Consider the following 57,554-nt stretch of genomic DNA (forward strand, 5'->3'; position numbering starts at 1 on the left):
GCTTTGCCGCATCCAGTTCAAGTCACTGCGCTACGAAGGCATCTACACCCCGCCATCGCTGCAAGGCTCAATTGTCTATCCCGGCAACTTTGGCGTGTTCGACTGGGGCGGTATTTCCGTTGATCCCGAGCGTCAGATTGCCATCGTAAACCCGAACTACATGGCGTTTACCTCACAACTGGTACCGAGCGAAGCCGTTGAAGGCGGCCCGGCGCGCAAGAGTGAGACCGAAGGCGTGCAGCCAAACAAAGGCGCGCCCTATGGCGTGATTCTGCAGCCACTGCTGTCGCAACTGGGCCTGCCATGCCAGTCGCCACCTTGGGGCTATATCGCGGCGGTCGACCTGACCAATCACCAGGTTATCTGGCAGCACAAGAACGGTACGGTTCGTGACAGCTCGCCTGTTCCCTTGCCGCTGCCGATGGGCGTGCCAAGCCTGGGTGGAACCATCACCACTGAAGCTGGCGTTGCCTTCCTCAGCGGTACGCTCGACCAGTATCTGCGTGCCTACGACGTGCGTAACGGCAAGCAGCTTTGGGAAGGTCGCCTACCTGCTGGCGGCCAGACCACGCCGATGACCTACACCGGTAAAGACGGTCGTCAGTATGTGCTGGTGGTTGCCGGTGGTCACGGTTCGCTCGGCACTAAGCAAGGCGATTATGTAATGGCCTTTGCACTGCCGAAAAAATAACAGCGCTCAGACCAGCTGTTTCAACATCAAAAGAGGGCCGCAAGGCCCTTTTTTGGCTTGAGGACCTTCTGCAAAAGCCAGCCAAGGAGCCTGCATGTTCAAACCCTTCGCCCTGCTGCTAAGCATTTCCAGCCTAAGCGCCTGCACCACGAGCCCCGCCATGCCCAACCCATACGACCTGTTGATCGGCAGCTACACCCAAGGTGCCAGCCAAGGCATTTATCGTTATCGCTACGACGCTAAAACAGGTCGTATCAAGGACCAGCCCGAACAGGTCATCAGTGCGGACAACCCATCGTTCCTGTTGTTGTCCAAGGATCAATCCAGGCTGTTCAGTGTCAACGAAAATGGTCCGGGGCAAGCAGCTGACATAGGCCAGGCCAGCAGTTTTTCAATTGAGTCGAACAACCACAGGATCACGCCAATCAACCGCGTCGATAGCGGCGGTGATGAACCAACCCATGCCAGCCTGAGTCCCGACGAACGCTTTATGTTCGTCGCCAACTATGCGGTTCAGCCTGATCCGGGCGGCAGCCTCAGTGTTTTACCACTGAGCCCTGATGGCACCTTGCACGCGCCAAGCCAGCGCTTCAACCACTCGCCCAGCCATGTGAATAAAGAACGCCAGGCCAGCTCACACGTACATGCGGTGGTGATGAGCCCTGACCAAGAATATCTGTTTGCCTGCGACCTGGGCGCTGATCAGGTATTTGCCTATCGCTACAATCCCCGGTCCGGTTCGAATAAACCCTTGAGCCCCGCTGGCTCGACCGCCTTACCGCCTGGCAGCGGCCCGCGTCACCTGCTGTTCAGCGCGGATGGCAAGCGTGCCTACCTGACGCTTGAGTTGAGTAACCAGCTTGCGGTCTTCGACTATGCGCAAGGCACACTGAGCCAACAACAGCTTATCGACCTCAACCCGCCAGATATCGGGACCGCAGTTTATGCCGCGGGCGCCCTGCACAATTCGGCGGATGGGCGATTCTTGTACGTGGCCACACGTGGGCCAGTAAGCCAGATACTGGTATTTGCCACAGGCACAAGCCTTGAGCTGGTGCAGCGGCACGCCGTAGAAGGTAAAGAGCTGCGCGAGTTCAGCATCGATCCCAGCGGAAACCAGTTGTTGGTTGCCAACCAAGGCAGCAATGAGGTGCTGGTGATTGCCCGTGATCCACTGAGCGGGAAACTGGGCGAAACGCGTCAGCGACTGCAAGTCGGTAACCCATCTGACCTGGTGTTTATCGGCGCTGATTGATAGCAAAGCATGCGCTGAATCGGCCATTTCAGCGCATGCTTGATGATCCTCGCGTCAGCACGCTTGTCCCTGCCGGGCCTGGCTGGCACCATCGGGCAGCCGTCATCAGGGAACCGTTTCATGAGCGAACGAACCATCGCCAGCCATTTTGTTCGCGCCGCTATCAACGGTGCAAAGCGCCATGGTTATGACTGTTCGGCCTTGCTGCGCCAACTCAATATCCAACCGGCGCTGCTCGACGAACCAAGAGCACGCATCGCCCCGGAGCAGTTCGCCCAGCTTATCCAGCGACTTTGGGAACTGCTCGACGACGAATACCTCGGTTTCGGCAGATACCCGAGCAAACGCGGCACCTTCGCCATGATGTGCCACGCCATTATTCATTGCCGTTCGCTGGAAAAGGCCCTGAGTCGCGGCGCTCTGTTTTATAGCTTGTTTCCCGAAGCACCGGGCATTCAGATCAGCCATGAAGGCGAGCTCGCTTGCCTCACCGTAGACGACTCAAGGCTGGATGATCCTGAGCACTTTCTGGTCGAGTCATTACTGGTTATCTGGCATCGCCTGGGCAGTTGGCTGATTGGCCAGCATATCCGTCTGGAGCAAGCCACCTTCAGTTACCCCAAACCAGAGCACGAACCCCAATACAAACTGCTGTTTCCCTGCCCGCGCCATTTCGATACGCAACGGACTTGCCTGTACTTTCACAAACGCTATCTGGCGATGCCCTTGCTGCAGGACGAACGCACGCTCAAGCATTTCCTGCAGCACTCACCGGCAGACCTGCTGGCCCGCCCCGACAGCGGACACAGCCTGACCAGCCAGATCAGGCGCTTGCTCGGACGGGACTGCAGCGAATGGCCCGACCTTGAGAATGTGGCGCAGAGGCTTCACATGAGCGCACAAACCTTGCGCCGTCACCTGCGTGAAGAAGGCAGCAGTTTTCAGGAGTTGAAAGACAACCTGCGCCGCGACCTGGCGATCTATCACCTGAGCCGCAATGAAATTTCGATTCAACTGATTGCCGAACAGCTCGGCTTTTCAGAACCCTCGGCTTTTCACCGTGCCTTTAAGAAATGGACTGGCCTGACGCCTGGTGCATACCGCTCTCTGGAGCAGTAATCCGGTGCCTACAACCGTCGAGCACGCCACGCCGCGACCATGAACAATCCTGCCAGCACACCTAGCAATGCCAACCAACCCGCGTGTTCCCAAACATAGCCGCCAACGTAACCGACCACGCTTGAGCCCAGGTAATAAGCGCAGAGGTACAGTGCCGATGCTTGGGCCTTGGCACCTTTTGCCCGCTGCCCTACCTGGCCGCTGGCAACCGCATGGGCGGCAAAAAAACCGAGGGTGAATAACCCAAGACCAATCACCACGGCCACCAGCCAAGGCGTGGCGCATAAGCCGACGCCGATCAGCATGATCACAATGCCGCCCTGCATGACCTGGCGCGACCCCAAGCGCGGTACCAACCTGCCCGCCCAGCCCGCGCTGAAAATACCCACCAGATAGACGGTGAACAGCAGGCCAATCACAGTCGATGACAGGTTGAACGGCGCCGCCGCCAAACGGAAACCCACATAGTTGAACATGGCGACAAAGCCGCCCATCAGCAAGAATCCCATGCCGAACAACAGGCGAAGTTCTGGGTTGGCTAGATGCAACCGGAAGTTACCCAAAAGCCCCTTGAGCGATAAGGACTGCGCTTGAAAATGCCGCGATGCGGGCAACAGCCAGATAAACAAGCCAAGCCCCAGCACACCGAGGCAGCCAATCCCAGCCAAAGCCAAATGCCAGCCGCCAATATCACTGAGAAAACCGGCAAGCAAGCGCCCCAGCAAGCCACCCAGAGCGGTGCCGCCGATATACAGGCCCATGGCTGCTGGCAGGGCTTTGGGATCGAACTCCTCGCCAACATAGGCCATCGCCAAGGCCGGCAGACCACTGAGCGCCAAGCCAAGCAAGGCGCGTAAAATCAGTAAATGATCCCAATCGCTGACAAATGCACAGGCAATTCCAAACAAGCTGGCCAACCCTAACGCAACAGCCATCACTGGCTTGCGCCCCCAGCTTTCGGCAAGCGCGCCACTGACCAGCAAACAGACGGCAAGACTCAGCGTGGTCAGCGACAACGCCAAGCTGCTGGCCGCGGCGGACACACTGAAAGAGCTGGCCAATAAAGGCAGCAAGGGTTGCACGCAATAGAGCAAGGCAAAGGTCGAAAAGCCCGCGCAAAATAATGCAAAAGTGGCTCGTTTATAGGCACTGGTGCCTTGTTGCAGATGGCTGGCAAGAGTTGTATCGGACATTTCGCTGCTCACAAAGAACGGCCCCTGACTGGCCGCAGATAAATGTTAGCATGCTATCTACATCAACTGCTGCTCTAGACGGGTCGATGACAAACTAAAAGTTTCTCACTCGCATTTATCCCTACCATTTATCAGGTTATTGACCTGGATCAGCCCGCTCTTTTCAAGCAAGTCTAGACTTTTGCTCACACCTCTTGAGGAGTGAGCCTGTATGCATCAGCCAACTGATGACCAAGGCAGCAAGGGCAAGGAAACCCGACTTTTTCTCTTTCTTGTCATCTGCCTTTTCCCGGCCCTAGCAGTCGCTATTGTTGGCGGTTACGGATTTTTCATCTGGTTTATGCAGATGCTTCTTGGGCCGCCCGGCCCACCTTCCTAAGCGTGTCTCACTCAAAACGGTTACAGGCTCAATCTGGAGCAACGTGACATGGATGAATCCCTGCATATCGCCAGTTTGTTGGTACACGCACGCCCCGAATTATTTGCCGCGGTCAAAGCCAACTTGCGCTTGCTACCTGACCTTGAACTGCATCAAGAAAGCCCTGTCGGCAAGCTTGTGGTCGTGATTGAGGCGACCAATGAACAGCAAATACTCCAGCGCATCGATCAAATCAGCAACATTCCCGGCGTCTTGAATGCCGCTCTGGTTTATCACGAACTCCTCGCCAGCGAAGGAGAAACACCATGGACCTGACACGTCGTCAGTTTGCCAAAGCACAGGCCGCCGCCATAGCAGCCGCCGCAGCAGGCCTGCCAATTATTACCACGGCCTCGAACCTGATCACTGAATCTGACATGACCACCCTGAACTGGAACAAGGCGCCCTGCCGCTTTTGCGGTACCGGTTGCAGTGTGATGGTGGCGACGCGCGACAACCAGGTCGTGGCCACCCATGGTGATGTGAAAGCCGAGGTCAATCGCGGTCTCAACTGCGTTAAAGGCTACTTCTTGTCAAAGATCATGTACGGCACCGACCGCCTGACCCAGCCGATGCTGCGCATGAAAGACGGCCAGTTCGACAAGCAAGGCGAGTTCCAGCCAATCAGCTGGGAACAAGCCTTCGACATCATGGAAACCAAGGTCAAGCAAGCACTCAAATCTGACGGCCCCACTGCGCTCGGCATGTTTGGTTCAGGCCAATGGACCGTCTGGGAAGGCTACGCCGCCAACAAGTTGATGAAGGCCGGTTTTCGCAGCAACAACATCGACCCCAACGCGCGCCACTGCATGGCTTCAGCGGTCATGGGCTTCATGCGCACCTTTGGCATGGATGAACCCATGGGTTGCTATGACGACATTGAAGCCACCGATGCCTTTGTACTTTGGGGTTCAAACATGGCGGAGATGCACCCCATCTTGTGGAGTCGCCTGACTGACCGGCGCTTGAGCTACCCTCACGTAAAAGTGGCTGTGCTTTCGACCTTTGAGCACCGCAGTTTCGAGCTGGCTGATATCCCCATGGTATTCACGCCGCAGACTGACTTGCTGATTCTTAACTACATCGCCAATCACATCATTCAGTCTGGCGCAGTGAACAAGGACTTTGTCGGCAAGCACACCCGTTTCGCCAAAGGCGCCGAAGATATCGGTTACGGCCTGCGCCCGGATAACCCACTGGAGATGCAAGCCAAGAACGCCGACAAGGCCAACACCTGGGACGATATATCGTTCGAGCAATACGCCGAGTTCGTCAAACCCTACACCCTTGAACGTGCGGCCAAAGAAAGTGGCGTGCCAGCTGAGCGACTGCAGCAGTTGGCCGAGTTGTACGCCGACCCAAAACGCAAGGTGGTGTCATTCTGGACCATGGGTTTTAACCAGCACACCCGTGGCGTCTGGGCCAACAACATGGTGTACAACATTCACTTGCTGACCGGAAAGATCAGCGAACCGGGCAACAGCCCGTTCTCGCTTACCGGCCAGCCATCGGCCTGTGGCACCGCGCGCGAGGTCGGGACCTTCTCGCACCGTTTGCCAGCGGACCTGGTCGTCACCAATCCCAAGCACCGTGAGACCGCCGAGAAAATCTGGAAGCTTCCTGCCGGGACCATTCAGGAAAAACCAGGCTTTCATGCGGTGCAGCAGAGCCGCATGCTCAAAGACTCGGTACTCAAGGTGTACTGGACCATGGCCAGCAACAACATGCAGGCCGGGCCCAACATCATGCAGGAAGTCCTGCCGGGCTGGCGCAATCCTGATGTATTCGTGATTGTGTCAGACCCCTACCCGACCGTATCAGCCCAAGCCGCCGACCTGATATTGCCGACCGCCATGTGGGTCGAGAAAGAAGGCGCATACGGCAACGCCGAACGCCGCACCCAGTTCTGGCATCAACTTGTCAGCCCGCCGGGTGATGCGAAGTCGGATCTGTGGCAACTGATGGAGTTTTCCAAGCGCTTCAAGACCGAAGATGTCTGGCCTGAAGACCTGTTGGCCAAAAAGCCGGAATTGAAAGGCAAGTCGCTGTTCGAGGTGCTCTACAAAAATGGCCATGTCGACCAGTTCCCCAACGAGCAGCTCGCAGAAGGCTATCTCAACGATGAGGCCAAGGCGTTTGGCTTCTATGTGCAAAAAGGCCTGTTTGAAGAATACGCCGCCTTTGGCCGTGGCCATGGCCATGACCTCGCCCCCTTTGACGACTATCACAACGCACGTGGCCTGCGCTGGCCGGTGGTGGACGGCAAGGAAACACTCTGGCGCTACCGCGAAGGGTCAGACCCCTATGTCGAAAAAGGCAGCGAAGTGCAGTTCTATGGCAACGCCGATAAAAAGGCCATCATCTTCGCCCTGCCTTACGAGCCGCCAGCAGAGTCACCGGATGAGGAATACCCATTCTGGCTCTGCACCGGCCGCGTGCTTGAACACTGGCACACCGGCTCCATGACCCAGCGTGTGCCGGAGTTGCACAAAGCCGTGCCAGACGCAGTGGTCTACATGCACCCAGATGATGCAAAAGCAATGAAGGCCCGGCGCGGTAGCGAAGTCAAGGTCATCAGCCGCCGTGGCGAAACCCGCGCCCGCATCGAAACCCGCGGACGCAACCAACCACCGCAAGGCCTGGTGTTCGTGCCCTTCTTTGATGCTCGAAAACTGATCAATAAAGTCACGCTGGATGCCACCGACCCGATCTCCAAACAAACCGACTACAAAAAATGTGCGGTGAAGATCGAACTGGTCAATTTGGCCTGAGGAATGCAGCCATGAGCTATCGCCTACTGCCACTTTTGTTGCTCGCCGTCTTTGGTATTGCCGTCGCCAGCGACATCAACTATCCACTCGATGCGCCTGCGCCAGACGGTCGCCGGCCGGGTGGCACTTTGAGCCAGGATCTTGCCGCACCCAAGCTCAGCAGCACTGAAAACAAGGACATCAAGCGCGAGCGTAACTACCCCGAGCAACCGCCAACGATCCCGCACAGCATTCGTGGCTATCACCTGGATAAAAACAGCAACAAGTGCCTGTCATGTCACAGCCGTGCCAACAGCGCCATAACCCAGGCGCCGATGATCAGCATCACCCATTACATGGATCGGGACGGCCAGGCCTTGGCAGCCGTATCGCCTCGGCGCTACTTCTGCAACCAATGCCATGTTACCCAGAAAGACGCACCGCCTCTGGTCGGCAACAGCTTCAAGGACATCGACACAGTGCTGAAGCAAGCAACCTCAACCACCAACAAGAATCCCTGAGGAGGCGCCATGAAATCTTTGTTCGCCTGGCTCAAGGATTACTGGCGCACACTGCGCCGCCCCAGCCTGCATTTCAGCTTGGGGTTTCTAACCCTTGGCGGCTTTATTGCGGGAATCATTTTCTGGGGTGGTTTCAACACCGCGCTGGAAGTGACCAACACCGAGCAGTTTTGTACTTCGTGCCACGAGATGCGTGACAACGTATTCGCTGAACTCAAGACCACCATTCACTACAGCAACCGTTCAGGGGTGCGCGCCACCTGTCCTGACTGTCACGTGCCGCACAAGTGGACAGACAAGATCGCCCGCAAGATGCAGGCATCCAAAGAGGTATGGGGCAAGATTTTCGGCACCATCAACACCCGGGATAAATTTCTCGCCCACCGCCGCGAGCTTGCCGAGCATGAGTGGAAGCGGCTCAAAGCCAATGATTCGCTGGAATGCCGCAACTGCCACAACTTCGACTTCATGGATTTCACCAAGCAAAGCAAGCGCGCGGCCAAGATGCACTCCACATCCCTGGCTAACGGAGAAGCCACCTGTATTGACTGCCACAAGGGTATTGCCCACCAGTTACCCAGCATGAGCGGAGTACCGGGTTGGTAAATTGACAAACGACAGGCGTACACTCTGGCGTTGCCTGTACGCCTGTCTCCATATGAGGATTGCAGGCACACCGAGCAAGTAACGCAATGGGTTGTGATAAGGATAGAGGCGCTTGGATAGCAGCATTTTCTTCGCTGTACTGGCCGCAGCCATGCTGCATGCGGGCTGGAATGCCCTGATCAAGATTGGTCTGGATCGTTACCTGAGTGTATGCCTGATCCAGATCGGCGCCGGGATTGCCGCCACCTGCGCACTGCCATTCCTGGCCCTGCCCGAAACAGCTGCCTGGCCGTGGATCATCCTCTCGGCACTGCTGCATATCGGTTACAACGGTTTTCTCGCCCATGCCTATAAATACGGCGACCTGAGCCAGGTCTACCCCTTGTCGCGGGGCAGCTCACCGCTGATCGTTGCCTTGATCGGCGTCGCCCTGCTTCACGAAACCTTGAGTTGGGGACAAATCAGTGGGCTGCTTATCTTGGTCACCGGCATCTGGCTGATGGCGCTGCGCACCCAGAAAGACAGCCCGTTCAATACCCCATTGCTCCTGACCGCACTCACCACCGCCAGCTTTATTGCTGCCTACACACTTACAGACGCAGTGGGCGCACGGGTCAATGGCGATGCGCTGTCTTACGCTATGTGGCTGTTTGCAACCAATGGACTGGTAACCCTGTTGGTCCTCGTAGCGATGCGAGGCACCGCAGTTTTAGGCAAGCTGGGCCAGCACTGGAAAGGTGGTTTGAGCGGCGGAGTCATGTCGCTTATTGCCTACAGCATTGTCATCTGGGCCATGACGCTAGCCCCGGTTGCCGTGGTGTCTGCGCTGCGTGAGAGCAGCGTATTGTTTGCCCTGTTGATCGGCCGCCTGGTCCTCAAGGAATCGTTACCACTACTCAGAATCCTGTCTTGCATGGTGATCTTGCTCGGCGTTGTGACCCTCAAGCTCGCATGATGCCAAGCGGCTGGACGCAGCCCTGACAACCTCCTAATCTGAGTCTGTGCGCTTGAACGCCAAGGGCACAATCCAGGAGGATTCACGATGAGCGATTTCGTCGTCAGCGCACGCCGCATCAGGCAAGGAGCCTTTATTGCCGAGCCTGGCCCTTCCCGATTCCTGATCCTCGATGCCCCGCAACTGCCCGCGCCCGAACAGGGGCGTACCGGCGTCACATGGATCAATGCCTGGCTGCAGCAAATGCTGGCTGAAGCGGTCTGGGGTGTGGATGAGCGCACAGGCGCAAACCGCGGCGACATCTTGATCTTCGTCCACGGCTACAACAATAGTCCCGCCGAACTAATGGCGCGCCACCGCCAGCTCAAGTCTGACCTGCACGCCGTTGGCTGGAAAGGCGCGGTGGTGTCCTTTGATTGGCCATGCGACAACAAAGCAGCCGGTTACCTTGAAGACCGCCACGACGCCAAACAAAGCGCAATGCAACTGGTCACCGATCTGATCTCGCTGCTAGCGGCCAGGCAAACCCCGGATTGTGCAATCAACACCCATATCCTGGCGCACTCCATGGGCGCCTATGTGGTGCGTGAAGCCTTTGATGACGCAGACGATGCCCGCCTCGAAAACAACAGCTGGATGATCAGCCAACTCTGTTTCATTGGCGCGGACATCTCAGCGCAATCGCTCAACGAAGGCAACGCCACAACCGATTCGCTTTACCGCCACTGCATGCGCCTGACCAATTACTTCAGCCTTGGCGACAGCGTACTCAAGCTCAGTAATGTCAAGCGAGCAGGCGTTGCCCCTCGCGCCGGTCGTATTGGCTTGCCCATGCTTGCACCGCGTACCAGCGCCAATGTTGACTGCACGCTTTACCATCAGGCACTGCTGCAAAGCACAGCCCTGCAAGCGGCCGATCAACCGAGTGGCTTTCATGGCAATCAAAGCCATTCGTGGTTCTTCGGCAACCGGGTCTTTACCCTTGATGTGTTCGAAACCCTCAAGGGCGACCTGGATCGCAGCATCTTGCCGACCCGCAGCCCAAGCCTGACCGAGCGCAGCTTCAACCTGATTCGTCCAGCCGGCACCTAGCTTGCGCCCCTGCACCAAACAATGGATCTGTATCAGCACCATTTGCAGCAGCCTGTCTAGATCGGGCGCTGCACACAGGGCACAATGCTTAGATGAATAAAGACTACCTACCGAATTGCTGCACGCCCTTGACTGCGTGTTGGCCTTTACCCTTGCCAATGGCGGGTACGCAGCTAATCAGCACGCGATTTGACCCGGAGTTATTTGAGCCATCGGCCTTTGAACGCTGTGCAATCGCTCCCGTGCGCGGTGTTGCTAAGCGCCAAACCGAATACCTTGCCGGGCGCCTTTGCGCACGTGAAGCCCTGCGTCAGGTTACCGGTGTCGCGGGGGTGCCAGCCGTTGGCGAGGATCGCTCTCCAGTCTGGCCGTTGGATGTCTGCGGATCGATCTCACACGGCAATGGCCTGGCTGCGGCGATCGTGGCCGAGCGTAGCGATTGGCGTGGGCTTGGCCTGGACATAGAGCAGCCTCTGGAGACGCAGCGCGCAGCGCGCCTGGCCAGTGAAATCCTGACCCCGCGCGAGATGCACCGGATAGCCAAAGCCAGCGCAGAGGAACAAGCCTGGTGGGTCAGCCTGACCTTCTCGCTTAAAGAAAGCTTGTTCAAGGCGCTGTACCCACTGGTTTTGACTCGGTTTTACTTTGAAGATGCCGAGCTGCTCGAATGCGACGACGGCGCACAAGGCCAGGCGCGCCTGCGTCTGCTGGTTGATTTGAATCAGCACTGGCCCGCCGGCAGTGAAGTCAACGGACAATTCTGCATGCTCGAAAACCAGTTGTTGAGCGTGGTTTATGTCCCACGACTATCAACCCGCTAGCGTCAGTTAATCCCTTCTCGCGCGCAAATCCGATAAACTCTGGCAATTGCTGTCAGGAGTACCTATGCGCGACGAACTGAATCAAGGCTTGATCGACTTTCTAAAAGCATCGCCAACGCCCTTCCATGCTACTTCCAATCTTGCGCTTCGCTTAGAAGCAGCGGGCTTTCAGCGTTTGGACGAGCGCGATACCTGGCACACCGAAGCAGGTGGCCAGTACTACGTCACTCGCAACGACTCCGCCATCATTGCCTTTAAAGTGGGCAAGCGGCCACTGACCGAAGCGGGTATTCGCCTGGTCGGCGCCCATACCGACAGCCCATGTTTGCGCGTCAAACCGCACCCTGAGCTGCAGCGCCATGGTTTTTTCCAACTTGGCGTAGAGATTTATGGTGGTGCACTGCTTGCGCCCTGGTTTGACCGCGACCTGTCCCTGGCTGGCCGGGTGACCTTCCGCCGCGACGGTAAGGTTGAAAGCCAGCTGATCAACTTCGAACTGCCAATCGCCGTGATCCCCAACCTGGCTATTCACCTGAACCGCGAAGCCAACAGCGGTTGGGAGATCAACAAGCAAACCGAGATGCCACCTATATTGGCGCAGGTAGCGGGCACTGAGCCGGTTGATTTCCGTGCCCTGCTGGCCAATCAACTGGCCCTTGAGCACAGCTTGAATGCCGATGCGGTACTGGATTACGAACTGAGCTTCTACGATACCCAGCCAGCGGCGGTAATCGGCCTCAACCGCGACTTCATCGCCGGTGCGCGCCTGGACAACCTGCTTTCGTGCTACGCCGGATTGCAAGCGCTGCTCAGCGCCGGTGAAGCCGAAACCTGCGTACTGGTCTGCACCGATCACGAAGAAATTGGCTCCAGCTCAGCCTGTGGCGCCGACGGCCCGATGCTCGAACAAGTCTTGCGCCGGGTCATCCCCCAGGATCAGGACTTCGTGCGCACTATCCAGCGTTCGCTACTGGTATCGGCTGACAATGCCCACGGTATCCACCCGAACTATCCAGACAAACATGATGAGAATCACGGGCCAAAGCTTAACGCCGGTCCAGTGATCAAGATCAACAGCAACCAGCGCTATGCGACCAACAGCGAAACGGCGGGCTTTTTCCGGCACCTGTGCCTGGAAAATGAAGTACCGGTGCAAAGTTTTGTGGTGCGCAGCGACATGGCCTGCGGTTCGACCATAGGTCCGATCACCGCAAGCCAACTGGGTGTTCGTACCGTTGATATCGGCTTGCCAACCTTTGCCATGCACTCAATCCGCGAGCTTGCCGGCAGCCATGACCTGGCTCACCTGGTCAAGGTCCTGAGTGCGTTCTACAGCAGCCCAGAGCTGCCTTGAGGCCCCTATGATCGAGCACATTCGCAACAGCCTGCTGGAAGCGCAACGCGCGCTGGACAACTTCATCAATAACGAACAGACCCTGCAAAAGATTGAAAGTGCAGCGCAAATGCTGGTCGAGAGCTTTGAGCAAAAGGGCAAGGTTTTCTCGTGCGGCAACGGCGGCTCGATGTGCGACGCCATGCACTTCGCCGAAGAGCTGACGGGGCGATATCGTGGCAACAGGCCCGGTATCGCTGCAGTTTCAATCAGCGATGCCAGCCACATCAGCTGCGTGGCCAACGACTTCGGTTACGAGTACATCTTCTCGCGCTACATCGAGTCGCACGGTCGTGAGGGCGATGTATTGCTGGCATTCAGCACCAGCGGCAAAAGCCCCAACGTGCTTAACGCGGTGGCAGCGGCGAAACAGCTCGGGGTCAAGGTTATCGGCCTGACCGGCAAGCCCGGCTCCAAGCTCGAAGAGCTGGCGGATATCTGCATTTGCGCCCCTGGCGGCAACTACGCCGACCGCGTTCAGGAGCTGCATATCAAGGTCGTGCATATCCTGATCGAGCTGATCGAGCGTAAGCTCAACCCTGAAAACTACGCATGATGCAGGGCGTGACAAGGCGCAGCCTGTCCGCCAACACTCGACAAATCAACTCACTATCCGCAGCGACAATGGTGGGTGAAAAAACGCCACCCACCCTACAAAGCAGACCGTAGGGTGCGACAACGCGAAGCTTGTCCACCAGACCCGGCAATTAATCCGGCACTTCGACGCTGACGTGAATGGCATCATGGCGCCAGTATTCGAGATCACAATCGATCAGGCGATCATGCTGGTCGCGATTAACCCGGGTAATGCGCAACGCCGGACTGCCCACCGCCACTTTTAGACTGCTTGCAGCCTCGGCATGCAACGCCGTGGGCATCATGTCAAACCGCACCCGCCCGTAGCGAATCTGATATTGCTTGGCATAGAGCTCGGTGAGCGACCGCGTCAGGTCATATTCGAGGATCGCCGGGAAATACAGTGGGTTCAAGTAATGCTCGACATAGAGCACCAGGCGTCCATCAATACGCCGCGCACGGCGTATCTGAAACACGCTGGTCAAGGCTGGCAGATCGAGAATCTGACAGATTTCCGCATTCGCCGGAATCAGTCGGGCACTGAGCACTTCGGTGGCAGGCTCGCGTCCCTGCTCAGCAACCATTGCATGAAAATGGCTGCGCACCAGCGGGTTGTAGGCTACACGCGCAGGAGATACAAACCAGCCTCGGCGCTCTTCCCGGTACACCAGCCCTTGCGCCTCCAACTGCCCCAGCGCCTCGCGCAAGGTGATGCGCGTGGTATCAAATAGCTCACTCAACTTGCGCTCAGCAGGCAGCTTGTTACCGGATGCGAGCAAGCCATGCTCTATCTGCTCTTGCAGCGCTCGACAAATAGTCGTGACCGCGCGCGGCGTGACCTCACGCATCAAGTTGATCCTCCTGGACTAGTCCAGCCCTATTAAGGGGCATGAAATACAGCATTTCAGTTGCATATCTATTGCAGCAAGCCTAGGCAGTCTAGATGACCGCTAGATGACAGGCCGAATGCAAGCAGCTCCCATGCCAGTTGGCTGGGTAAATATGACTCATTAAAACAGCCACTTATCTATGGTCTACGCTTGAAGAGCAGTACGCCGCCAGAGCGTATTAACAATTAGCGGTAGCGCAGGACATAAAACTGTCATTTATTGCGCCTAAATTGGCTCGGGTATTGCTGATCTAGACCAACACTTAATCTGCAAGGGAGTTTCAAATGAAACAACTGCTGCTAGCTACATTGATGGGTTCGGCCATCGCCATGGCAACACAGGCAATGGCTGCGGATACAGATGTCAAAGCACTCGAGCAAGCTGCTCGCGCCGAAGGCCAAGTGAATAGCGTCGGCATGCCTGACAGCTGGGCCAACTGGAAAGACACCTGGGCGGACCTGAATAAAAATTACGGCCTCAAGCACCTCGACACCGACATGAGCTCGGCGCAGGAAATCGCCAAGTTCGCCGCGGAGAAAGACAACGCCACTGCCGACATCGGCGACGTTGGTGCTGCGTTCGGTCCTATTGCCGTGCAGCAAGGGGTCACCCAAGCCTACAAACCAACGACTTGGGAGCAGATTCCAGACTGGGCCAAGGATAAAGATGGCCATTGGATGCTCGCCTACACCGGCTCAATCGCATTTATCGTCAACAAACAGCTGGTCAAAGATGTACCTAAAAGCTGGGCTGACCTGAAAAACGGCAAGTACAAAGTTGCGATTGGCGATGTCAGCGCTGCTGCACAAGCAGTAAACGGTGTGCTGGCCGCCGCTATCGCCAACGGCGGTGACGAGAAGAACATTCAACCGGGCCTGGACTTCTTTGGTGCAATCGCCGAACAAGGTCGCCTGTCGCTCTCTAACCCGACCATCCAAACCCTGGAGAAAGGTGAAGTTGAAGTCGGCGTGGTCTGGGATTTCAATGGCCTGAGCTACCGCGACCAGATCGATCCTAGCCGCTTTGAAGTGCTGATTCCGTCTGACGGCTCGGTGATTTCTGGCTACACCACCATCATCAACAAATACGCCAAGCACCCCAACGCGGCCAAACTGGCGCGTGAATATATTCTCAGCGACGCAGGCCAGATCAACCTGGCCAAGGGTAATGCACGGCCGATTCGTGCTGACCACCTGAAACTGCCAGCTGAGGTTCAGGCCAAACTACTGCCTAACGAACAGTACGCAAATGTGAAGCCAATCAAAGATGCCGCGGCCTGGGAGGCAACCTCCAAGGCGCTGCCACAACTGTGGCAAGAAAACGTCATCATCAATATGGAATAAGCCGTTGCAACAGGCTTAACCAAGAGGGAGACAATCTGGACTGTCTCCCTCTGTCCATTTACAACTCCCCAGTTTTTGCAGTGAGTCGACTATGAAACACAATGTCATCCTGGTGATTCTGGATGGCCTGAACTTTGAGGTCGCCCAACATGCCATGGGCCATCTGCAGGCCTACTGTGGTGCAGGTCGCGCCAGGCTGTATAAGCTCGAATGCGAGTTACCATCGCTGTCACGCCCGCTTTATGAATGCATCATGACTGGCGTTGCCCCCATCGACAGCGGCATCGTGCATAACGATGTGGTGCGCCTGAGCAACCAGCGCAGCATCTTTCATTACGCCCGTGACGCGGGCCTGAGCACTGCGGCTGCGGCGTATCACTGGATGAGCGAATTGTATAACCGTGCGCCCTTCGTAGCCGCACGAGACCGCCATACCAATGACGCCACGCTTGCGATTCAGCACGGCCACTTCTACTACGTCGATCACTACCCGGACTCGCATGTATTTGATGATGCCGAGCATTTACGCGCAGATCACAAGCCCAACTTCCTGCTGGTCCATCCCATGAATATCGATGATGCGGGTCACAAGCATGGGCTCGACTCAGCGCAGTATCGCAACAGCGCCAGACGCGCTGACTTGTTTCTTGCCGAATACCTGCAGCGCTGGCTGGATGACGGCTACCAGGTCCTGGTTACGGCTGATCACGGCATGAACAACGACCGCTCGCACAACGGCTTGCTTGCCGAAGAACGTGAAGTTCCCTTATTTGTACTCGGCGACGCGTTCAGCCTGGATGCGCAGGCCGCGCCCAGGCAAACCGAACTGTGCGGCACCATTTGCCAGTTGCTCGGCGCCGCCCATGACAAACCACTGTGCAAGGAACTGCTTAAGTGAGTGCTCTCAAACCAAGCCTTTCGCGGAGCAAGTGGCTGGCTGCCCTGTGGCTTGTGCCATTTGCGCTGTTTTTCTTCGCCTTCCAGATCGCCCCGCTGATCTGGATTACGCTCAACAGCGTGAACGTGGATGGCAGTTGGAGTTTGGCCAACTTCGAGAAAATCTTCTCCTCCAAGTTCTATCTGCAAGCCATCAAGCACAGCTTGCAGGTCGGTTTCTGGTCCAGCCTGTTCGGCATCATCATCGCCATCATCGGCAGCTACTCGCTGCATCAGGTTGATTCAAAGTTGCGCGATTTCGTCATGGCATTCTCCAACATGACCAGCAACTTCGCCGGGGTGCCCTTGGCGTTCGCCTTTATCATCCTGCTCGGCTTCAATGGCGCGATCACCCTGCTGCTCAAGCAGATTGGCTGGATTGACGACTTCAACCTGTACTCCAAAACCGGGCTGATCGTGCTTTACACCTATTTCCAGATTCCGCTTGGCGTCATGCTGTTGTATCCGGCGTTCGATGCCTTGCGCGAAGACTGGCGCGAGTCGGCGGCCCTGCTCGGCGCCAACACCTGGGATTTCTGGCGCCATATCGGCTTGCCGGTACTGACCCCGGCGCTGCTCGGCACCTTTGTGATTTTGCTGGCGAACGCCTTGGGCGCCTATGCCACGGTGTATTACCTGACGACAGGTAACTTCAACATTATGCCGATTCGCATCGCCGGCCTGGTTTCTGGCGATATCTCGCTCAATCCGAACCTGGCCAGTGCCTTGTCGATGGTGCTGCTCGGGCTTATGGCGCTGATTACCATCGTTCATCAACTGCTGCTGAAGAGGAGCTACCATGTCGCGCGTTGATAACCAGACCGTCGGCATCCTCTATCATCGCGTGGTGGTTTGGCTGCTGTTTTTAATCTTGCTGTTGCCCCTGGCCGGCACCTTGTTGTATTCGTTGTCGACCAGTTGGTCGGCAACCATTCTGCCTGACGGCCTGACCTTCAAGTGGTACGTCGAATTGTGGGGCGAACCGCGCTTTCTCAGGGCCTTTGGCCAGTCGCTGCTGATCTGCTTTTCGGCGTTATTTCTGGCTTCGGTACTGATTCTGCCACTGCTGTTTGTGGTCCATTATTACTTCCCCAAGCTCGATGGGCTGATGAACATCCTTATTCTGCTGCCCTTCGCCATGCCACCGGTGGTGTCATCGGTCGGCTTGCTGCAAGTTTATGGCTCAGGGCCTGTGCAGTTGGTCGGCACGCCCTGGATCCTGATTGGCTGCTACTTCACCATCGCCCTGCCCTTCATGTATCGCGCGATCACCAATAACCTGCATGCGATCAACTTGCCGGACCTGATGGATGCCGCCCACCTGCTTGGCGCCAGCACCTGGAAAGCCGCCTTTCTGGTGGTGTTGCCAAACCTGCGCAAGGGCCTCATGGTGTCGCTGTTTCTGTCGTTCTCGTTCCTGTTTGGCGAGTTTGTGTTCGCCAATATGCTGGTCGGTACACGCTACGAAACCTTGCAGGTCTACCTCAACAACATGCGTAACAGCAGCGGTCACTTCAACAGTGCGCTGGTGATTTCCTATTTCTTCTTTGTGTTGATTTTCACCTGGGCAGCCAACCGCCTGAACAAGGACAAGTCATGAGTTATCTGAGCATTCAGGGCCTGAACAAAAGCTACGGCAGCACGCAAATTTTCAGCGACATCAATTGCGAAATCGGCCAAGGCGAATTCATTACGCTGCTCGGCCCATCGGGTTGCGGCAAATCGACCTTGCTGCGCTGCATTGCAGGCCTGACCACGGTCAATGGCGGGCAAATCCTGCTCGACGGCGAAGACCTGGTCCCCGTGACCCCGCAAAAGCGCGGCATCGGCATGGTGTTCCAGAGTTACGCCCTGTTTCCCAACATGAGCGTCGAGCAAAACGTCGCCTTTGGCCTGCGCATGCAAAAGGCGGATAAAGCGCAAAGCCAGGCGCGGGTAAAAGAAGCCTTGCAGATGGTTGAACTCAGCGATTTCGCCAATCGCTACCCGCATCAACTGTCAGGCGGCCAGTGCCAACGTGTGGCGCTGGCACGTTCGTTGGTGACCCGGCCACGCCTGCTTTTGCTGGATGAACCCCTGTCGGCGCTCGACGCACGCATACGCCGACACTTGCGCGAGCAAATCCGCGAGATTCAGCAGGAGCTAGGCCTGACGACGATTTTCGTCACCCACGACCAGGAGGAAGCGCTGGTCATGAGTGACCGCATCTTCCTGATGAACGCAGGCAAGATTGTCCAGAGCGGCAATGCTGAAACCCTGTACACCGAACCGGTTGATGCCTTCGCCGCAGGCTTTATCGGCAACTACAACCTGCTTGATGCGGAAACAGCCAGTCGTCTGCTCGACCGCCCGATCAGCACGCGCGTGGCCATTCGCCCGGAAGCCATTGCGATCAGCGCCGATGGCGAAATTGAAGGCCTGATCCGCAGCCATAGCCTGCTCGGCAATGTTATTCGCTACCGTGTCGAGGCGCGTGGCGTCGAACTGCTGGTCGATGTGCTCAACCGCAACGAGAGCGACCTGCATGGCAAAGGCCAACGCATCGTCCTGAGCATTGATAACCAAGCCGTGCGCGAGGTGGCATGATGACCCTGGCGATCTTTGACCTTGATGACACCTTGATCGACGGCGACTGTGCCAGCTTGTGGAGCGCCGAAATGGCCAAGATTGGCTGGGTCGACGCTGAGAGTTTCATGGCACGCGACCACGAACTGATGAAGCTTTACGCCCAAGGCCAATTGGCCATGGAAGACTACATGGCGTTCAGCCTCGCACCGCTTGTAGGCCGAACCCCGGAAGAAGTCGCCTTTATCGTCGAGCCCTTTGTCGAGGATGTGATCGAACCGGTCTTACACAGCGATGCAACACGCTGCCTGGCCACTCACCGCAAAGCCGGAGATCGCATTGTGATTATCTCCGCCTCAGCGCATTTCTTGGTCAGCGCCATTGCCCAACGCCTGGGCATTGAAGACGTACTGGCGATAGATCTGGAAATCCAGCACGGCTGCTACAGCGGCCGTACCCAAGGCGTTTTGACCTATCGCGAAGGTAAGGTCACGCGCCTTCAGCACTGGCTGTCCGAAAACAATGAATCCCTTGAGGGCGCCTTCTTCTATTCGGACTCACGCAACGACTTGCCCTTGCTCAAACAAGTCGACAATCCGCGGGTGGTAAACCCAGACTCACAACTGCGTGAGCATGCAGAACAGGCTGGCTGGCCAATTCTCAACTGGCACTGAGGCTCCTTAGTCGCCTGGCCCGTACTTGCTGGGCGACCGCTTTTTCTTCCAGCATTAAGCCCGTCGCGGCCAAACCCGGCTTTTGTAACACTTAGCCTGTTCGCAAGTCTCTAAATAGGTAATCGCTCGACGGTCCGCTGCTCGGGCTCGTGGTTTGGGTATTGTGTATATCCGGCCTCGCCCCCCAAAAGTGATACAAAGAGCGACTACCTGCGCTGCCCCAGAAGGCTGCACAATCGATATTTAGCTAGGAGCCTTAGATGCATAACTGGAACGATGTTATTTCTCGAGCCGCCCACGGCAATCCAGCGCCTGAGCGCAAAGTCGTCAAGACTGAAGAAGAGTGGCGCGCCCAACTCGATGCTGAACAATACCGGGTCACTCGCCAAGCCGGTACCGAACGGCCCCACAGCTCGCCAATGTGCAGCCTGTTTGAACCAGGCGTCTATGGTTGTGTGTGTTGCGGTACGCCCCTGTTTGATGGGAGCAACAAGTACGAGTCGCACAGCGGCTGGCCATCATTCACGCAGCCGATCAAGGACAACGTAGTTGCCTATCACACCGACTCAAGCCACGGCATGTCCCGTATCGAGAACACCTGCAATGTGTGTGGCGCGCATTTGGGCCACGTATTCCCGGATGGTCCGGAGCCGACTGGCTTGCGCTTCTGCATGAACGCAGTCGCCTTGAAAAAGCTCGACTAGAACGACGTGCAATGATCAGAGATTGCGTGGCGCGATAACGCTCCACGCTTTGTCATTTGGTGAGGAACAGCACATGAAAGCAATCTGGAACGACCGCATAATCGCCCAGTCAGATGCAACTGTGGTGGTCGAAGGCAATCATTACTTTCCAGCTGACTCCATCGTCAGCGAGTATTTCAAGCCCAGCGACTACAGCAGCCATTGCCCATGGAAAGGCCAGGCGCACTACTACAGCCTGGAAGTCGAGGGTAAGCGCAACCCCGATGCCGCCTGGTATTACCCGCAGCCCAAGGAAGAAGCAGCCAAGATTCGTGACTATGTGGCATTTTGGAAGGGTGTGGTCGTAAGCGATTAAACAGTATTGGCTCACGACCAGTCACCAATCAGGCCTTCGCCACCTCTGGCGCCAGTATCCACTCGGCGCTGTCATTCCAGACATCCATCCGGGTGATCTTGCCATCGCGCACTTCAAAGCGATCCAGATAGCGATTGCCACTGAAACTGCGCCCATCGGGCCATTCGCCGTACAGGGTGCCGTTGGAGTACACCACCGTGTGGTCGCCACGATCTGTCCAGTCAAACTGGCCCAGCGCTTTCTTCACCCAGTTATAGCGTGCGGCATTGAAGGCCGTGATCTCCTTTGCGCTTGGCATGACCCGCCCGCCGGTAAAGGTGATGCGGACATCGGCTGACATATAGGTCGCTGCCTTAACCGGATCAGGCGCCATTGAAGCGTCTAGAAAGTCACTGACAATTTGTACTGCCGGGTTGTCGTGCTGCATGGTCGCTAACTCCGAATCCATAAACATTGAAATGATTAAATTGGCGCATTGCTCTGGTGCAAGCCGCCCAAATGCTGTGCGTAAAGCTCAAGCATGTGCGCCACAAGCCCCGTAAATACTGGGGTTTCATATGTGGCACCCAGTTTGCTAGCAAACTTCATACAAATGCTAGCAATCTGGAGAAATAACATGCAAAAAATACTCTCTCCCCTCGCCAAGCTACTGCCTCGCGCAGTGGCCGTAGCAACCCTGGGCTTGGTGACACTCAACAGCGCCCATGCCGCAGAGCCCATCAAGGTGGGTTTGGTTGCAGCGCTTTCCGGGCAATCGGCAAAGTCAGGTGAAGCACTGACCCGTGGCTTGACAGTAGCCATTGACGAAATCAACGCCGCAGGCGGGATTCTCGGCCGCCCGGTCGAGTTAATCCGCCGCGACGATGAAAGCAACCCGGCCAAGGGCATGCTGGCAGCCCGCGAACTGATCCAGCGCGAGCAAGTTGCCGTGCTGTTCGGCGGCCTCGACACCCCGGTTTCCCTGGCCATAGTGCCCCTGGCCAACCAACTCAAGGCGCCTTTCATGGGCATCTGGGCGGCGGGAACCAAAATCACTGAAAACGGCGCTAAAGATAACTATGTGTTTCGTGTATCAGCCGTTGATGAACTGGTCGACGAAGCCTTGGTTGAGTATGGCGTCACTAAAAAAGGCATGCACAAACCCGGCATGATCCTGATTAACAATCCGTGGGGCGAGTCGAATGAAATCGGCTTCAAGCACGCATTGGATAAACGCGGCATGCAAGCGGCAGGCATCGAGCGTATTGAAGGCAGCGACCTAGACGTTGTGCCACAGCTGACCCGCTTGAAAAATGCCGGCGCCGACAGCCTGTTGATGGTCGGCAACGTGGGGCCATCGGCGCAGGTGGTCAAGTCTCTTGATCGCATGGGCTGGGATGTCCCTATTGTTTCGCACTGGGGTCCAGCGGGGGGACGTTTTGGCGAGTTGGCAGGGCCGAATGCCAGCAAGGTTCACTTCATCCAGACCTATGTATTTACCGACAACAACAGCGCCAAGGGCGACTCGGTGCTGGCAGCATTGAAAAAGCGCTACCCCGAAATCAAGACCCTGGCGGATGTCACCCCAGCCGTAGGCATTGCCAACGCCTACGACGCCATGTTCCTGGCCTCGCTTGCCATTGAGAAAGCAGGCAGCACCAAAGGTACAGAGGTGCGCGATGGCTTTTACGCGATCAATGAATACAGCGGCCTGATCAAGGATTACAAGCAGCCATTCACCCCAACCAAGCACGATGCCTTGGGCCCGAATGACTATGTGTTTACCCACTTCGTAAACGACCAGATCGTTCCGATAGCACCTTAAACGCAGCTGTGAGCGGCCCTGCGTGCAGGGCCGCCAAAAGGATACTCAGATGATCACCGCCGCCATCATTACCGGCATAGGCCTGGGCAGCATGTACGCCTTGCTGGCCTTGGGGTTTCACATTACCTACGTGGTTTCACGCACGGTCAACTTTGCCCAAGGCAGCGCCATGATGGTCGGCGCCGTCATCGGTTACAGCTTCTATATCACCTGGGGCTGGCCGCTGTGGCTGGCAGTGCTCGCGACCTTGACACTGTGCGCAGTCTATGGCCTGGCGATTGAACGTTTCCTGGTCAGGCCCTTCCACTCGCGTGGCTCGGAAGCCTGGCTGATGGCGACAGTGGCCGGCGGCATTCTGGTGGATAACCTGGCGATGTTCAGCTTCGGCAAAGAGCCACGCCAGTTCACTTCGGAGTTGGCCAATCAAAGTATCGAGTTGTTTGGCAGCAGTATCGGCGCATTGCAGATCCTGATCCCGATTGCAGGTGCAAGCATTGCGCTGACGCTGTTTTTGGTGCGTCGCTACACCCGCCTGGGCAAGGTCTTGGAGGCCTGTGTACAGAACCCACGCGCCGCCATGCTGATGGGTATCAGGGTCAATCGGGTGGTGGCCATCGCCTTTGCCGTGTCGAGTGTCTTTGCCGCACTGGCCGGATTGCTGATCGCCCCCTTGTTCAATGTCAGCGCCGAGATGGGCACCTTGTTCGGTCTAAAGGCCTTTGCCGTGGCTATTCTGGGCGGTATTTCCAGCGCCAGCGGTGTGTTTGCGGCAGGGCTGATTTTTGGTCTGGCCGAAGCATTGATCACGGTTTACTTCGGATCGGCATTTACCCAGATATTTACCTTCGCACTGGTCATCGTGGCCTTGGCACTGCGTCCCAACGGCCTGTTTGGCAGCAAGACACTGGTGAAAGTATGAGCCTGAACAAAACATTGATTGCACCCGCCAGCATCGTCTTGCTAGCCCTTGCCAGCACCCTCTTGGCGCTGACACTCGACAGCTACTCGCTGCTGGTATTCACATTCTGCGCCCTGACCGTGGTGGTTGGCGTCGGCCTGAATATCCTGATTGGCTTGAGTGGACAAATTTCATTCGGTCACATCGCTTTTTACGCGATTGGCGCCTACGTTTGCGCCCTTCTCACCATGGCGCAAATTCCCCTTGGCCTAGCCATGCTCGCGGCAGGCTTGGCCTGTGCTGCAATTGGTGGGCTGCTGGCGATTCCTGCCTTGCGGGTGAGCGGTCCTTACCTGGCGATGATTACCATTGCATTTGCTTTGGTGGTCCATCACAGCTTGATCGAGTGGCGCTCGGTAACCGGTGGCGCCAATGGTTTGATGGGCATTCCACTGCCTGAGTTTGGCAGCTTGGACCCGACAATATCACTGTCTTTGATTTCAAGTGCGCTGATGATTGCCTCCCTGGTCTTTTATCAGTGCTTGCGCAATAGCGGCTGGGGCCTGGCAATGCGTGCGGTTAAATCCACCGAGATCGCTGCCAGATCGCTGGGCTTCAACCCCATGCACAGCAAAACCCTCGCCTTTGCCTTGTCAGCAGCGCTGGCCGGACTTGCAGGTGCCCTGGTTGCGCCCTTGATGATGTTTATCAACCCGGCCTCCTTCCCCTTCTCGCAATCGATCCTGTTTGTACTGGCCGTAATTGTCGGCGGCAGCGGCACATTGTTTGGCCCGTTACTGGGTGCCTTGCTGATTGTTCTCCTGCCCGAATTGCTTTCGGACTTTGCCGAGTATCGCCTGCTGATCTTTTCTGCGCTGTTGCTTGGTGTGCTTTGGGTCGCGCCACGCGGAGTCTTGGGCACCCTCGCCAATCTGTGTATGCGCCCAAACAAGGTGCTTGTACAAGGCACGCTCAATAGCCGGTTACTGGCAGAGTTCTTCGCCCAGCCCGAGGCCAGCGAAGGCTTGCAGGTCAAAGAGATCGGTATTCGCTTCGGCGGCGTTCAGGCCGCCCAAGAGGTGAGTTTCTCAGCACGTCCGGGCAGTATCACCAGCATCATTGGCCCCAACGGCGCGGGCAAGACCACAGTACTGAACATGATCAGCGGCTTTTATGCGCCCGACAGCGGCAGCATCAACCTGAACCAGCCACTGGCAGGCAAACCCGCGTGGAAAGTTGCCCGCGCCGGTATCGCCCGCACCTACCAGACCACGCAATTGTTTGCTGAGTTATCGGTGCTTGAAAACGTATTGGTCGCCCTGCAAAAAGGCCGGCTAAAGCACCCGTTCAGCCGGGCGAATGAGCAACAACGCGAACTGGCCATGCAACTGCTGGGTTTGGTTGGCTATGCTGGTTCGGTGAATACCCCGACTGAAGATCTACCCCATGTCGACCGCCGCCTAGTCGAGATCGCCCGTGCGCTCGCCACACGCCCTGCGGTGCTGCTGCTGGATGAACCGGCGGCAGGCTTGAGCCGCAGCGACACTGACAAGCTGGCCCTTCTGTTCAAGCAGCTCGCCGGATTCGGCATTGCCGTAATCCTGGTGGAACACGACATGACCTTGGTCATGGCGGTTTCCGAACGATTGCTGGTGCTTGATGCCGGCAAGCCAATTGCCTGGGGCACGCCCGAGGAAGTACGCAGCAATGAGCGCGTGATCGCGGCCTACCTAGGCAGCACCAGCTATCAAGCGACCCCGCGTGAATGCCCTTGGGACGGTTCACGAGATGCCCGCCTGTTCGTCAAGGACCTGGTGATCGATTACGGCGCCTCGCCTGTTGTGGACAGGGTCAACCTGCTGGTCAATCCCGGTGAATTGGTGGCGATTCTCGGCGCGAACGGCGCCGGCAAATCAAGCATCCTGCAATGCCTGGCGGGCCTGCACCCGGCAACGTCCGGCAGTATCCTGCTGGATAACGAAAGCATCCATCATGCACCGCCCAACAGCATTGCCGCCCAAGGGCTGGCACTGGTACCTGAAGGCCGCCAGGTCTTTCCACTGCTGAGCGTGCGCGACAACCTGCTGCTGGGTGGTTATTCACGTCGTGACAGCTATGACGCCGCTGCAGAAGTTGAGGCGATCCTCAAACGATTTCCGCGCTTGCGCGACCGCATAGATAGCCCGGCGGGCCTGCTCTCGGGCGGCGAACAACAGATGGTTGCCATTGGGCGCGGCTTGATGGCCAAACCGAAGATACTGTTGCTCGACGAACCTTCGCTCGGACTGTCGCCAGCCATGATTGGCGAGCTCTACAACACGCTCGCCGCGCTACGCGATGAAGGCGTGACCATACTGCTGGTCGACCAGATGGCCAACCTGGCACTGCAAGTCGCCGACCGCGCCTATGTGCTTGAAACCGGGCAAATCGTTAAAGCTGGCAGCGCCGAAGAACTGCGCGGAGACCCTGAGTTGGAAGCCGCCTATCTCGGTGAAGGAGCCGCAGCATGAACGGCCTGACAATTATCAATGCACGCCGCGCAGACCGTTCGGCACAGGCCGCCGAACTCTATATCGAAGATGGATTTTTTGTCGCTGCACCCTCCCCCGGACGACACCATGAGGTACTGGACCTGAAGGGAAAACTGATAGTGCCGGGCCTGATTGAAAGCCATATCCACCTGGATAAAGCCTGCATCATGTCGCGCTGCCAACTGCTGCACGGCACCTTGAGCGAAGCGATCAGCCAGACCCGTGCGGCAAAAGCGGGCTTTACCGAAGAGGATGTCTACCAACGCGGCGCTAGCGTGCTGGAAAAAGCCATAATCCAAGGCACCAGCCACATGCGCACGCACATTGAAATCGACCCGCAAATCGGCTTGACCGGGTTCAATGCCATCAAGCGCTTGCAGGCGGACTACGCATGGGCGATCTCCTTGCAGTTGTGCGTCTTTCCCCAGGAAGGGCTGCTCAATAACCCGGGGACCGAGGCGCTTATGCGCCAAGCGCTTGAACAAGGCGCAACGGTCATCGGTGGCTGTCCCTATATGGACGATCAACCCTTGGCCCATATCCAGCGCGTGTTTGAATTAGCCCGCGAATACGATTGCGATATCGATTTTCATCTCGACTTTGACCTCAACCCTGAAGGTTTGACGGTTGACGAAGTGATCCGCTGCACCCTCGATTCTGGTTGGCAAAACCGTGTTGCCATCGGCCATGTGACCAAGCTCTCGGCGCTTCCCAAAGCGCAGTTGACCAGCCTGGCGATGGCGCTCGGCGAAGCGGGCGTGCAGGTGACTTGCCTGCCCAGTACCGACTTGTTTTTAACCGCTCGCGAGCATTTTCATAACAAGCCCAGAGGCTTGGCGCCATTGGCCCACTTGCATGCCTGCGGGGTTACCTGCTCGCTCTCGACCAACAATATCGGCAACCCATTCACGCCTTATGGCGATGCCTCACTGGTGCGACAGGCAAACCTGTTCGCCAATGTCAGCCAGCTCGCCACCGAAGCCGAATTGCTTAGCTGCATGAGTTGGATTTCAACCGAGTCAGCCAAGCTTCTGCATTTGCCAAACTATGGGCTGGAGCCCAATTGCCGAGCTGACTTTATCGTCTTTGATGCCGCAAGCAGTGCGGCGGTGGTTGCCGAAATCAGCCCAGCGCTAATGGGTTTCAAAGCTGGCCTGAAGACTTTCCAGCGCGATCAGGCGCAATTGCTGCGCCCCGGCCAGCAGTTGATGTCGTAGCCACAGCCTAAAACCAACTGCCGCCATGAGCGATGCCCGCTAGCTCATGGGGCGAGGTTTCAATTAAGCTATGGTCATGAAGCCCAAATACGACGACACTCGCCAGCACCTACTCGACACCGGTCACCAGATCATGTCGAGCAAGGGCTTTTCGGGCGTCGGCCTGAGTGAAATCCTGCAAACTGCAGGGGTTCCCAAGGGCTCCTTCTATCATTACTTCAAGTCTAAAGAGCAATTTGGCCAAGCCTTGCTCGAAGACTATTTCAAACACTATCTCGCCGAACTCGACCAGCGTTTTTCCGAGCAAACTGTCAAAGCGCGTGAACGCTTGCTTGGTTACTGGCAGCACTGGCTCGATGGCTACAGCGGCCCGCAATGCGAGGGCAAATGCCTGGTGGTCAAATTGAGCGCAGAAGTGGCGGATCTGTCCGAAAGCATGCGCATTACCCTGCGCGACGGCACCGACCAAATCATTACTCGACTGGCTGATTGCATCAGCGCAGCCAATGCCGACGGCTCGCTACCTGACATCGACGCCAAGGCCAACGCGGCAATGCTCTACCAGCTGTGGCTTGGCGCCAGCCTGTTAAGCAAGCTGCACCGCAGCAATGAGCCCATGCAACACGCCATGCGCGTGTCACAGCAAGTGCTCGCGGCCTAACGCCCCAGCAACATCGAGCCCCTATTAGTCGTACATTGGCCTCGCAATTGAAGGCTTGAACCTTTACTAGACGACCGGTCTAATAATGTTCAATGATAGGCCAAGCAAGACCAAGCCGATGCAGCAATAATTGAAACGATTGGCCGTAAAGCGCACCTAATGCTGGACGCCCCTTTAACAAACAAGGAGTCATGCAGATATGCAGCAATCAACAAGCATCAACCGACAAGTTGTCCTGGCCTCCCGCCCACAAGGTGCGCCGCGCGCAGAAAACTTCCGGATCGAAGAAAAGCCGCTGCCCACGCCAGGGCCGAACCAGTTGTTATTGCGCACTGTTTATTTGTCACTGGACCCCTATATGCGTGGACGCATGAGCGATGCGGCCTCCTACGCAGACCCTGTCGAAGTCGACGACCTGATGGTTGGCGGCACCGTGTGCCGGGTCGTGAGCTCGAACAATCCGGATTTCAAGCCCGGCGACTGGGTGTTGTCCTACAGCGGCTGGCAAGATTATTCATTGTCCGATGGCACCGGCCTGACCAACCTGGGCAGCACGCCGCAAAACCCATCCTACGCCTTGGGCATCATGGGCATGCCCGGCTTCACCGCCTACATGGGCCTGCTTGATATTGGTCAACCCAAGGCTGGGGAAACCTTGGTGGTAGCCGCCGCCACCGGCCCTGTCGGCGCTACAGTTGGGCAAATTGGCAAAATCAAGCAGTGCCATGTCGTCGGCGTCGCCGGTGGCGCTGAAAAATGCCGTTACGCAGTGGAAACACTGGGCTTTGATGCCTGCCTTGATCACCACGCCAGTGACTTCGCCGAACAACTGGCCAAGGCCTGCCCCAATGGCATAGATGTGTATTACGAAAACGTCGGCGGCAAGGTGTTCGATGCAGTCTTGCCACTGCTCAATGCCCGTGCCCGGATTCCGGTTTGCGGGCTGATTGCCCAGTACAACATGACCGCCCTGCCAGATGGGCCAGACCGTATGACGCTGCTGACGCGCACCATTCTCACCAAGCGTTTGAAGATTCAAGGCTTCATCATTTTCGATGATTACGCCCACCGCTACGACGAGTTTGCCCGTGACATGGGCCAATGGCTCACCGAAGGCAAGATCAAATACCGCGAACAGCTTGTACAGGGCCTGGAGAACGCACCTGATGCCTTTATCGGCCTGCTTGTAGGCAAGAATTTCGGCAAGCTGGTGGTTCAAGTCGGCGCTGAAGACTGATTACCCAAGAGGAAGATTTCCATGAAAGTTCTGATGGTTTTGACATCGCACGACCGACTGGGCGACACCGGCAAGAAAACCGGTTTCTGGCTCGAAGAGTTCGCGGCTCCCTATTACCTGCTCAAGGATGCAGGCGCAGCAATCACACTCGCCTCACCCAAAGGTGACCAGCCGCCACTTGACCCCAAAAGCGATGAGCCCGACGCACAAACGGCGGCAACCGAACGCTTCGCGGGGGATCAAGTCGCCCAAAAGGCCTTGGCCAATACCCTCGAGCTAGAAAGCGTAAATGCTACCGACTACGACGCGGTGTTCTACCCTGGCGGACATGGCCCGTTGTGGGACCTGGCTGAAGACAAAAACTCGATTGCACTGCTCGAAGACTTTTACGCGGCAGGCAAACCCATTGGAGCGGTTTGCCACGCGCCAGCCATTTTTCGCCATACCAAAGGTGTCGATGGCAAGCCGCTGGTCAATGCCAAGAGCGTGACCGGTTTCAGCAATAGCGAGGAAGCAGCGGTAGGCTTGACTGATGTGGTGCCGTTCCTGGTTGAGGACATGCTCCAGGCCAATGGCGGTATCTACTCCAAATCAGCCGACTGGGAAAGCTATGTGGTCGGTGACGGCCATTTGATTACCGGCCAGAATCCCGCCTCATCCGAAGCGACAGCTGAAGCCCTGCTGCAACTGCTGCAGTAAACACCGCTGGTGGGGCGTCTGCGCCGGGTTAGAGCCCAGCAAGGGCTTGGCGCAGATTCACATCTTCTGGCTCTTGCTCATCAAGGGCCAGCTGCCCCTCAAGCTCGTCAAGGTGTTCGAGCATAACCTGCACCGCCTTGTCGGTATCGCCCTGTTGCAATGCAGTGATGATCTCCTGATGCTCGTCCGAGGCGCAGGACGGCACATCATTGCGCTGATACAAGGCGACAATCAACGAACTGCGCACCATCAGGTTCGCCAGTATTTCACTGAGCACGCTATTGCCGCTCAGCTCACCCAGCAACAGATGGAATTCGCTTAACTCGCGCACGATTGCCCGTCGGTCAGTGGCATTGGTGGCGCAGCGTTCGTTGCACAGATGAGTGCTGACCCGTTGCGCATGCTCAGCCATCATTCGTGGGCTGATGCTCTCGACTATGGCACGCTCGATGGCCCGCCGCGCGGCAAAGACTTCACGCGCCTCTTTGGCGGTCGGCTGGGAGACCAATGCACCGCGGTTGGGCTCGATCGTGACAATTCGCTGCATGGCCAAACGCTGCAGCGCCACCTGGACGTGATTGCGATTGGCCTGGAGTGTTTCGACAATTTGCGCCTCGACCAAACGTGTACCGGGGCGCAAGCGATGCTGGGCAATCGCTTTTGACAGCACATCAACAATGCGCTGGACCTCAACTTGTTTAGCACTGACGCTCATCGAACCCATCTTGTCCTCGGTACCCAGTCGCTAGATTGCAAAAGCCGAGGCTTATTATCCGCCACAGTCGACAACCCGGCAAACGCCTGGCCAGACTTAATCTGCCTGCCCCAGACTGACGCCCTGACCACGGGGATCATGCATTGCAAAGCGCTTGCCAGTGTTCTCGATAGCGATAGCCCCGGCTTGGCCGGTAAATGGACTGCGTGCGGGTATGACTTCCACTTCATGGCCCAATGCGGCCAACTGCTCGATCACCCGGTTGTCGATATCTGCTTCAAGCTTCAGGTTGTCAGTGCTGTCAAAGAAGCTTCTGCCCAACAAAAAACGTGGCATGCTCAAGGCTTTATCAATGGGCTGGGCGAAGTCGATCAACTGGGTTGCCAGCACCATCTGTGTTTGTGGCTGGCCATCGCCGCCCTGGGTGCCAAAGAACCAACGACGCCCGTCGTCCGCCAGGTAACAGGAGGGATTAAGCGTATGGGCCGGGCGTTTGCCAGGTCCCCAAGCATTTGGATGCGCGGAGTCGGCACTGAAACCTGCTGCACGGTTTTGCCAAAGCACGCCGGTGTCACCCATGATGCAGCCCGAACCAAAATCGTGAAACAGGCTCTGGATCAAGCAGGCGGTGCGCCCTTGCTCATCGGTGGCGGCCATCCATACCGTATCGGCTGGACGCCCCGGTTCGGACCATGCAGCGGCTCGGCTGTCATCAATCTGCGCGGCATATTGTTGGGCGCAGGCATCAGACAGGCTGGCGTTGAAATCCCACTGAGTCGCACCTGGATCGCACAGCTGCGCGTTACGCCGCAACAACCCTTGCTTGATGGCTTCAACCAGCGCGTGATAATAACGGGCAGAGCCATTGCCATAGTTGCCGACCGGCTTGTGCTGCAATGCCGACATGGCCTGCAGGGTATAGAGCCCCTGACACGGAGGCGCGACATTGAATAGCCGCCCTTGACGATAGCGAATGGAGATGGGCGCGACTTCTGGCGCCGTTGTTGCCGCCAGGTCTGCGGCGGTCAAACCACACTCCAACTGGCTGAACGATTCAGCGAATGCCTGCGCCAGTTGCCCTTGATAAAAGTCGTCAATCCCGTCGCGCGACAATTGCAGCAAGGTGTTGGCCAATGCTGGCTGACGCAGGATATCGCCCTTTTGCAACCAGCGACCATCACGCTTGCACAGCGCATGCAGATCGGGCAGCCCCTCGATCATATCTTGACGCCGCGCTTGCCAGAACAATTGCGACTCTGACACTTCAACACCCCGTTGCGCGGTTGCAGCAGCATCTGCCAAAAGATCACACCAGCCCAGGTGTGAGCCCCATTGCCGACTAATTTGCTGAGCGGTTCTCCAGCTCGCCATTGCCCCTGCGGTGGTTGCGACAGCACCAGGTCCACGCAAGCTGATGGCTCCGCCTTGTGGTAACAGCTGCCCGGCCTGACCGATCCCCATAATGGTGCGCACGCGACTGTCGTGAATCATCCATAGCGCATCGCCACCCAAGCCAGTCATGTGCGGATACACCGCCGCCAGCATCGCACTGGCCGCCAACATGGCATCGATGGCCGTGCCACCGGCATCTAGGATCTGCATGCCCGCGGCACTTGCATCAGGGTGTGGGGTACAAATCACGCCACGACGGGACTCTGCTATCATCGGTTCAGCTCCTGACTTTGCTAGCTATCTACAAATACTTTGCTAACAAAGTAAGCAATAACCGTTCCCTCTCTTTTTGCCCCTGGCGGTGAGCGGGTTACAATCGGCTCATTTGCCATAAATGCTGCGCGGTCACTTACGCTGTATCGCCGGGCGAAACCTACAGCGAGCCATGCACCATGACCGATCTTGCCCCTCTTGCCGCCTATCAACATGCGCTGGACCATCTGGGTTTCAAGCCCGACGCAGCGCAACGATTGGCCGCTGAGCAACTGCAAGCCTGTTACCAGGCCCTGCATAACCCAACACCTGAGACACCGCCAGCAATGGGCGTGTATTTATGGGGGCCGGTTGGGCGCGGCAAAACCTGGTTGATGGATCAGTTCTATAAAAGCCTGCAGGTACCAACCCGCCGCCAGCACTTTCACCACTTTATCCGCTGGGCGCATCAGCGCATGTTCCAGTTGACCGGCACCGCCGACCCGCTGCGGGCACTGGCCTGTGAGCTGCGCGATGAAGTGCGGGTCCTGTGTTTTGACGAGTTGTACGTCAACGATATTGGCGATGCGATTATTCTCGGCAGGCTGTTTCAGGTGATGTTCGAGGAAGGCGTGGTGATGGTCTGCACCTCAAACCAGCCGCCTGACCAGCTTTACGAAGGTGGCTTTAATCGCGAGCGCTTTCTCCCTGCCATCGCAGCCATTGAAGCCAATATGCAGGTGGTAGAAATTGATGGCGGCCAAGACCACCGCCTGCATCCGGGTACACAAATCCAGCGCTTCTGGCGCAGCGCCGATGATGGCCCCAGCGCCTTGCATGATGTCTTTCTGCGCCTGAGTGAGGGCCAGCAAAACACAGCTGAGCCCATGATGTTGAATCAACGCAGCCTAAAATTGGTGCGCCGCGCCGACACTGTAATCTGGTGTCGCTTTGCCGACCTCTGCGTAGCCGCGCTGGCAGCCGATGACTACATCGCCTTGTGCGACCAATTCAGCGCCATCTTGTTGAGCGAGGTGCCCAGCTTGAGTGCTCAGCCACGCCGAGCAAAAATCGCCAGAGGCACCGAAGATGGCGCGCAACGGATTGATGCGGGTGATCGCGAACTGCCCAGTCTGTCAGTCCACGACGACAGCGTGCGACGCTTTATCGCCTTGGTTGATGAATGCTACGACCGCCGCGTGCCCTTGTATATTGAAGCCGCAGTGCCGCTGGCTGAGCTGTATACAGAAGGTTATCTTGAGTTTGCCTTCAGGCGCACGCTAAGTCGCCTGCAAGAAATGCAGCTCAAGCGCTTCAGCGGCCAAGCACCGCATGAACAGACAGAATCGGCTCTGGAACTGGACAGGGTTTAACCTCAACTGAACTGTTGTCGATCAATTACGCTCAAAAGTAAGCAACATATCGAGCTCATATCACCCCGCGCAGAAAGGAAGCCGCATGCTTTTTCCGGATTTGACCGGCATCAAGCTCCATCAGGTCATCAAGAAAACCGTTATCGATTTTGTCGATGACGAGTTACCAACCTATGCCTCGGCACTGGCCTTTCAGATTTTCTTCTCGCTGTTCCCCTTCCTGCTGTTTTTGGTCGCGATCATCGGCGTGCTCGATTTGCAGCCATTCTTTGACTGGCTGCGCGAGCAAGCCGCACTGGTGATGCCACGCGCGGCGTATGACTTGGTCAACCCGGCGATCGATCAACTGCAAACGCAAAAAGCCGGGCTGTTCTCGGTCGCAATCGTAGTTGCATTGTGGACAGCTTCATCAGCGGTGCGCTCGGTGATGGTTGCAACCAACCGGGCTTACGGCGTCAAGGAAGGCCGCCCAGCGTGGAAGCGCTTTCCACTGTCGTTTATCTACACCATCGCCATCGCCATCACCTTGCTCGGCGCTGCGGGCTTGATGGTGCTTGGGCCACAGGCGATGAACTGGCTTGCGCAGCAATTCGGCATCGAGCAAATCGTGGTCACGCTTTGGGCAATCCTGCGCTGGCCCATAGCGATTTGCATGCTGATGCTGGTGGTATCGGTGGTGTATTACGTGGCGCCGGATGTCGAGCAGGAGTTCCGCTTTATCACCCCCGGCTCCATCCTCGCAGTAATCGTATGGATAGCGGCGTCGATGGGTTTTAGCTATTACGCGCAGAACTTCGCCGACTACAACGCAACCTACGGCAGCATTGGTGCAATTATCATCCTGCTGCTCTACCTCTATATCTCCTCGGCGGTACTGTTGTTCGGTGCCGAGCTCAATGCCGTGATAGAGCACAGTGTCGAGGAAGGCAAGGACCCGGGCGAAAAGGAAATTCATCCTTGAACCAAAGCCTTGCCCAACTCGACGATGATCACTGCTGCGCCGCTTGATACTCCTGCACCAGCAGGGCAAGGAGTTCCGCGGCTGGCAGCTCGCGAGCCAGTGCAGCGCCCTGCCCGGCCCAGTAAGCCGCAAACTCGAGATTACCCGCCGCCGCAGCCGCTGCGATCAACTGCTTGCCCGCGTCATAGCCGATACCAAAGCCGGGCACAGGTGGATGCCCAGCTGCGCCAACTTCGCGCATAAAGCGATTAACCATGCCCCGCGCCGGACGCCCGGATATAACCTTGGTGACTTGCGTGGTGCGTGCCCGCTCGCTGGCGAGCATGCTGCGATAACCTGCATTTGCAGCGCTTTCAGGGCACAGCACAAAGGCCGTGCCCAGCTGCGCGGCACCGGCGCCAAGCGCCAGAACCGAGGCAATGCCCGCACCATCCATAATCCCGCCTGCCGCAACCACCGGCAGCCGTGTGTGCGTGACCAGCAAGCGCACCAGAGCGGTTGTGCCAATCGCCTGGTCTTGCTCAGGGTCAAACACACCGCGATGACCACCGGCCTCAATGCCTTGGGCAACAACTACATCAATGCCAGCCCGTTCCACCAGCAAGCCTTCTTCAAGACTGGTTGCCGAGGCGAACAAGGTGATACCGGCGGCCTTGAGTGCATCAATTCGCGACTGCGGCGGCAAGCCCAAATGAAAACTGACCACCGCCGGACGCTCAGCCAATAACACTTCGAGCTGCTCATCGTTGTTGCAAAAGCTGCTGTAGATATCTTTCAGGCCGCTGGGCGCAGGCACATCAAATTCGGCGAAATAGGGTTGCAGGTGCTTGATCCACGCCTGTTCGACAGCCGCATTTGCACGGCTGGGCTGGTGACAAAAGACATTCACATTAAACGGTGCTGAAGTCAGCGCGCGCGTCTCGGCGATCATCTTTTGGCCGGCGCTGGCGTCTACTGCTGCAATCGCGATGGAGCCGAGTCCGCCGGCATTGCTGACCTGTGCAGCCAGTCGTGCAGTTGAGGTTCCCGCCATGGGCGCCTGAATAATTGGATGTTCGATTCCCAAACGCTGGGTCAAAACTGTCATCTTGTGCCCCTTAGAAACTAACCTGGTTGCCAACGCGGTTTGATCGGTTAACCGCGTCGGCAGCCCAATTTATATCAATCAAATCGTGCCAAGCCTAATCGAACGCTCAAGCCTCAAGCGCACTGGCTGGACCAAAAAACTCGTAATGGCACTGATCGCCTGGCACACCCAGATCACGCAAGTGCTTCTTAACCTGCGCCATAAAAGGTTTTGGCCCAAGGAAATAGGCATCCAGGTCCAGGTTTTCAGGCAGCCACGCAGCCAACTGTTCGCGGCTGAGAAATCCCTTGGCATCGCTCTGGTCATTTGCCGCCGGCTCGCTGTAGCAAAAGAACCTGAGCAACTGCGGATAGGCCGCGACTTGGCTGTCGACCCAGTCTTTGAAGGCATGCACGGCACCGTTGCGCGCACAGTGAATAAAGTGAATGGGCCGGCCACTGGCTTTCGCCGCATCAAGCATGGTCAGTGCAGGCGTAATGCCTACGCCTGCGGTTATCAGCGCCAGCGGCTTTTGCGACTCTCGCAAGACAAAGTCACCCGCCGGTGCAAACAGCTCAAGCTCATCGCCCTCAATCAGGTTGTCGTGCAAGTGACTGGAGACCAAACCCTGAGGCTCGCGCTTGACGCTGATGCGATAAGACTCGCCGTTGCTCAATGCCGACAAGGAGTAATTACGCCGTACCTCTTGGCCATCAAGCGTCAGCAGCAAACCAATATACTGGCCCGGCTGATGCGCCAGCACCGGTTTGCCATCGACCGGGACCAGATAGAACGAAATGATCTCATCGCTCTCAACCACCTTCTGCGCGACCTTGAAGCGACGGCGCCCGCGCCAACCTCCGGCAGCGTTTTCATTGGCGCTGTAAACCTGCTCTTCGGCGGCGATCAAGATATCGGCCAGTTGGCCATAGGCTTGCGCCCAAGCATCGATCACTTGGTCAGTGGCGATCTCAGCCCCCAGCACTTCGCGGATTGCCCGCAGCAAACAGCTGCCAACGATGGGGTAATGCTCTGGCAAGATATTCAACGACACATGCTTGCTGACAATCTGGCCGACTAGCGGACCAAGCGCCTCCAGACGATCAATATGCCTGGCATACATCAATACGCCGTTGGCCAAGGCACGCTGCTGATCACCGCTGGCCTGATGTGCCTGGTTGAACAAGGCGCGCACCTGCGGGTATTCGCTGAACATCAGCGCGTAAAAATGCCGAGTCAGCGCTTCGCCACCGGTTTCAAGTAATGGCACGGTTGATTTGACGATGGCACGTTGTTCTGGAGTCATTCTGGCATTTCCTTGTTCAAGGTTTGCACGCTTGCGGGCGCGTGATAATGTTCACTCACTGTCAAATAACCATTTTCCATGCCATATTTTTTATTAAATAAATTCAATAACTTATAAAATTTATAGTCTTTATGACCCAGCTACTTTGCAGTCATAAAGACCCAATGGAGTTATTTTGACTAACCCCCTATTACTGGCACTCATTCCGCTAATGGCTGACCTTTCGCGCGACCTGCCGGACGATGAACGCTATCGACGCCTGTTGCTTGCACTGCGCCAGTTGCTGCCCTGCGATGCCGTGGCCCTGCTCAAGCTCGAAGACCAGCAGTTGATCCCCTTGGCGGTGAACGGCTTGAGCACAGATACGCTGGGGCGGCGCTTCAAAGTAGATGAGCATCCACGCTTAAAAGCGCTGCTGGAAAACACCGGCCCAACACGTTTTGCGACAGACTGCGAACTACCCGATCCTTATGATGGTTTAGTCGAAAATCACCGGGGCCATCTTGAAGTTCACGACTGCCTGGGTTGCCCGCTCTATGTCCAGGAACAGCTCTGGGGATTGATAACCCTGGACTCACTGGACCCATCCCGTTTTGGCGCCGTTGATCTAAGCAACCTTGAGGCTTTCGCCAGCCTTGCCGCTGCAACGGTAATGGCCAGCGAACGCATTAAGCTGCTTGCGCGTAACGCTGAAGATCAACGCCAACTGGTCGAGATCTACAAACGTGCAGCCAGCACTCATCCTAGCCGCGAGTTGATTGGCCAGAGCAGCAGCCAACGACAGCTTCGCCGGGAAATAGAAATTGTCGCCAACAGCCAATTGAGCGTATTGATCACCGGCGAAACCGGCGTCGGTAAGGAATTGGTCGCCGAAGCCATTCATAGGCAGTCGCCGCGCGCGCGCAAGCCCCTGATCAGCCTGAACTGCGCCGCCCTGCCGGAAACCCTCGCCGAAAGCGAGTTGTTTGGCCACGTCAAAGGTGCATTCTCCGGCGCCATGAATGAGCGCAGCGGCAAGTTCGACTTGGCCGATGGCGGCACCTTGTTTCTCGATGAAGTCGGCGAGTTGCCGCTGGCCATGCAGGCCAAGTTGCTGCGCGTCTTACAGAGCGGTCAGTTACAACGTGTCGGCTCCGATAGCGAACACCATGTTGATGTGCGCGTGATTGCAGCCACCAATCGCGATCTTGCCGAGGAAGTGCGCAGTGGACGCTTTCGCGCCGATCTTTATCATCGCCTCAGTGTTTACCCGTTGCATGTGCCCGCGCTGCGCGAGCGCGGTCGCGATACCTTGTTGCTGGCAGGTTATTTCCTCGAAGAAAACCGCGCACGCCTGGGCTTGCGCAACTTGCGTTTAAGCAGCGACAGCCAACACGCACTGCTCGCCTACGACTGGCCCGGCAATGTGCGTGAGCTGGAGCACCTGATCGGCCGCGCGGCACTCAAAGCCATGCAGGCCAGGCCCGAAAGACCGCGAGTATTGACCATCGATGAAGAGGCGTTGGGGCTAGGCATACAGGCTACGAACAAGACAGCCACAACAATCCACGGCCGCGCGGCGCCCGCGCGCGGGCGAGACTTGAAGGAGTCGATCGATATCTACCAAAGCAGCCTGATCAGCGAAGCACTGACCCGTCATCAGGGCAATTGGTCCGAAGTGGCCCGCGAGCTTGGGGTCGATCGCGCTAATCTCAACCGCCTGGCCAAGCGCCTTGGGTTGCGCTGAGAACAGTCCAAAACAAGACGGCTTGGTTGCAGCTTGCTACAACGGATTGATCCGCCAGACCTCACACAGGAAGACCAACAGATGTCCTCGGTAAGCACAGATGAATTTATGGCCGTAAACGCTACCTTGAGCCGTTTTTTCCTGGCATTCGATGAACGTGACTGGCAACTGATGCGCGATTGCCTGGCGCCACAGCTGCATATTGACTACGCCTCGTCAGGACGAGAACAACCCAGCAGGATGAGCAATCAGGAATTTGTCCAACGCCGGCAAAATGCCGTGGACAGTCTGAACAAGCACCACAGTTTTTCCAACCTGCTACTTTCGAAAAGTGCTGAGGGTATCAACGCCCGTTGCAATTACCTGATCTTGCGATTCGACAGTACCGAGCGTGAAGACGGCGATGATTTTTTCCACTCATGCGGCGCCTATGAATTCGTTTTCAGCGAAGTAGACGGACAACTAAAGATCGCCAGCATTACCCAGCGGGCGCTGCGTAGCTGGAGTAACCGCCAACTGCATGGCGGTTCACGAAAAAGTTAGCTCTGCCTTGGTGTGAAGCAGTGGCGGACAACGCTTTTTTGCCCACCAACTGCCGCAACTGAACGCTAGATATTAACTAATCCAGTTTAAAACCACTGGTCATTGCGCTTGCGCCGAACACGCAGCAATGATGGCAAGATCAATCCAGCAAACAAGCCAACGCCGGCAATACCGCCGCCGTAAACCATATAACGCATCAATACCTGCTGTTGTTCATTGCCGAGTTGCGATCTCGCTTCGCGCAGTTCAGAGCGCGCCTGGCTCAAGGCAGTTTCTTGGGTGGTTCGCGCGGTCTGCAACTCGTCGATCAGCTTCTTGCGCGCATCCATGGTTTCCTGCATGCCCTGCACCCGGGTCTTCCATGTTTCATCAATGCCAGCCAGTTCAGATGTCAACTCGGCCAGCTTTTGTTCCAACTGCGGCAAACGCTCGGCCTGGCCCGGCACATCTTGCAGGTCGCGACTTGGAATCCATACTGTGTCGCCATTTTCACTGCGCACCTGGCTGTAATCACCCTGAGTTTTCAATAGCTCAAGTTTTTGCCCAGAGGCCAGGGTTCCAACAATACGGTAGCCATCGGTAGGCCCACTGCGCACATAGGTATTGAGACTATCGCTCACCCAGCGTGCATTGGCAGCGGGCTCCTCGGCCTGTACTGGCGCGCCAGCGATAAGCAAGCCGCCGAGTACACAAGCACTGAGTGCGCGGTGCTTGAATGGGTGAACACGAACAAGGGAATGGCTAAATAGGGACATGAGGCAATATCTTCACATGACAAACGAATGAAACCCAGCAAACGGGCGCGCAAATAAATCGGCCAAGTTAAGTGCAGAAATTCGCGCAGGTGTATGCATGGGCGACCAGGTAGCCCTTTGCTCCGCCTACTACTCACCCGGCGGGCCGACAAGAGACAGACAGCGGCTCAATAGATTGAGTTCAGTGTAAAGAGATAGATGGTGCTGGCGATTGCTCATGTGCCCTCACCCAAGGCTTCTCGGCCCCAAATCCTGCAGCAATCGGCAAACAGAGACTGGATAAAACCGGCCAAGACCGCCATTCTAGCCAGACATTTTTCAACACAGCCCTTGATGCTGTTGTTAGCGGAGCACTGCCATGCAAGACCAACCTCTCACTGCTGCCGACTTCGACTTTATCGAACACACCCTGCTCGAATACGGCGATGATAATTGCGTACTCAATTGCTCCGAGCTCGATGGGTATTTCACGGCGCTGGTCTCAAGCCCCGCCCAGGTCGATATCAGTGAGTGGTTCCCGACCATATGGGGCGGACAAACGCCGGACTGGAGCAGCCCCGAGCAAGCCAAGCAATTCCTCGAGCTGTGCGTACGCCACATGAACAGCCTTGCCAGCCAACTGGCGATGAGCCCTCAGGCATTCAATCCGCGTTTTGAGCAAACCGAGCATCAAGGGCAATCACTGCCGCTGGCTGAAGAGTGGTGCTTTGGTTACCTGCGAGGCGCCGCACTGGCCAACTGGCCGGACTTGCCTGCCCCCCTGACGGCCAAGTTCCAGGCCATCTCGCTGTGCGCCGAGCAGGACAACTTTGAACCGGCACCCGACCTCGACATGGCGCTTCATGCCCAGAGCGTTGCCGCCATCAAACCGGCGGCGCTGGCCATTCACGATCACTGGATCGCTCAGCGCTAAGCAAGCGCTTTTGACAGGCTACAGTGCGGCCTGTCAAAAGCGCAATTGCAGCTCAGCCTTGAGCGACGAGTGCACAGCATTGGCCGGGGAAAATCGCAAATAGCGATCGGCAACCGGCTCATCAAGCAACATCTGCGAATCGCGGGCGTAATCGTTCAGCAGTCGCCACGGCAACTTCGAGCCTTGGCGCGGCAGGACTTCATTGGCACGTTGTACATAGCCAGAGCGCAGCGCACCCATGATCGATTCACTTTCAGCGCAGCCCTCGGCATCGTGCGCCACCACGGCTTGATACTGGTGCTGGTCCATGTGCTTGAGCAGGCGACAAAAGTAAGCTGCAGCAATATCAGCCTTGAGGGTCCAGGACGCATTGGTGTAGCCAAATATCCAGCCCATGTTTGGCACATCGTCCACCATCACGCCTTTGTACGTCAGGTGCTGGTTGAGCAAGCAAGGCTTGCCATCCAGGCTCAATGCCAGACCGCCCAGTACCTGCACCTGCAAACCCGTTGCGGTAATGATGATATCAGCATCCAGCTGTTGGCCGGACTCAAGCGCAATGCCCCGCTCGGTAAAGGACTTGATTCGATCCGTCACAATCGAGGCCTTGCCATTGCTGATTGCGCGGAACAAATCACCATCAGGCACGGCGCACAAGCGCTCATCCCAGGGCTTATAACTCGGGCTGAAATGGCGCATGTCAAAATCATCGGGCAACTGTTTCCGCACGCCCTTGAGCAATACTGCACGGACTTTATTCGGCCAGCGCTTGGCCGCTTTGAACATCCAGCGCTGCAGGCGGATATTGCGCTTGCGCGCCAGCGTGTAGACCCAGGATTCAGGCAGGAAACGGCGCAGCAAGGCACTTAACTTGTCCTGCCCCGGTACCGAAAAAATATACGAAGGCGAACGTTGCAACAAGGTGATATGGGCTGCGCTCTCAGCCATGGCCGGCACCAGCGTGACTGCCGTCGCACCGCTGCCAATCACCACAATGCGCTTGCCTTGGTAATCGAGATGCTCTGGCCAGTGCTGAGGGTGAATACACTGGCCGTTGAACTGCTCGATACCGGGAAAATCCGGCAGATAACCGCTGCGATGGTTGTAATAACCGGTGCAGGAAATCAAGAAGTCGCAGCTGATATGCCGGGTCTGGCCGCTGGCATTGTCCTGCACCTTTAGCGTCCAGCGCTGCTCAGCACTCGACCAGTCGGCAGCGCTTACATCAGTGCCGAACTGGATATGTTGGGTGATGCCATATTGATCGGCCGTTTCGCTGATGTATTGGCGTATCGAAGGGCCATCGGCCAGCACTTTCAATTCATTCCAGGGGCGGAACCGGTAACCGAAGCTGAACATATCCGAGTCCGAGCGAATGCCAGGATAGCGAAACAGATCCCAGGTGCCGCCGATATTGTCACGGCGCTCGATAATGCTGAAGCGCTTGTCCGGGCACTCCCGGGCGAGATGACAAGCCATGCCGATACCAGACAAGCCTGCACCAATAATGACGATGGAATGATGTTCATGAGCCATATGGTTTTATTCTCGCGCTGAACATATTTACGCCCAGTGAAAAACGACCGCGCTACATTTTTCAAAGAGGCGCTTGCTCCCAAACAATAGCACCAAGCAACTGCTCGGTTTCACTCAATAACCAATCAACATTCGCGCTGATAAGCGCTTATAAAAACGCCGGGGCTCTGAATCAGAGGCCCGGCGCCTGGTTTGGGTCGCTGTTAGTCAGATCAGTGGCTTTGCACCTTGCGCCGCTCTGCCACGGTTTCAGGGGTCACCACGCCGTCACTCTGGCCAAAGTGCTTGAGCACGAAGGTACTCACGGCCGCGAGTTCCTGGTCGTTGTAGCCCTTGGCAAAGTTCGGCATGCGCTGATCGACCGGCGCACCCGCATTGCGATGACCATTGAGCAAGACGCCAAGCAAGTTCGCCGCCGTCGGATCATTAACTGTCTTCAACCCAGCCAACTTGGCGGTCGGGCTTTGGTTACCCTCGCCGTCCCAGCGGTGGCACGCGGCACAGGCTTCAGCGAAAACCTTGCTGCCCAGATCATCAACCACCACGGCCCTGGCGCTCAGGTCGTCGGTTACCGCGCGGGCAATCCCGCTGCTTTGCGCTGGCGTGCTTTTCAGGTAGACGGCGATAGCCTTCTGGTCTTGCGGGGTCAGCTGGCTCAAGCTGTGCTCAACCACTGAAGCCATTGGCCCGCCAGCAAAGCCATAGCCAGATGCATAGCCCTTGGCCATGTAGTGAGTGAGGTCATCAACCGACCAAGCGCCAATGCCGTACAGCGGATCAGAGCTTATGTTGTAGGCCTGCCAACCCTGGATAGGCGCACCAGCCAAGGCTTGATCCGAGTCAAGCGACTGGAAAAGGGTGCGCGGCGTGTGGCACTCACCACAGTGGCCAGGCCCCTGCACCAGGTAGGCGCCACGGTTCCACTCGGCCGACTGCTTGCTATCCGGCTCGTACCGCTGGTTATCGAGAAACAGCGCATTCCAGAAGAACATGCCCCAGCGTTGGTTGAATGGAAACGACAAGCTGTTTTCAATCGGCGCCTGCTTGACCGCAGGCAAGCTGAACAAATACGCCTTGATTGCCAGGATTTCATCCCTTGGCATCAAGCTGTACGAAGTATAAGGAAATGCCGGGTAATAGTGTTTACCGTCGCGTCCCACACCTTCTTGCAGCGCACTGACGAATTCGTCATCAGTCCAGGCACCAATCCCGGTGTCGACATCGGGGGTGATATTCGGCGAAAAAAGCGAACCAAAAGGCAACTCGAATTCGACGCCACCGGCAAAGGGCTTGCCCTTCTCGGTAGTGTGGCAAGCCACGCAATCTGCAGCCTTGGCCAGGTAGGCACCCTTCTTGACCAGCGCATCAGCCGAGGTTTGTGTATCGGTGCCTGCAGCCATCACCCCACCAGAAACGAAGGTCAGGCCCATAAGCATCAGGATGTTTTTCAAAGCGTTCATGAGTTCATCCTTAAACAAGGTAGTAGCCCGCACGGGTCAGCGGTAAGCGTCGCACCCGCTCACCAGAAGCGGCATGCAGAGCATTGACCAACGCTGGCGCAATGAGCGCGGTACCGGCTTCGCCCACACCACCGGGCAACTCCAGACTCGGCATCAAATGCGCCTCCACACCTGGCACTTCGCTGATACGAAGCTGCCGGTAGTTATGGAAGTTGGTTTGTTGGACCTGCCCCTGCTCAAGCAAAATCTCGTTGAAGAAGGCAGCGGACAAGCCAAACAAGGTGCCCCCTTCGATCTGCGCCATGACCGAGGTCGGATTCGTCACCAGGCCACAGTCGACAACACTGACCAGGCGCTTGATACGCACACCCTTGTCGCCCTGCATCTCCAACTCGACCAGGGTCGCGACGAAACTGCCGAACACGGCACTCACCGCCAAACCACGGCCTTGTCCAGCAGGCAGCGGCGTTTTCCAATCTGTTTTTTCCGCGAGCATTTTCAGCACCGCTTGTGCGCGGGGCTGGTTTTGCATCAGCTTGAGGCGATACTCCAGCGGATCAGCCTTGGCGTTGTGCGCCAGCTCATCGATAAAATTCTCAAGCGCATAGGTACTGCGTAATGGCCCCACCCCGCGCCACCAGGAAACCGGGATGGTTTTTGGCTCTTCGCGGATGTAATGCACCTGCAAGTTGTCCATGGCGTACAGGGGCTCGATGGCCACTTCGACGGCGTCTGCATCCACGCCGTTTTCCGGCAGGCTGCCAGCATAACGGGCCAATACCGAAGCACCCGCGATGCGATGTTGCCAACCCAGTAGCTTGTCGCCGTCGAAAGCAGCATTGATGCGGTCAACATAATGAGGACGGTACATGTCGTGGGTCATGTCCTCTTCCCGGCTCCAGATCATCTTCACCGGATAGTTGACCTGCTTGGCAATGGCCACTGCCTGGGTAATGAAGTCAAAATCAAGCCGCCGGCCAAAAGCACCACCAATCAGCTGGTTATGCACGGTAATTTGTTCAGGGGCCAAGCCTGTGACTTGTGCTGCGGTCTGCTGGGCAAACACTGGCACCTGGGTGCCGACCCACAGATCACAGGCGTCAGGGCGAACATGAACCACGCAGGTCATGGGTTCGAGTGGCGAATGCGACAGAAATGGCTGCTCATAAACCGCTTCAAACTGGCTGCTGGCCGACTTTAAGCTGGCGGCGATATCGCCTGTTTTATGGGCAATGACACCGTCACGGCTGCTGGCGTCTTGCAGGGCCTGGTCGAGCTCAGCCGAGTTGATCGAAGCGTTGGCGCCAAGGTCCCAGTCGATTTTCAGGGCATTGAGCCCTTGCTGGCAGGCCCAGTAATTACTGGCGATCACCGCGACCGCGTTGTCCAGCTTGACCACATCGCGCACCCCCGGCACTTTACGTGCGGCGCTGTCGTCAACACTGCGCAAGGTACCGCCATAGACAGGGCAAGTGAGTGTCGAAGCGATTTGCATGTCAGGGACGTTGATGTCGATGGTGAACTTGGCTTTGCCATTGACCTTGTTTGGCGTATCGACACGCTGCAGCGGTTTACCGATGATCTTGAACTGCTCAGGTTTCTTAAGTGGCACATCAGCTGCAACCGGAACCGGCAAAGCGCTGGCTGCATCGACCAGCTCACCATAGCCTGCTCGCAAGCCATTGGGGCCAAACACCACTGCGTTTTCTGCGTGGCACTGGCTTGGCGCAACCTTCCAACCCAGCGCAGCGGCCTGGATCAACAGGATTCGCGCAGTTGCACCAGCCTGGCGCAACGGCTCCCAGGTAGCGCGTGTCGCAGTTGAACCACCGGTAGCCTGAAACTGCAGAAGTGGGTCGGTATACAGCTCGGCGTTTGGCGGCGCATCGACCACCTCAACCTGATCAAGGCTGACTTCAAGCTCTTCGGCAACCATCATCGCGATGCCGGTATGAGTGCCTTGGCCCATTTCAATCTTGGGTGAAATCACCGTCACCCGGCCATCATGCCCAACCCGCACAAAAGCGCCATAACCGCTTGGACTTTGTTCACCGAGACGCCCCGGCGCTACGGCATCAGCAGCCGCACTACGCGCAATCAGTGGCGGCAACCAGGTGCTCAATACCAGCCCGCCCATGGCCAGTGTGCTGCCCTGCAAAAAGCGTCGACGAGAAGATTTAAAGTGTGGCTTTTCCATGAATAAATCGCTCCTTAAGCCTGGCTGACGCTTTTGATGGCTGCACGAATACGGGTGTAAGTCGCGCAGCGGCAAAGATTGCCAGCCATGGCCGCGTCAATTGCCGCGTCATCCGCGTCAGGCTGTTTCTCAAGCAAGGCCACGGCGGACATTATTTGGCCAGACTGGCAATAACCGCACTGCACCACTTCATGCTCAAGCCAGGAAGCCTGGACTTTCTGGCCGACCTCGGTTTCACCAACTGCCTCGATGGTGCTGATCTCATGGCCAACCGCCGCGCTGATTGGCAGTACGCATGAGCGCACGGCGTTGCCATCAAGGTGTACAGTGCAAACCCCGCACTGGGCGATCCCGCATCCAAACTTGGTGCCCGTCATCCCAAGCACATCACGCAGCACCCAGAGCAGCGGCATATCGCCGGGCACATCCACCTGTTGCTCACGTCCATTGATCGAAAGTGTGTGCATGGCGACCTCACATAAAATTGGTTAAATCCAAAGACAGGGCTCACACAGCGAGCTGTCCTCTGCTCTGGTAAGACAGGGAAAGCAGCGAATTTTTGGCACCCTGCCATTCAAATCCAATGCCTAAAATACCCTGAAGTCAAACTCACACAGTGCAAAGCAGCACTACCTATCAAAAGTTCTGGCTCAAAAGAATAGACCAGTCGTCTATTAAATTCACCCTATAACTGAAGCAACAGGTCAAGCATGGTGCTTGCAAGAACTGCCGACGAGCCGAGGGCCTGATCTGACGCCAGTCGCACAAGTGGCGCCAGGCTTGATGGCTGGGACGATAGCAACTAGTTATTGAATGCCAGTACGTTCTGCAACCACGCTTTGGCGTAGCAGGTCGAGAATAGCGTTGTGCTGCACTTACCTGCCCGATACGCCGCACGAATGGCTGCTAGATCTACCTGCTCAAGGTAATCCAGCGCATCTTCCATTTCTTGGGGATTGCCGTAACCACCGCTGCGCATCTCACTCAATGCCTCAGGCTTGCTCCAGCCCTGGATAACCATGCGATACATCGCGGCCATCAAGCCGGTACGGTCACGACCATGTTTGCAGTGCATCAATACCGCGCCATCTGTCTGCGCCTGCTCAAGCACATGCAGCACACGAATGACATCGGCGTCAGTCACGCGATCAGCATGCAGTGCAATGTTCACCGTGCGCATTGGCGCGTCACCAAGCCATTGTTTGTCATCATCCTTGATGAAACTGACAACAGTGCCGATCCTGGCAGCCTGCAGCGTCGCGACATCGCTTCGATCAGGCAATGCGCTACGGTACAAGCCCGGGGTCATCCGATACAGGTTGAAGTGTTTATCCACCTGCGTAGCCCACTGCTGCTGATGCTGAACCGCAACTGAGCTGCTTGGCTGATGAACCGCCCGCGCATCAATACTGGCAAAAGCGGTGGCTGCAATGCCAATGGCGGCTAGGCCTATGATGTTTTTTCGAGACACTAATGGCATTGACAGCTCCTGTTATCAGGAGCACTACGCTATGACTTGGTGTGTGAAAAGCCGATGAAATGGATGTGAAGAAAACGCCATACGTAATCTTGAGCAACAAAGACTGTCTAGTCTAAGGACGTATACCAATAGACAGTAGAAGCCCTGCCCAAAGCTGACTAGGCTGAGTGTTAGCCACTCACTGTAAAGATCAGCAACATGGCTTCATGAAGCCTCTGGAAATTTTAGCTTCAGCCGTTTTTCAAGCGCTTCAACTGCAGAGTCAACTCAATAACTAGGAACTCAGCAATGACCGAGAAAAGCCTGACCCACGCCACCGGCGCCCCAGTAGTCGACAACCTCAATACCCAAACCGCTGGCCCTCGCGGCCCGGCACTCTTGCAAGACATCTGGTTGATTGAAAAACTGGCGCATTTCGACCGTGAAGTCATCCCCGAGCGACGCATGCACGCCAAGGGCTCTGGCGCTTACGGAACCTTCACCGTAACCCACGACATCAGCCAATACTGCCGCGCCGCACTGTTTTCCAAGGTCGGTAAGGAAACCCCGCTGTTCCTGCGTTTTTCAACCGTTGCCGGTGAACGTGGCGCCGCCGACGCTGAACGGGATATCCGCGGTTTCGCCGTCAAGTTTTACACCGAAGAAGGTAACTGGGACCTGGTTGGCAACAATACGCCGGTGTTCTTCTTCCGCGATCCAATGCGCTTCCCTGACCTCAATCACGTGGTCAAGCGTGACCCGCGCACCGGCATGCGCAACGCCACCAGCAACTGGGACTTCTGGACCCTGCTGCCGGAAGCGCTGCACCAAGTGACCATCGTCATGAGCGATCGGGGCATCCCGAAAGACTTCAGGCACATGCATGGTTTTGGCAGCCACACCTTCAGCATGCTCAATGCGGCCAATGAGCGGGTCTGGGTCAAGTTTCACTTCGAGTGCCTGCAAGGCATCAAAAACCTGACTGACGCCGAAGCTGAAACCGTGGTCGGCAAAGACCGCGAAAGCAGCATGCGCGATCTTTACGAGAGCATTGAAGCCGGTGATTTCCCGTCCTGGAAGCTGCGCATCCAGGTCATGACTGAAAACCAGGCGCGCCATCACAAACACAACCCGTTCGACTTGACCAAAGTCTGGCCACACGGCGACTACCCATTGATCGATGTCGGTGTCATGCAGCTTAATCGCAACGCCGAAAATCACTTCGCCGAAGTTGAACAAGCCGCCTTCTCGCCCGCCAATATCGTGCCCGGCATTGGCTTCTCGCCGGACAAAATGCTGCAGGCGCGCCTGTTCTCCTACGGCGATGCACAGCGCTATCGCCTGGGCGTCAACTTCAACCACATCCCGGTCAATGCGCCGATCTGCCCGCATCAAAGCTTCCACCGCGATGGCCATATGCGCACCGATGGCAATCTCGGCTCGAAAATCGCCTACTGGCCCAACAGCCAAGGCGAATGGGCCGACCATCAAGCCTTGGCCGAACCGGCGCTGCCACTCGATGGCGACGCCAAGGCCTGGGATCACCGGGTTGATGATGATCACTACGAGCAACCGGGTGATCTGTTCCGCCTGATGAGCCCGGAGCAACAGCAAGCCTTGTTCGAAAACACCGCGCGCGCCATGGACGGTGTACCGAATGAGATCAAGCAACGCCACGTCGACAACTGCACCAAGGCTGACCCAGCCTACGGCGCAGGCCTGGCCAAGGCGCTTGGTCTGTAAAGCCTAAAAAGCCCGCCAGGCTTGGCCTGGCGGGCTTTCGTCAACTACGTCCAACCTAGTTTTCTAGGCTTGCATGGCCCAGCCGTGCACACTCATCGCCGCCTGACGCAAGGCTTCCGAACGCGTTGGATGTGGGTGGCAAATCAGCGCAATATCCTCGGCGCTGGCTGAAAACTCCATCGCCACACAATACTCAGCAATCAGCTCACCGGCGCTTGGACCGATGATATGTACGCCGAGAATCTGATCGGTGCGCTCATCCGCTAGCACTTTGACGAACCCTTCGGCCTCGTGATTTATTTTCGCCCGGCTGTTGGCCGTGAACGGAAACTTGCCGACTTTATAGGCACGCCCCTGCTCCTTTAGCGCCTGTTCGCTGCTGCCAACGCTGGCAACCTCGGGTTTGGTGTAGATCACACTGGGAATCACACCGTAATTCACTTCGGCGGCATGGCCCGCAATGCGCTCGATACAGGCAATGGCTTCCTCCTCTGCCTTGTGCGCAAGCATCGGCCCCGAGGTGACATCACCAATAACCCAGATACCTGGCACTTCACTGCGTTGCTGTTGATTGCCGAGCATGCCGCGTTTATCGGTACTTAGGCCAACGGTCTCCAGCCCAAGGCCTTCTGTGTAGGGCCGCCGGCCAATGGCAACCAGCACATAATCGGCCTGCAAGACTTCACTCGAACCGCCCGCAGCAGCCTCGATATTCAATTCAACACCGCTGGCCGAGCTTTGCGCAGCCATCACCTTGGTGCCCAGTTTGAAGCCCACGCCTTGTTTCGCCAGGGTGCGTTGCAACGCGGTGGCTGTTTCTGTGTCCAGTCCGGGACAGATACGCTCCAGATACTCAACCACAGTCACCTTGCTGCCCAAGCGGCGCCAAACCGAACCCAATTCCAGCCCAATCACTCCAGCGCCAATGACCACCAAATGCTTGGGCACCTCAGGCAGTTCAAGGGCGCCGGTGGAGTCGATGATGCGCTTGTTATCGACCGTCACACCCGGCAGCGGTGTTGGCTCCGAGCCGCTGGCCAAAACGATATCGCGAGCCTGCAACTGGCTCTGGCTACCGTCTGCATGGCTGACGCTGACCTTGCCCACCCCGTCGAGCTTGGCCCAGCCTTTGATCCAATCAACCTTGTTCTTGCGAAACAGAAACTCGACCCCCTTGGTCAGCGCGCTGACGCTGGCATCTTTCTGTTTCATCATCTGCGCCAGGTTCAAGGTCGGCTGCACCTCAACACCCAGCTTATTCAGCTCGCCGCTACTGGCCGCTTCATACAACTCGGAGGCATGCAGCAAGGCCTTCGATGGCATGCAGCCGACATTAAGGCAGGTGCCGCCAAGGGTTTCACGACCCTCGACGCAGGCGACCTTCAACCCTAGCTGCCCGGCGCGAATGGCTGCGTTATACCCGCCAGGCCCACCGCCAATAATCACCACGTCGTACATTTCACTCATGTCGATTACCTTCACAATTGCTGATGTTCAGCGTCAAACGGCACCTTAGAAACACAGCTAGGGATCATTGCACTGCAAGCTCGGCGGCTCTGCGCCGGCGTTGCAGCAGGTGGAACAGCGACCAGGCAATAAATGCGAAGCTGGCATTGAGAAAGACCATAGCCCAGGCGCTGCCATCTTGCAGGGCGCTCAATAACACACCGCTGAAGGTTGCCCCGGCCATCTGTGCAAACCCCATGAATCCTGCTGCCAAGCCTGCTCTGTGAGCATTGGGTATTACCGCCCCCGCAACGCTTGCGGGCAGCACCATGCCGCCACCCAGCGTCACTAAAACCTGCGGCAGCGAAAGCCCAAGCACCGACAACCCAAAGCCTTGATGAATGACCAGGGTCGCAACCGCGCCAAGGGCCGCCAGGCTCACGCCAATACTGACGATTTTGTCCGGCCCTAAACGGCTGATATTGCGTTGGGTAAACAACGCGCCAGCAATCAAGGCCGCCACAATCGCGCTGATGGTCATCCCGTACTGGCTGGGGCTCAGGTGCAACAGGCCGATATAAACAGCTGATGAACCGGCGATCACCGCAAACATCGCACCGTAGGTAAACGCCAATGTCAGGGCCAAGGCCCGAAAGGAAGGATCCTTGAGCAAATCGGCATAGTTGGCGAGCAGTTTGGTCAGCCTTCCCGCCTGAGGATCAAGCTGCCGGTTGCTTTCCCGGTAAAAGCACAACACGGAGAGGACAATTGCGCCAGCAACCAGCAAGGCCATCAGAATAGGCGCCTGCCAACCACCGAAACGCACCAGCAAGCCACCTAATGCCGGGGAAACCACAATGGCGCAAAGCATGCCAATCACGGTCATGGCCAATGCCGGGCCCGCCTCGGCCTGCCATACATCACGCACAATAGCTCGCGCTATGACCAAGGCCGAACAGGCACCTAGACCTTGTAAAGCGCGGGCTGCAATAAACTCAACCATGTTGTTGGCCAGCAACATCCAAAAGGTCGCACACAGATAAACCAGCAACCCCGCGAACAGGATCGGGCGTCGTCCCAGTCGATCAGACAGCGGACCAAGCACCAGTTGTCCCATGCCAAAAGCAGCCACGAACACTGACAACGCCAGCAAACTGCTGCCGGGCTTGGCCGCCATCACCCACTCGATTGCAGAAAGGCCGGGAATAATCAACTGAGTGGAGATCTCACCCAATGCGGTGAGCGCCATCAGTAATACGAGAAGCTTGCGCGAAGGTTTAACGGCGCTGTGCATGACAGTTTTCCTGTAAGCAATGGCTCGGACTGATGATCAGATAGCCTTGGATACTTTTATATTACGACTATAATTTACACAATTAGATTACACATGTAATTTAATAAAGCAATCGACTTATCCAACATCCGCAGAGGGCCGCTAGATGGACAACATTTCCCGAGAAGAAAAACTGGCAAGCTGGATTGATGCCGAGCAAGTCGCCCGCAGCAAGCTCGCCGCGCCTGGCAGCATGAACCTGGCCCAGGTCAGTGAAATGTCACCAGCCGAGTTCTTCAATGGCATTGGCGAAGGGCAATTGCCCTGCCCGCCTTTCGGACACTTGGTCGATTTTGTGCCGATTGAATGGGCAGAGGGCTTTTTCTTGTTCCAAGGCTCGCCCGATGCCCGCCATTACAACCCATTGGGCATCGTGCACGGTGGTTATGCCGCGACACTGCTCGACTCCTGCATGGGCTGCGCGATTCATACCCGCTTGCAACGCGGGCAGGGCTATACCACCACCGACTTGCGCATCAGCTATACACGCGCCTTGACCGATAAAGTCGGCCCGATACGCGCCGAGGGCCGCATCGTGCATCTGGGCCGTTCAACGGCAATCGCCGAAGGACGCATCTATGATGTCGATGATCGCCTCTACGCCGTTGGCTCAACCACCTGCTTGATCCTGGGCAACCCCAACTAAAAACACCAATCACGGCCCTGGCCATTAACTTTTACCCAAAGGGTGCAGGGTCAATTAATATGTCGATCAGCATGCAAAGAACCCGTGAGGCAAATTATGCGTTACTCGGACGATCACAAGGCCAAAACCCACCAGCGCATCATTGAAGAAGCAGCGCGCCTGTTTCGACGTGACGGCATTGGTGCGACCGGATTGCAGCCCTTGATGAAAACCCTGGGACTGACTCACGGCGGCTTTTATGCGCACTTCAAGTCCAAGGATGAACTGGTTGAAACTGCATTGGCCCACAGCGCCGAGCAACTCAGCGATCGCACACAGCAGCTGTTTAGCGGTGAAGCGCCGCTGGCCACATTTATTCGTGGTTATCTGTCCAGCGCCCATCGCGCCAATCCGGGAGAAGGTTGCCCGCTGCCAACCATGTCAGCGGAGCTTGGCCAGCGTGGCCAGCCCAGCCCGGTTACCGATCAGCTGGTACAAAAGCGCCTGAAATCCATCGAAGGTTGTCTACCTGGCGACAATGCCGCCGAACAAAGCGTGGTCCTGCTTTCTACGGTGATCGGCGCATTGGTTCTGGCGCGCAGTGTCAGTGATCCCGAACTATCAGAACGGCTGCTCAAGACCGCGCGCAAACAGTTACTGGAGCAGGTCGAAGCCAGTTGATCCTTGCCTATTGAGCAGCGCAAACAAAGCGCTTGAGCTAGCTCGGAGTAGAAGCCAGCTCAAGCGTATCGAGCTACTTGTACCGGGCTGCCGCCTGATTGCGCGACAGGTTCGGCCCCAACTTGGTCCGCGCAGTGACCACTGCCTGCCAGTCTGCCGCGTCCGGAAGCGATGGAATAGTCACCAGCTCGCCCTGGTCAAAACCTGCCAGAGCAGCGTCTACCATATCGCCAACTTCCATGATCATCTCAGGGGGCAAGGCCGCAGCATCCATGCCTGAACGCTCCCAGATTTCCGTACGGGTAACGCCGGGTAAAACCGCCTGGACCTGCACTCCAACCTTACCGACTTCCGCCTGCATGGTTTGAGTCAAGCTCAGCACATAGGCCTTGCTGGCACTGTAGACCGCGTTGAACATCTCGGGAATCAATGCAACCACTGAAGCGAGATTGATGATTGAGCCGCGCCCTGCCGCGCCAAAGCTTGCCGCCGCTGCCGCAGACAGGTGGGTCAGGGCCACAATATTCAACTGAATCAAGGTATCGACCTTGGCCGCGTCACCTTCAGCCAACGTGCCATTGATCGCAACACCGGCATTGTTGACCAACATGCTGATGCTTGAGTCCGTGCGCAAACGCTGCTCAACACGCTGCAGATCAGCGTTGTCAGTCAGATCGGCCCTGAGCACCTCAACCTTAACCCCAGATTCCTGGCGCAGGGTTTCAGCAAGCGCATCGAGCCGTTGCTGGTCACGCGCCACCAATAGCAAGTCATAACCGCGTGCAGCCAGACGCTGTGCATAGGTGGCGCCAATCCCTGAGGATGCGCCAGTGATCAAGGCAGTGCCTTTGTTCGTAGGTTGATTCATTGCTGCTTCCTCAGTTTGAAATGGCTGCGATCGAGCCGATGGAGTGACTATCTCGCAATTTATATTACGATCATAATCTTATATTTATATTAAGCCCATAATTTAAATTAACCAATACAAATCAAGCGCGACGAGGCAAGTCTAGCTGAGCATTAACCAACGCAATGACTGGAGCTGAATCCCTCGCCAGGCACCGCTCGACAAAAACAAAACCCATTCACACAAAAAAGCGGGTAACCATTTCTGGTCACCCGCTTTGGATGGTGCTTACAGCGTTGGTTTAAACGCTGCGAATCAAGTGATCGAAAGCACTCAATGAAGCCTTGGCGCCCTCACCCACGGCGATGACGATTTGCTTGTAAGGCACCGTGGTCACGTCACCTGCGGCAAAAATACCCGGCACATTACTCTGACCTTTGGCATCCACGATGATTTCACCTCGTGGTGACAACTCGATCGCGCCTTTGAGCCAGTCACTGTTTGGCAGCAAGCCGATTTGCACAAAGATGCCTTCCAGCTCGACAGTCACCCGTTCATCGGTGTTGCGATCCTGGTAAACCAAGGCATTGACCTTCTGGCCATCACCCAGTACTTCAGTGGTCAAAGCGCTTTTGATGATGGTCACGTTGGCCAGGCTGGCGAGCTTCTTCTGCAACACCGCATCGGCGCGCAACTGGCTGTCGAATTCAATCAAAGTGACGTGAGCAACAATACCGGCCAGATCAATCGCCGCCTCGACGCCCGAATTGCCGCCACCGATCACAGCCACGCGCTTGCCCTTGAACAATGGGCCATCGCAATGCGGACAATAGGCTACACCACGGCCGCGATATTGTTGCTCACCGGGCACATTCATCTCTCTCCAGCGCGCGCCAGTGGCCAGGATCACCGTCTTGGCCTTGAGCGATGCGCCGCTGTCGAATTTAACCTCGTGCAAGCCACCTGCTGTGCTGGCCGGAACCAGTGCGCTGGCGCGCTGCAGGTTCATGATATCGACCTCGTACTGGCGCACATGCTCTTCCAAGGCGCGGGCCATTTTCGGGCCATCTGTTTCCTGCACCGAGATAAAGTTTTCGATGGCCATGGTATCGAGCACCTGACCGCCGAAACGCTCGGCGGCCACACCGGTACGAATGCCTTTGCGCGCGGCATAAATCGCTGCTGCAGCTCCAGCGGGACCACCACCGACGACCAATACGTCGAAGGCATCCTTGCTGTTGAGTTTTTCCGCATCACGCGCGGCGGCACCGGTGTCGATCTTGGCCAGGATCTGCTCGACATCCATGCGCCCCTGACCAAAGAGTTCACCGTTAAGGTAGATGCTTGGTACAGACATAATCTGGCGCTGCTCAACCTCAGCCTGGAACAGCGCCCCGTCGATCGCTACGTGGCGAATATTCGGGTTCAGCACCGCCATCAAGTTCAGCGCCTGCACCACATCCGGGCAGTTCTGGCAGGACAGCGAGAAGTAGGTTTCAAAGCTAAACTCACCTTCGATAGCCTTGATCTGCTCAATCACATCAGCAGCCAATTTCGATGGATGCCCGCCGACTTGTAGCAGCGCCAGCACCAACGAGGTGAATTCGTGTCCCATCGGGATACCGGCAAAACGCAAGCTGATATCGGCGCCAGGGCGATTTAACGAGAACGACGGCGTGCGTGCATCAGTGCCATCGGTCTTCAAGGTAATTTTGTCGCTAAGGCTGCGAATATCTTCAAGCAAGCCATGCAGTTCACGGGATTTATCGCTGTCATCGAGGGACGCGACGATCTCGAACGGCTGGGTGACCTTTTCCAGGTAAGCCTTCAACTGGTTTTTCAGATTGGCGTCCAACATGATTTGACTTCCCTTTATACGAATTTCAGAGACAAAAACGCCCGGACGGATCGCGCCCAGGCGCTTGTAAGCTGATCAACAATGTGTCGACCAGCTGTTTGCCAGCTACTGAGGCGCCTATACACCTCAGCCTTCACCTGTCATTGAAAGCGCCAGCCAATTAGCTGGCGACTCGCAAAACAGAGTTAGATTTTGCCGACCAGATCCAGCGATGGCGCCAGAGTGGCTTCGCCTTCTTTCCACTTAGCCGGGCAAACTTCACCTGGATGCGCAGCAACGTACTGAGCAGCTTTTACTTTGCGCAGCAGTTCTTGTGCATCACGGCCAATGCCACCTGCGTTGACTTCAACGATCTGGATCTTGCCTTCTGGATCGATGACGAAAGTACCGCGATCAGCCAAACCGGCTTCTTCGATCATCACGCCGAAGTTGCGAGTGATGGTGCCAGTTGGGTCGCCGATCAGTGGGTACTGGATTTTGCCGATGGTGTCAGAGGTGTCGTGCCAGGCTTTGTGTGTGAAGTGGGTGTCAGTCGACACGCCGTAGATTTCAACATTCAGCTTCTGGAACTCAGCGTAGTTATCAGCCAGGTCACCCAACTCGGTTGGGCAGACGAAGGTAAAGTCGGCTGGGTAGAAGAATACGACCGACCATTTGCCTTTCAGGTTGGCTTCACTGACTTCAACGAACGCGCCGTTGTGATAGGCAGTGGCGTTGAACGGCTTAACTTCGCTATTGATATAAGACATCGATGAACTCCTTGGGAGGGTTGAAAATTTACCCTGCAAAGAGTACCCACTGAATCCTGAAAGGTCTTATTGATTGACCCCATAGTGCTGATTGAGAGACTCAATCGAACCATAGTTAAATCTTTTAAAAACATAGAGATAAGCTGAGTCCTCGATTGCCGAAAACCCAGCTGATCCCTTCAGATCAAACCAATGCCCTGCAACAGACCGTAATTGGCCTCAGCCAAACAGCATTACCGGGCTGAACGATGATCAGGCGAGGCTTGGATCAATCACCAACACTAATTTGCCATTTACCTGATTCCCCGCAAGCTCGGCAAAGGCCGCTTCAGCGTCTGCAATCGGGAAACTGCGTACCAACTGCGGGCTAAGCCGCCCTTCGCCAAACAATGGCCAGACCTGCTGGCCAAGATCACTCATCAGATCGGCCTTGAACTGGTCATCGCGACTGCGCAAAGTCGATCCCACGAGCTGCACACGCTTGCTTAACAGCAACGTCATATCCAGCTCAGCCTTGCGCCCGCCCATCAGGCCAATATTCACCCAGCGCCCATCCAGCCCCAGCAACTCAAGGTTCAGCGCTGCATATTTGCCGCCAACCGGGTCGAGAATTACGTCAAAGGGGGCAAAATCACGCAATGCCTGCGGCCCTTCTTCACCGCGTAAAACACCGCCTTGCGCACCCAGCGATTCGCAATAAACCAAGCGATCAGC

General features: G+C 56.7%; 55 protein-coding genes (2 of these 55 running past the window's edge). 36 read left to right on the forward strand and 19 right to left on the reverse strand.

Features of this window, described 5'->3' with window-relative positions; all coding sequences use genetic code 11:
- The 3 genes from AACY26_RS08270 to AACY26_RS08280 all read left to right on the forward strand — a co-directional run.
- On the forward strand, window positions 1-691 hold the 3' end of the coding sequence (locus AACY26_RS08270; protein WP_339512845.1) for a glucose/quinate/shikimate family membrane-bound PQQ-dependent dehydrogenase. The gene continues 1,700 nt to the left of window position 1, outside the view; only the last 691 of its 2,391 coding nucleotides appear in the window; the start codon falls outside the window, past its left edge; the stop codon is at window positions 689-691.
- A gap of 94 nt (window positions 692-785) precedes the next feature.
- The gene (locus AACY26_RS08275; RefSeq protein ID WP_339512847.1) at window positions 786-1,946 is read left to right on the forward strand and encodes a lactonase family protein; all 1,161 of its coding nucleotides are present in this window, start codon (window positions 786-788) and stop codon (window positions 1,944-1,946) included.
- A gap of 120 nt (window positions 1,947-2,066) precedes the next feature.
- Complete coding sequence (locus AACY26_RS08280) at window positions 2,067-3,065, forward strand: AraC family transcriptional regulator (protein WP_339512849.1); 999 nt, start codon at window positions 2,067-2,069, stop codon at window positions 3,063-3,065.
- 8 nt (window positions 3,066-3,073) lie between these two features.
- On the opposite strand, the gene AACY26_RS08285 is transcribed toward AACY26_RS08280, so the two are convergent.
- On the reverse strand, window positions 3,074-4,258 hold the full coding sequence (locus AACY26_RS08285; protein WP_339512851.1) for an MFS transporter: 1,185 nt from the start codon (window positions 4,256-4,258) through the stop codon (window positions 3,074-3,076).
- Between the two features lie 211 nt (window positions 4,259-4,469).
- On the opposite strand from AACY26_RS08285, the gene AACY26_RS08290 reads away from it, so the two are divergent.
- From AACY26_RS08290 to lpcA, 10 genes are all read left to right on the forward strand, one after another.
- Window positions 4,470-4,637, forward strand: coding sequence for a periplasmic nitrate reductase, NapE protein (locus AACY26_RS08290; protein ID WP_339512853.1), 168 nt, complete (start codon window positions 4,470-4,472; stop codon window positions 4,635-4,637).
- 48 nt (window positions 4,638-4,685) lie between these two features.
- The gene (locus AACY26_RS08295) at window positions 4,686-4,952 is read left to right on the forward strand and encodes a chaperone NapD (protein ID WP_339512855.1); all 267 of its coding nucleotides are present in this window, start codon (window positions 4,686-4,688) and stop codon (window positions 4,950-4,952) included.
- The gene (gene napA / locus AACY26_RS08300; RefSeq protein WP_339512857.1) at window positions 4,943-7,447 is read left to right on the forward strand and encodes a nitrate reductase catalytic subunit NapA; all 2,505 of its coding nucleotides are present in this window, start codon (window positions 4,943-4,945) and stop codon (window positions 7,445-7,447) included. Before AACY26_RS08295 ends, napA begins: the two co-directional genes overlap by 10 nt.
- 11 nt (window positions 7,448-7,458) lie before the next feature.
- Window positions 7,459-7,947 carry a nitrate reductase cytochrome c-type subunit gene (locus tag AACY26_RS08305; RefSeq protein WP_339512859.1) on the forward strand — a complete coding sequence of 163 codons (489 nt, stop codon included), beginning with the start codon at window positions 7,459-7,461 and terminating at the stop codon, window positions 7,945-7,947.
- A 9-nt stretch (window positions 7,948-7,956) separates the two neighbouring features.
- Complete coding sequence (locus AACY26_RS08310) at window positions 7,957-8,553, forward strand: cytochrome c3 family protein (RefSeq protein ID WP_339512861.1); 597 nt, start codon at window positions 7,957-7,959, stop codon at window positions 8,551-8,553.
- Between the two features lie 112 nt (window positions 8,554-8,665).
- Complete coding sequence (locus AACY26_RS08315) at window positions 8,666-9,508, forward strand: EamA family transporter (RefSeq protein WP_339512863.1); 843 nt, start codon at window positions 8,666-8,668, stop codon at window positions 9,506-9,508.
- A gap of 87 nt (window positions 9,509-9,595) precedes the next feature.
- Window positions 9,596-10,600: an alpha/beta hydrolase gene (locus AACY26_RS08320; RefSeq protein ID WP_339512865.1), complete on the forward strand. Its 1,005-nt coding sequence runs from the start codon at window positions 9,596-9,598 to the stop codon at window positions 10,598-10,600.
- A gap of 92 nt (window positions 10,601-10,692) precedes the next feature.
- Window positions 10,693-11,421: a 4'-phosphopantetheinyl transferase family protein gene (locus AACY26_RS08325; RefSeq protein WP_339512867.1), complete on the forward strand. Its 729-nt coding sequence runs from the start codon at window positions 10,693-10,695 to the stop codon at window positions 11,419-11,421.
- A 64-nt stretch (window positions 11,422-11,485) separates the two neighbouring features.
- Window positions 11,486-12,775 (forward strand): M18 family aminopeptidase, encoded by a 1,290-nt coding sequence (locus tag AACY26_RS08330; protein WP_339512869.1) that lies wholly within the window; start codon window positions 11,486-11,488, stop codon window positions 12,773-12,775.
- Between the two features lie 7 nt (window positions 12,776-12,782).
- Entirely contained in the window at window positions 12,783-13,370 is a 588-nt protein-coding gene (gene lpcA, locus AACY26_RS08335; protein WP_339512871.1) for a D-sedoheptulose 7-phosphate isomerase, read from the forward strand.
- A gap of 151 nt (window positions 13,371-13,521) precedes the next feature.
- Here lpcA and AACY26_RS08340 read toward each other — a convergent pair whose 3' ends face one another.
- A complete protein-coding gene (locus AACY26_RS08340) occupies window positions 13,522-14,238 on the reverse strand; it encodes a UTRA domain-containing protein (protein WP_339512873.1) in 717 nt (238 codons plus the stop codon).
- Between the two features lie 326 nt (window positions 14,239-14,564).
- On the opposite strand from AACY26_RS08340, the gene AACY26_RS08345 reads away from it, so the two are divergent.
- The 8 genes from AACY26_RS08345 (at window position 14,565) to AACY26_RS08380 (ending at window position 20,857) form a co-directional block, all read left to right on the forward strand.
- A complete protein-coding gene (locus AACY26_RS08345) occupies window positions 14,565-15,623 on the forward strand; it encodes an ABC transporter substrate-binding protein (protein ID WP_339512875.1) in 1,059 nt (352 codons plus the stop codon).
- Window positions 15,624-15,714: 91 nt separating this feature from the next.
- Complete coding sequence (locus AACY26_RS08350) at window positions 15,715-16,521, forward strand: alkaline phosphatase family protein (protein WP_339512877.1); 807 nt, start codon at window positions 15,715-15,717, stop codon at window positions 16,519-16,521.
- Entirely contained in the window at window positions 16,518-17,372 is an 855-nt protein-coding gene (locus AACY26_RS08355; protein WP_339512879.1) for an ABC transporter permease, read from the forward strand. Before AACY26_RS08350 ends, AACY26_RS08355 begins: the two co-directional genes overlap by 4 nt.
- Window positions 17,359-18,159: an ABC transporter permease gene (locus AACY26_RS08360; protein WP_339512881.1), complete on the forward strand. Its 801-nt coding sequence runs from the start codon at window positions 17,359-17,361 to the stop codon at window positions 18,157-18,159. Before AACY26_RS08355 ends, AACY26_RS08360 begins: the two co-directional genes overlap by 14 nt.
- Entirely contained in the window at window positions 18,156-19,145 is a 990-nt protein-coding gene (locus tag AACY26_RS08365) for an ABC transporter ATP-binding protein (RefSeq protein ID WP_339512883.1), read from the forward strand. Before AACY26_RS08360 ends, AACY26_RS08365 begins: the two co-directional genes overlap by 4 nt.
- A complete protein-coding gene (locus AACY26_RS08370) occupies window positions 19,145-19,798 on the forward strand; it encodes an HAD family hydrolase (RefSeq protein ID WP_339512885.1) in 654 nt (217 codons plus the stop codon). The genes AACY26_RS08365 and AACY26_RS08370 overlap by 1 nt, the downstream gene beginning before the upstream one ends.
- A gap of 260 nt (window positions 19,799-20,058) precedes the next feature.
- A complete protein-coding gene (gene msrB / locus AACY26_RS08375; RefSeq protein ID WP_339512887.1) occupies window positions 20,059-20,502 on the forward strand; it encodes a peptide-methionine (R)-S-oxide reductase MsrB in 444 nt (147 codons plus the stop codon).
- A 73-nt stretch (window positions 20,503-20,575) separates the two neighbouring features.
- Window positions 20,576-20,857 (forward strand): DUF427 domain-containing protein, encoded by a 282-nt coding sequence (locus AACY26_RS08380; protein ID WP_339512889.1) that lies wholly within the window; start codon window positions 20,576-20,578, stop codon window positions 20,855-20,857.
- Window positions 20,858-20,885: 28 nt separating this feature from the next.
- Here the strand turns inward: AACY26_RS08380 and AACY26_RS08385 are convergent, their stop codons facing one another.
- Window positions 20,886-21,284, reverse strand: a complete 399-nt coding sequence (locus tag AACY26_RS08385; RefSeq protein WP_339512891.1) for a nuclear transport factor 2 family protein — start codon at window positions 21,282-21,284, stop codon at window positions 20,886-20,888.
- Between the two features lie 189 nt (window positions 21,285-21,473).
- Here AACY26_RS08385 and AACY26_RS08390 point away from each other — a divergent pair, with 189 nt between their 5' ends.
- The 7 genes from AACY26_RS08390 (at window position 21,474) to AACY26_RS08420 (ending at window position 29,904) form a co-directional block, all read left to right on the forward strand.
- Window positions 21,474-22,661, forward strand: a complete 1,188-nt coding sequence (locus AACY26_RS08390) for an ABC transporter substrate-binding protein (protein WP_339512893.1) — start codon at window positions 21,474-21,476, stop codon at window positions 22,659-22,661.
- 49 nt (window positions 22,662-22,710) lie between these two features.
- Complete coding sequence (locus AACY26_RS08395; protein ID WP_339512895.1) at window positions 22,711-23,580, forward strand: branched-chain amino acid ABC transporter permease; 870 nt, start codon at window positions 22,711-22,713, stop codon at window positions 23,578-23,580.
- A complete protein-coding gene (locus AACY26_RS08400; RefSeq protein WP_339512897.1) occupies window positions 23,577-26,069 on the forward strand; it encodes a branched-chain amino acid ABC transporter ATP-binding protein/permease in 2,493 nt (830 codons plus the stop codon). The genes AACY26_RS08395 and AACY26_RS08400 overlap by 4 nt, the downstream gene beginning before the upstream one ends.
- On the forward strand, window positions 26,066-27,307 hold the full coding sequence (locus AACY26_RS08405) for an amidohydrolase family protein (protein WP_339512899.1): 1,242 nt from the start codon (window positions 26,066-26,068) through the stop codon (window positions 27,305-27,307). The genes AACY26_RS08400 and AACY26_RS08405 overlap by 4 nt, the downstream gene beginning before the upstream one ends.
- Window positions 27,308-27,383: 76 nt before the next feature.
- Entirely contained in the window at window positions 27,384-27,968 is a 585-nt protein-coding gene (locus tag AACY26_RS08410; protein WP_339512901.1) for a TetR/AcrR family transcriptional regulator, read from the forward strand.
- Window positions 27,969-28,167: 199 nt separating this feature from the next.
- Window positions 28,168-29,205 carry an NADP-dependent oxidoreductase gene (locus AACY26_RS08415; protein WP_339512903.1) on the forward strand — a complete coding sequence of 346 codons (1,038 nt, stop codon included), beginning with the start codon at window positions 28,168-28,170 and terminating at the stop codon, window positions 29,203-29,205.
- Window positions 29,206-29,226: 21 nt separating this feature from the next.
- Window positions 29,227-29,904, forward strand: coding sequence for a type 1 glutamine amidotransferase domain-containing protein (locus AACY26_RS08420; RefSeq protein WP_339512905.1), 678 nt, complete (start codon window positions 29,227-29,229; stop codon window positions 29,902-29,904).
- Window positions 29,905-29,932: 28 nt separating this feature from the next.
- Here AACY26_RS08420 and AACY26_RS08425 read toward each other — a convergent pair whose 3' ends face one another.
- On the reverse strand, window positions 29,933-30,628 hold the full coding sequence (locus AACY26_RS08425; protein WP_339512907.1) for a GntR family transcriptional regulator: 696 nt from the start codon (window positions 30,626-30,628) through the stop codon (window positions 29,933-29,935).
- An 87-nt stretch (window positions 30,629-30,715) separates the two neighbouring features.
- Window positions 30,716-32,284 (reverse strand): gamma-glutamyltransferase family protein, encoded by a 1,569-nt coding sequence (locus AACY26_RS08430; RefSeq protein WP_339512909.1) that lies wholly within the window; start codon window positions 32,282-32,284, stop codon window positions 30,716-30,718.
- Between the two features lie 179 nt (window positions 32,285-32,463).
- Between AACY26_RS08430 and zapE the strand changes: the two genes are divergently transcribed.
- Both zapE and AACY26_RS08440 read left to right on the forward strand, forming a co-directional pair.
- The gene (gene zapE / locus AACY26_RS08435; protein ID WP_339512911.1) at window positions 32,464-33,636 is read left to right on the forward strand and encodes a cell division protein ZapE; all 1,173 of its coding nucleotides are present in this window, start codon (window positions 32,464-32,466) and stop codon (window positions 33,634-33,636) included.
- An 85-nt stretch (window positions 33,637-33,721) separates the two neighbouring features.
- Window positions 33,722-34,597 carry a YihY/virulence factor BrkB family protein gene (locus AACY26_RS08440; protein WP_339512913.1) on the forward strand — a complete coding sequence of 292 codons (876 nt, stop codon included), beginning with the start codon at window positions 33,722-33,724 and terminating at the stop codon, window positions 34,595-34,597.
- 28 nt (window positions 34,598-34,625) lie between these two features.
- Here AACY26_RS08440 and AACY26_RS08445 read toward each other — a convergent pair whose 3' ends face one another.
- Both AACY26_RS08445 and hmpA read right to left on the reverse strand, forming a co-directional pair.
- On the reverse strand, window positions 34,626-35,684 hold the full coding sequence (locus AACY26_RS08445; protein ID WP_339512915.1) for an NAD(P)H-dependent flavin oxidoreductase: 1,059 nt from the start codon (window positions 35,682-35,684) through the stop codon (window positions 34,626-34,628).
- A 106-nt stretch (window positions 35,685-35,790) separates the two neighbouring features.
- On the reverse strand, window positions 35,791-36,969 hold the full coding sequence (gene hmpA / locus AACY26_RS08450; RefSeq protein ID WP_339512917.1) for an NO-inducible flavohemoprotein: 1,179 nt from the start codon (window positions 36,967-36,969) through the stop codon (window positions 35,791-35,793).
- Window positions 36,970-37,141: 172 nt separating this feature from the next.
- Here hmpA and norR point away from each other — a divergent pair, with 172 nt between their 5' ends.
- On the forward strand, window positions 37,142-38,695 hold the full coding sequence (norR, locus tag AACY26_RS08455) for a nitric oxide reductase transcriptional regulator NorR (protein ID WP_339513126.1): 1,554 nt from the start codon (window positions 37,142-37,144) through the stop codon (window positions 38,693-38,695).
- Window positions 38,696-38,776: 81 nt separating this feature from the next.
- Window positions 38,777-39,238 carry a nuclear transport factor 2 family protein gene (locus tag AACY26_RS08460; RefSeq protein ID WP_339512919.1) on the forward strand — a complete coding sequence of 154 codons (462 nt, stop codon included), beginning with the start codon at window positions 38,777-38,779 and terminating at the stop codon, window positions 39,236-39,238.
- 86 nt (window positions 39,239-39,324) lie between these two features.
- Here the strand turns inward: AACY26_RS08460 and AACY26_RS08465 are convergent, their stop codons facing one another.
- Complete coding sequence (locus AACY26_RS08465; RefSeq protein ID WP_339512920.1) at window positions 39,325-39,993, reverse strand: TIGR04211 family SH3 domain-containing protein; 669 nt, start codon at window positions 39,991-39,993, stop codon at window positions 39,325-39,327.
- Between the two features lie 358 nt (window positions 39,994-40,351).
- Here AACY26_RS08465 and AACY26_RS08470 point away from each other — a divergent pair, with 358 nt between their 5' ends.
- Window positions 40,352-40,906 carry a UPF0149 family protein gene (locus AACY26_RS08470; protein WP_339512922.1) on the forward strand — a complete coding sequence of 185 codons (555 nt, stop codon included), beginning with the start codon at window positions 40,352-40,354 and terminating at the stop codon, window positions 40,904-40,906.
- 33 nt (window positions 40,907-40,939) lie between these two features.
- Here the strand turns inward: AACY26_RS08470 and AACY26_RS08475 are convergent, their stop codons facing one another.
- From AACY26_RS08475 to AACY26_RS08495, 5 genes are all read right to left on the reverse strand, one after another.
- Complete coding sequence (locus AACY26_RS08475) at window positions 40,940-42,442, reverse strand: flavin-containing monooxygenase (RefSeq protein WP_339512924.1); 1,503 nt, start codon at window positions 42,440-42,442, stop codon at window positions 40,940-40,942.
- A 212-nt stretch (window positions 42,443-42,654) separates the two neighbouring features.
- Window positions 42,655-43,902, reverse strand: a complete 1,248-nt coding sequence (locus AACY26_RS08480; protein ID WP_339512926.1) for a c-type cytochrome — start codon at window positions 43,900-43,902, stop codon at window positions 42,655-42,657.
- Between the two features lie 10 nt (window positions 43,903-43,912).
- Window positions 43,913-46,099 (reverse strand): xanthine dehydrogenase family protein molybdopterin-binding subunit, encoded by a 2,187-nt coding sequence (locus tag AACY26_RS08485; protein WP_339512928.1) that lies wholly within the window; start codon window positions 46,097-46,099, stop codon window positions 43,913-43,915.
- A 14-nt stretch (window positions 46,100-46,113) separates the two neighbouring features.
- Window positions 46,114-46,566, reverse strand: a complete 453-nt coding sequence (locus AACY26_RS08490) for a (2Fe-2S)-binding protein (RefSeq protein WP_339512930.1) — start codon at window positions 46,564-46,566, stop codon at window positions 46,114-46,116.
- 335 nt (window positions 46,567-46,901) lie between these two features.
- Window positions 46,902-47,579 (reverse strand): phosphatase domain-containing protein, encoded by a 678-nt coding sequence (locus tag AACY26_RS08495; protein ID WP_339512932.1) that lies wholly within the window; start codon window positions 47,577-47,579, stop codon window positions 46,902-46,904.
- A gap of 288 nt (window positions 47,580-47,867) precedes the next feature.
- Here AACY26_RS08495 and AACY26_RS08500 point away from each other — a divergent pair, with 288 nt between their 5' ends.
- The gene (locus AACY26_RS08500) at window positions 47,868-49,301 is read left to right on the forward strand and encodes a catalase (protein ID WP_339512934.1); all 1,434 of its coding nucleotides are present in this window, start codon (window positions 47,868-47,870) and stop codon (window positions 49,299-49,301) included.
- A 63-nt stretch (window positions 49,302-49,364) separates the two neighbouring features.
- Here the strand turns inward: AACY26_RS08500 and lpdA are convergent, their stop codons facing one another.
- Window positions 49,365-50,768 (reverse strand): dihydrolipoyl dehydrogenase, encoded by a 1,404-nt coding sequence (lpdA, locus tag AACY26_RS08505; protein ID WP_339512936.1) that lies wholly within the window; start codon window positions 50,766-50,768, stop codon window positions 49,365-49,367.
- Window positions 50,769-50,832: 64 nt separating this feature from the next.
- Window positions 50,833-52,041, reverse strand: coding sequence for an MFS transporter (locus AACY26_RS08510; protein WP_339512938.1), 1,209 nt, complete (start codon window positions 52,039-52,041; stop codon window positions 50,833-50,835).
- A 145-nt stretch (window positions 52,042-52,186) separates the two neighbouring features.
- On the opposite strand from AACY26_RS08510, the gene AACY26_RS08515 reads away from it, so the two are divergent.
- The gene (locus tag AACY26_RS08515; RefSeq protein WP_339512940.1) at window positions 52,187-52,726 is read left to right on the forward strand and encodes a PaaI family thioesterase; all 540 of its coding nucleotides are present in this window, start codon (window positions 52,187-52,189) and stop codon (window positions 52,724-52,726) included.
- A 96-nt stretch (window positions 52,727-52,822) separates the two neighbouring features.
- On the forward strand, window positions 52,823-53,386 hold the full coding sequence (locus tag AACY26_RS08520) for a TetR/AcrR family transcriptional regulator (RefSeq protein ID WP_339512942.1): 564 nt from the start codon (window positions 52,823-52,825) through the stop codon (window positions 53,384-53,386).
- A 73-nt stretch (window positions 53,387-53,459) separates the two neighbouring features.
- Here the strand turns inward: AACY26_RS08520 and AACY26_RS08525 are convergent, their stop codons facing one another.
- From AACY26_RS08525 to AACY26_RS08540, 4 genes are all read right to left on the reverse strand, one after another.
- Complete coding sequence (locus tag AACY26_RS08525; protein WP_339512943.1) at window positions 53,460-54,254, reverse strand: SDR family NAD(P)-dependent oxidoreductase; 795 nt, start codon at window positions 54,252-54,254, stop codon at window positions 53,460-53,462.
- Between the two features lie 280 nt (window positions 54,255-54,534).
- Entirely contained in the window at window positions 54,535-56,091 is a 1,557-nt protein-coding gene (gene ahpF / locus AACY26_RS08530; protein WP_339512945.1) for an alkyl hydroperoxide reductase subunit F, read from the reverse strand.
- Between the two features lie 185 nt (window positions 56,092-56,276).
- Complete coding sequence (gene ahpC, locus AACY26_RS08535; protein ID WP_087516284.1) at window positions 56,277-56,840, reverse strand: alkyl hydroperoxide reductase subunit C; 564 nt, start codon at window positions 56,838-56,840, stop codon at window positions 56,277-56,279.
- Between the two features lie 252 nt (window positions 56,841-57,092).
- A protein-coding gene (locus AACY26_RS08540; protein ID WP_339512948.1) for a zinc-binding dehydrogenase crosses the window boundary here: on the reverse strand, window positions 57,093-57,554 show its 3' portion. It continues 504 nt past the right edge of the window; 462 of the gene's 966 nt are visible here — the last part of the coding sequence; the start codon falls outside the window, past its right edge; the stop codon is at window positions 57,093-57,095.

It is taken from the genome of Pseudomonas sp. RL_15y_Pfl2_60 (assembly GCF_963970595.1).
Taxonomy (GTDB): domain Bacteria; phylum Pseudomonadota; class Gammaproteobacteria; order Pseudomonadales; family Pseudomonadaceae; genus Aquipseudomonas.

Coding starts and splice junctions, on each gene's coding strand:
- AACY26_RS08395 (WP_339512895.1), top strand. CDS start 22,711: ATGATCACCGCCGCCATCATTACCGGCATAGGCCTGGGCAGCATGTAC.
- AACY26_RS08370 (WP_339512885.1), top strand. CDS start 19,145: ATGACCCTGGCGATCTTTGACCTTGATGACACCTTGATCGACGGCGAC.
- msrB (WP_339512887.1), top strand. CDS start 20,059: ATGCATAACTGGAACGATGTTATTTCTCGAGCCGCCCACGGCAATCCA.
- AACY26_RS08470 (WP_339512922.1), top strand. CDS start 40,352: ATGCAAGACCAACCTCTCACTGCTGCCGACTTCGACTTTATCGAACAC.
- AACY26_RS08330 (WP_339512869.1), top strand. CDS start 11,486: ATGCGCGACGAACTGAATCAAGGCTTGATCGACTTTCTAAAAGCATCG.
- AACY26_RS08490 (WP_339512930.1), bottom strand. CDS start 46,566: ATGCACACACTTTCGATCAATGGACGTGAGCAACAGGTGGATGTGCCC.
- ahpC (WP_087516284.1), bottom strand. CDS start 56,840: ATGTCTTATATCAATAGCGAAGTTAAGCCGTTCAACGCCACTGCCTAT.
- AACY26_RS08285 (WP_339512851.1), bottom strand. CDS start 4,258: ATGTCCGATACAACTCTTGCCAGCCATCTGCAACAAGGCACCAGTGCC.
- AACY26_RS08290 (WP_339512853.1), top strand. CDS start 4,470: ATGCATCAGCCAACTGATGACCAAGGCAGCAAGGGCAAGGAAACCCGA.
- AACY26_RS08365 (WP_339512883.1), top strand. CDS start 18,156: ATGAGTTATCTGAGCATTCAGGGCCTGAACAAAAGCTACGGCAGCACG.
- AACY26_RS08410 (WP_339512901.1), top strand. CDS start 27,384: ATGAAGCCCAAATACGACGACACTCGCCAGCACCTACTCGACACCGGT.
- AACY26_RS08465 (WP_339512920.1), bottom strand. CDS start 39,993: ATGTCCCTATTTAGCCATTCCCTTGTTCGTGTTCACCCATTCAAGCAC.
- AACY26_RS08390 (WP_339512893.1), top strand. CDS start 21,474: ATGCAAAAAATACTCTCTCCCCTCGCCAAGCTACTGCCTCGCGCAGTG.
- AACY26_RS08440 (WP_339512913.1), top strand. CDS start 33,722: ATGCTTTTTCCGGATTTGACCGGCATCAAGCTCCATCAGGTCATCAAG.
- AACY26_RS08360 (WP_339512881.1), top strand. CDS start 17,359: ATGTCGCGCGTTGATAACCAGACCGTCGGCATCCTCTATCATCGCGTG.
- AACY26_RS08525 (WP_339512943.1), bottom strand. CDS start 54,254: ATGAATCAACCTACGAACAAAGGCACTGCCTTGATCACTGGCGCATCC.
- AACY26_RS08515 (WP_339512940.1), top strand. CDS start 52,187: ATGGACAACATTTCCCGAGAAGAAAAACTGGCAAGCTGGATTGATGCC.
- AACY26_RS08500 (WP_339512934.1), top strand. CDS start 47,868: ATGACCGAGAAAAGCCTGACCCACGCCACCGGCGCCCCAGTAGTCGAC.
- AACY26_RS08430 (WP_339512909.1), bottom strand. CDS start 32,284: ATGATAGCAGAGTCCCGTCGTGGCGTGATTTGTACCCCACACCCTGAT.
- AACY26_RS08495 (WP_339512932.1), bottom strand. CDS start 47,579: ATGCCATTAGTGTCTCGAAAAAACATCATAGGCCTAGCCGCCATTGGC.
- AACY26_RS08275 (WP_339512847.1), top strand. CDS start 786: ATGTTCAAACCCTTCGCCCTGCTGCTAAGCATTTCCAGCCTAAGCGCC.
- AACY26_RS08385 (WP_339512891.1), bottom strand. CDS start 21,284: ATGCAGCACGACAACCCGGCAGTACAAATTGTCAGTGACTTTCTAGAC.
- AACY26_RS08320 (WP_339512865.1), top strand. CDS start 9,596: ATGAGCGATTTCGTCGTCAGCGCACGCCGCATCAGGCAAGGAGCCTTT.
- napA (WP_339512857.1), top strand. CDS start 4,943: ATGGACCTGACACGTCGTCAGTTTGCCAAAGCACAGGCCGCCGCCATA.
- AACY26_RS08475 (WP_339512924.1), bottom strand. CDS start 42,442: ATGGCTCATGAACATCATTCCATCGTCATTATTGGTGCAGGCTTGTCT.
- AACY26_RS08325 (WP_339512867.1), top strand. CDS start 10,693: ATGAATAAAGACTACCTACCGAATTGCTGCACGCCCTTGACTGCGTGT.
- AACY26_RS08445 (WP_339512915.1), bottom strand. CDS start 35,684: ATGACAGTTTTGACCCAGCGTTTGGGAATCGAACATCCAATTATTCAG.
- AACY26_RS08405 (WP_339512899.1), top strand. CDS start 26,066: ATGAACGGCCTGACAATTATCAATGCACGCCGCGCAGACCGTTCGGCA.
- AACY26_RS08340 (WP_339512873.1), bottom strand. CDS start 14,238: ATGCGTGAGGTCACGCCGCGCGCGGTCACGACTATTTGTCGAGCGCTG.
- AACY26_RS08510 (WP_339512938.1), bottom strand. CDS start 52,041: ATGCACAGCGCCGTTAAACCTTCGCGCAAGCTTCTCGTATTACTGATG.
- ahpF (WP_339512945.1), bottom strand. CDS start 56,091: ATGTTGGACGCCAATCTGAAAAACCAGTTGAAGGCTTACCTGGAAAAG.
- AACY26_RS08420 (WP_339512905.1), top strand. CDS start 29,227: ATGAAAGTTCTGATGGTTTTGACATCGCACGACCGACTGGGCGACACC.
- AACY26_RS08425 (WP_339512907.1), bottom strand. CDS start 30,628: ATGGGTTCGATGAGCGTCAGTGCTAAACAAGTTGAGGTCCAGCGCATT.
- AACY26_RS08350 (WP_339512877.1), top strand. CDS start 15,715: ATGAAACACAATGTCATCCTGGTGATTCTGGATGGCCTGAACTTTGAG.
- hmpA (WP_339512917.1), bottom strand. CDS start 36,969: ATGACTCCAGAACAACGTGCCATCGTCAAATCAACCGTGCCATTACTT.
- AACY26_RS08345 (WP_339512875.1), top strand. CDS start 14,565: ATGAAACAACTGCTGCTAGCTACATTGATGGGTTCGGCCATCGCCATG.
- AACY26_RS08415 (WP_339512903.1), top strand. CDS start 28,168: ATGCAGCAATCAACAAGCATCAACCGACAAGTTGTCCTGGCCTCCCGC.
- AACY26_RS08480 (WP_339512926.1), bottom strand. CDS start 43,902: ATGAACGCTTTGAAAAACATCCTGATGCTTATGGGCCTGACCTTCGTT.
- AACY26_RS08295 (WP_339512855.1), top strand. CDS start 4,686: ATGGATGAATCCCTGCATATCGCCAGTTTGTTGGTACACGCACGCCCC.
- AACY26_RS08380 (WP_339512889.1), top strand. CDS start 20,576: ATGAAAGCAATCTGGAACGACCGCATAATCGCCCAGTCAGATGCAACT.
- lpdA (WP_339512936.1), bottom strand. CDS start 50,768: ATGAGTGAAATGTACGACGTGGTGATTATTGGCGGTGGGCCTGGCGGG.
- lpcA (WP_339512871.1), top strand. CDS start 12,783: ATGATCGAGCACATTCGCAACAGCCTGCTGGAAGCGCAACGCGCGCTG.
- AACY26_RS08485 (WP_339512928.1), bottom strand. CDS start 46,099: ATGGAAAAGCCACACTTTAAATCTTCTCGTCGACGCTTTTTGCAGGGC.
- AACY26_RS08400 (WP_339512897.1), top strand. CDS start 23,577: ATGAGCCTGAACAAAACATTGATTGCACCCGCCAGCATCGTCTTGCTA.
- AACY26_RS08310 (WP_339512861.1), top strand. CDS start 7,957: ATGAAATCTTTGTTCGCCTGGCTCAAGGATTACTGGCGCACACTGCGC.
- AACY26_RS08460 (WP_339512919.1), top strand. CDS start 38,777: ATGTCCTCGGTAAGCACAGATGAATTTATGGCCGTAAACGCTACCTTG.
- AACY26_RS08305 (WP_339512859.1), top strand. CDS start 7,459: ATGAGCTATCGCCTACTGCCACTTTTGTTGCTCGCCGTCTTTGGTATT.
- zapE (WP_339512911.1), top strand. CDS start 32,464: ATGACCGATCTTGCCCCTCTTGCCGCCTATCAACATGCGCTGGACCAT.
- AACY26_RS08520 (WP_339512942.1), top strand. CDS start 52,823: ATGCGTTACTCGGACGATCACAAGGCCAAAACCCACCAGCGCATCATT.
- AACY26_RS08280 (WP_339512849.1), top strand. CDS start 2,067: ATGAGCGAACGAACCATCGCCAGCCATTTTGTTCGCGCCGCTATCAAC.